The 57,671-nt window shown below is 32.7% G+C and carries 58 protein-coding genes and 1 pseudogene (2 of these 59 only partly in view); 36 read left to right on the forward strand and 23 right to left on the reverse strand.

Annotated elements, in window-relative coordinates:
- From ACJMLB_RS01315 to ACJMLB_RS01335, 5 genes and pseudogenes are all read right to left on the reverse strand, one after another.
- Positions 1-575: pseudogene (locus ACJMLB_RS01315) on the reverse strand (beta-CASP ribonuclease aCPSF1); the annotation flags it as partial.
- Positions 576-1,032: 457 nt separating this feature from the next.
- A complete protein-coding gene (gene psmB, locus ACJMLB_RS01320) occupies positions 1,033-1,656 on the reverse strand; it encodes an archaeal proteasome endopeptidase complex subunit beta (protein ID WP_292788011.1) in 624 nt (207 codons plus the stop codon).
- 553 nt (positions 1,657-2,209) lie between these two features.
- Positions 2,210-2,548 (reverse strand): hypothetical protein, encoded by a 339-nt coding sequence (locus tag ACJMLB_RS01325; protein ID WP_295605989.1) that lies wholly within the window; start codon positions 2,546-2,548, stop codon positions 2,210-2,212.
- Between the two features lie 23 nt (positions 2,549-2,571).
- Positions 2,572-3,369 (reverse strand): hypothetical protein, encoded by a 798-nt coding sequence (locus ACJMLB_RS01330; RefSeq protein ID WP_295605991.1) that lies wholly within the window; start codon positions 3,367-3,369, stop codon positions 2,572-2,574.
- Positions 3,370-3,397: 28 nt separating this feature from the next.
- Positions 3,398-6,622, reverse strand: coding sequence for a nitrous oxide reductase family maturation protein NosD (locus tag ACJMLB_RS01335; protein ID WP_405323035.1), 3,225 nt, complete (start codon positions 6,620-6,622; stop codon positions 3,398-3,400).
- A gap of 197 nt (positions 6,623-6,819) precedes the next feature.
- Between ACJMLB_RS01335 and ACJMLB_RS01340 the strand changes: the two genes are divergently transcribed.
- Both ACJMLB_RS01340 and ACJMLB_RS01345 read left to right on the forward strand, forming a co-directional pair.
- Positions 6,820-7,584, forward strand: a complete 765-nt coding sequence (locus tag ACJMLB_RS01340; protein ID WP_295605994.1) for a class I SAM-dependent methyltransferase family protein — start codon at positions 6,820-6,822, stop codon at positions 7,582-7,584.
- 54 nt (positions 7,585-7,638) lie between these two features.
- Complete coding sequence (locus ACJMLB_RS01345) at positions 7,639-8,826, forward strand: NAD(P)/FAD-dependent oxidoreductase (protein ID WP_295605996.1); 1,188 nt, start codon at positions 7,639-7,641, stop codon at positions 8,824-8,826.
- Positions 8,827-8,938: 112 nt separating this feature from the next.
- Here the strand turns inward: ACJMLB_RS01345 and cofG are convergent, their stop codons facing one another.
- Positions 8,939-10,066, reverse strand: a complete 1,128-nt coding sequence (gene cofG / locus ACJMLB_RS01350) for a 7,8-didemethyl-8-hydroxy-5-deazariboflavin synthase subunit CofG (protein ID WP_295605998.1) — start codon at positions 10,064-10,066, stop codon at positions 8,939-8,941.
- A gap of 50 nt (positions 10,067-10,116) precedes the next feature.
- The gene (locus tag ACJMLB_RS01355; RefSeq protein WP_295606000.1) at positions 10,117-10,569 is read right to left on the reverse strand and encodes a DUF2120 domain-containing protein; all 453 of its coding nucleotides are present in this window, start codon (positions 10,567-10,569) and stop codon (positions 10,117-10,119) included.
- Between the two features lie 207 nt (positions 10,570-10,776).
- Between ACJMLB_RS01355 and ACJMLB_RS01360 the strand changes: the two genes are divergently transcribed.
- The 3 genes from ACJMLB_RS01360 to ACJMLB_RS01370 all read left to right on the forward strand — a co-directional run bounded on the left by ACJMLB_RS01360 (position 10,777) and on the right by ACJMLB_RS01370 (position 12,865).
- Entirely contained in the window at positions 10,777-11,961 is a 1,185-nt protein-coding gene (locus tag ACJMLB_RS01360) for a glycosyltransferase (RefSeq protein WP_295606002.1), read from the forward strand.
- Positions 11,962-11,970: 9 nt separating this feature from the next.
- On the forward strand, positions 11,971-12,462 hold the full coding sequence (locus tag ACJMLB_RS01365; RefSeq protein ID WP_295606004.1) for a GNAT family N-acetyltransferase: 492 nt from the start codon (positions 11,971-11,973) through the stop codon (positions 12,460-12,462).
- 130 nt (positions 12,463-12,592) lie between these two features.
- Positions 12,593-12,865, forward strand: a complete 273-nt coding sequence (locus tag ACJMLB_RS01370; RefSeq protein WP_405323039.1) for a zinc ribbon domain-containing protein — start codon at positions 12,593-12,595, stop codon at positions 12,863-12,865.
- Positions 12,866-13,054: 189 nt separating this feature from the next.
- Here the strand turns inward: ACJMLB_RS01370 and ACJMLB_RS01375 are convergent, their stop codons facing one another.
- The 5 genes from ACJMLB_RS01375 to ACJMLB_RS01395 all read right to left on the reverse strand — a co-directional run bounded on the left by ACJMLB_RS01375 (position 13,055) and on the right by ACJMLB_RS01395 (position 18,971).
- Positions 13,055-13,519, reverse strand: coding sequence for a hypothetical protein (locus ACJMLB_RS01375; RefSeq protein ID WP_295606008.1), 465 nt, complete (start codon positions 13,517-13,519; stop codon positions 13,055-13,057).
- Between the two features lie 65 nt (positions 13,520-13,584).
- On the reverse strand, positions 13,585-15,171 hold the full coding sequence (locus ACJMLB_RS01380; protein ID WP_405323041.1) for an ABC1 kinase family protein: 1,587 nt from the start codon (positions 15,169-15,171) through the stop codon (positions 13,585-13,587).
- Between the two features lie 345 nt (positions 15,172-15,516).
- Positions 15,517-16,455 carry a GTP cyclohydrolase MptA gene (mptA, locus tag ACJMLB_RS01385; RefSeq protein ID WP_296869130.1) on the reverse strand — a complete coding sequence of 313 codons (939 nt, stop codon included), beginning with the start codon at positions 16,453-16,455 and terminating at the stop codon, positions 15,517-15,519.
- A gap of 437 nt (positions 16,456-16,892) precedes the next feature.
- Positions 16,893-17,372, reverse strand: a complete 480-nt coding sequence (locus tag ACJMLB_RS01390) for an Lrp/AsnC family transcriptional regulator (protein ID WP_292778063.1) — start codon at positions 17,370-17,372, stop codon at positions 16,893-16,895.
- A gap of 384 nt (positions 17,373-17,756) precedes the next feature.
- The gene (locus ACJMLB_RS01395; protein WP_295606025.1) at positions 17,757-18,971 is read right to left on the reverse strand and encodes a tRNA (guanine(10)-N(2))-dimethyltransferase; all 1,215 of its coding nucleotides are present in this window, start codon (positions 18,969-18,971) and stop codon (positions 17,757-17,759) included.
- A 260-nt stretch (positions 18,972-19,231) separates the two neighbouring features.
- Here ACJMLB_RS01395 and ACJMLB_RS01400 point away from each other — a divergent pair, with 260 nt between their 5' ends.
- Positions 19,232-20,329, forward strand: a complete 1,098-nt coding sequence (locus tag ACJMLB_RS01400) for a DegT/DnrJ/EryC1/StrS aminotransferase family protein (RefSeq protein ID WP_296869131.1) — start codon at positions 19,232-19,234, stop codon at positions 20,327-20,329.
- Between the two features lie 91 nt (positions 20,330-20,420).
- Here the strand turns inward: ACJMLB_RS01400 and ACJMLB_RS01405 are convergent, their stop codons facing one another.
- Entirely contained in the window at positions 20,421-20,723 is a 303-nt protein-coding gene (locus ACJMLB_RS01405) for an MTH1187 family thiamine-binding protein (protein WP_296869132.1), read from the reverse strand.
- A 95-nt stretch (positions 20,724-20,818) separates the two neighbouring features.
- Between ACJMLB_RS01405 and ACJMLB_RS01410 the strand changes: the two genes are divergently transcribed.
- The gene (locus ACJMLB_RS01410) at positions 20,819-21,673 is read left to right on the forward strand and encodes a TIGR00269 family protein (protein WP_394349897.1); all 855 of its coding nucleotides are present in this window, start codon (positions 20,819-20,821) and stop codon (positions 21,671-21,673) included.
- Between the two features lie 79 nt (positions 21,674-21,752).
- Here ACJMLB_RS01410 and ACJMLB_RS01415 read toward each other — a convergent pair whose 3' ends face one another.
- The 6 genes from ACJMLB_RS01415 to comB form a co-directional block, all read right to left on the reverse strand.
- Positions 21,753-22,805: a hypothetical protein gene (locus ACJMLB_RS01415; protein ID WP_405323045.1), complete on the reverse strand. Its 1,053-nt coding sequence runs from the start codon at positions 22,803-22,805 to the stop codon at positions 21,753-21,755.
- A 64-nt stretch (positions 22,806-22,869) separates the two neighbouring features.
- The gene (locus tag ACJMLB_RS01420; protein WP_405323047.1) at positions 22,870-23,811 is read right to left on the reverse strand and encodes a calcium/sodium antiporter; all 942 of its coding nucleotides are present in this window, start codon (positions 23,809-23,811) and stop codon (positions 22,870-22,872) included.
- Between the two features lie 10 nt (positions 23,812-23,821).
- Complete coding sequence (locus ACJMLB_RS01425) at positions 23,822-25,168, reverse strand: hemolysin family protein (RefSeq protein WP_295606033.1); 1,347 nt, start codon at positions 25,166-25,168, stop codon at positions 23,822-23,824.
- Between the two features lie 253 nt (positions 25,169-25,421).
- Positions 25,422-25,682: a DUF1922 domain-containing protein gene (locus ACJMLB_RS01430; RefSeq protein ID WP_295606035.1), complete on the reverse strand. Its 261-nt coding sequence runs from the start codon at positions 25,680-25,682 to the stop codon at positions 25,422-25,424.
- A 4-nt stretch (positions 25,683-25,686) separates the two neighbouring features.
- Complete coding sequence (locus tag ACJMLB_RS01435; protein ID WP_295606037.1) at positions 25,687-26,853, reverse strand: TraB/GumN family protein; 1,167 nt, start codon at positions 26,851-26,853, stop codon at positions 25,687-25,689.
- Between the two features lie 139 nt (positions 26,854-26,992).
- Positions 26,993-27,730, reverse strand: coding sequence for a 2-phosphosulfolactate phosphatase (gene comB, locus ACJMLB_RS01440; RefSeq protein ID WP_295606039.1), 738 nt, complete (start codon positions 27,728-27,730; stop codon positions 26,993-26,995).
- Positions 27,731-27,865: 135 nt separating this feature from the next.
- On the opposite strand from comB, the gene ACJMLB_RS01445 reads away from it, so the two are divergent.
- From ACJMLB_RS01445 to serS, 3 genes are all read left to right on the forward strand, one after another.
- The gene (locus tag ACJMLB_RS01445; protein ID WP_405323050.1) at positions 27,866-28,507 is read left to right on the forward strand and encodes a hypothetical protein; all 642 of its coding nucleotides are present in this window, start codon (positions 27,866-27,868) and stop codon (positions 28,505-28,507) included.
- Positions 28,508-28,529: 22 nt separating this feature from the next.
- Positions 28,530-29,408, forward strand: coding sequence for a radical SAM mobile pair protein B (locus ACJMLB_RS01450; protein ID WP_405323052.1), 879 nt, complete (start codon positions 28,530-28,532; stop codon positions 29,406-29,408).
- A 174-nt stretch (positions 29,409-29,582) separates the two neighbouring features.
- Positions 29,583-30,860: a serine--tRNA ligase gene (gene serS, locus ACJMLB_RS01455; RefSeq protein WP_295606045.1), complete on the forward strand. Its 1,278-nt coding sequence runs from the start codon at positions 29,583-29,585 to the stop codon at positions 30,858-30,860.
- 210 nt (positions 30,861-31,070) lie between these two features.
- On the opposite strand, the gene ACJMLB_RS01460 is transcribed toward serS, so the two are convergent.
- A complete protein-coding gene (locus tag ACJMLB_RS01460; protein ID WP_405323054.1) occupies positions 31,071-31,562 on the reverse strand; it encodes a DUF308 domain-containing protein in 492 nt (163 codons plus the stop codon).
- Positions 31,563-31,781: 219 nt separating this feature from the next.
- On the opposite strand from ACJMLB_RS01460, the gene ACJMLB_RS01465 reads away from it, so the two are divergent.
- Together ACJMLB_RS01465 and ACJMLB_RS01470 are read left to right on the forward strand one after the other, a co-directional pair.
- Positions 31,782-32,300, forward strand: coding sequence for a nitroreductase family protein (locus ACJMLB_RS01465; RefSeq protein WP_405323056.1), 519 nt, complete (start codon positions 31,782-31,784; stop codon positions 32,298-32,300).
- A 77-nt stretch (positions 32,301-32,377) separates the two neighbouring features.
- A complete protein-coding gene (locus ACJMLB_RS01470) occupies positions 32,378-33,583 on the forward strand; it encodes a MalY/PatB family protein (protein WP_405323058.1) in 1,206 nt (401 codons plus the stop codon).
- Between the two features lie 91 nt (positions 33,584-33,674).
- Here ACJMLB_RS01470 and ACJMLB_RS01475 read toward each other — a convergent pair whose 3' ends face one another.
- Entirely contained in the window at positions 33,675-34,025 is a 351-nt protein-coding gene (locus ACJMLB_RS01475) for an arsenate reductase family protein (RefSeq protein WP_295605523.1), read from the reverse strand.
- Positions 34,026-34,218: 193 nt separating this feature from the next.
- Here ACJMLB_RS01475 and ACJMLB_RS01480 point away from each other — a divergent pair, with 193 nt between their 5' ends.
- The 4 genes from ACJMLB_RS01480 to ACJMLB_RS01495 all read left to right on the forward strand — a co-directional run bounded on the left by ACJMLB_RS01480 (position 34,219) and on the right by ACJMLB_RS01495 (position 37,200).
- Entirely contained in the window at positions 34,219-34,677 is a 459-nt protein-coding gene (locus ACJMLB_RS01480) for a flavodoxin (protein ID WP_296855825.1), read from the forward strand.
- Positions 34,678-34,853: 176 nt separating this feature from the next.
- The gene (locus tag ACJMLB_RS01485; protein WP_295605519.1) at positions 34,854-35,393 is read left to right on the forward strand and encodes a glutathione peroxidase; all 540 of its coding nucleotides are present in this window, start codon (positions 34,854-34,856) and stop codon (positions 35,391-35,393) included.
- Positions 35,394-35,570: 177 nt separating this feature from the next.
- Positions 35,571-36,380 carry a hypothetical protein gene (locus ACJMLB_RS01490; protein WP_295605517.1) on the forward strand — a complete coding sequence of 270 codons (810 nt, stop codon included), beginning with the start codon at positions 35,571-35,573 and terminating at the stop codon, positions 36,378-36,380.
- Positions 36,381-36,402: 22 nt separating this feature from the next.
- On the forward strand, positions 36,403-37,200 hold the full coding sequence (locus ACJMLB_RS01495; RefSeq protein ID WP_295605515.1) for a nitroreductase family protein: 798 nt from the start codon (positions 36,403-36,405) through the stop codon (positions 37,198-37,200).
- Between the two features lie 64 nt (positions 37,201-37,264).
- On the opposite strand, the gene ACJMLB_RS01500 is transcribed toward ACJMLB_RS01495, so the two are convergent.
- Together ACJMLB_RS01500 and ACJMLB_RS01505 are read right to left on the reverse strand one after the other, a co-directional pair.
- Positions 37,265-37,633 carry a hypothetical protein gene (locus ACJMLB_RS01500; RefSeq protein WP_295605513.1) on the reverse strand — a complete coding sequence of 123 codons (369 nt, stop codon included), beginning with the start codon at positions 37,631-37,633 and terminating at the stop codon, positions 37,265-37,267.
- A gap of 168 nt (positions 37,634-37,801) precedes the next feature.
- Positions 37,802-39,493: a helicase HerA-like domain-containing protein gene (locus tag ACJMLB_RS01505; RefSeq protein ID WP_296855822.1), complete on the reverse strand. Its 1,692-nt coding sequence runs from the start codon at positions 39,491-39,493 to the stop codon at positions 37,802-37,804.
- A 279-nt stretch (positions 39,494-39,772) separates the two neighbouring features.
- Here ACJMLB_RS01505 and ACJMLB_RS01510 point away from each other — a divergent pair, with 279 nt between their 5' ends.
- Entirely contained in the window at positions 39,773-40,687 is a 915-nt protein-coding gene (locus tag ACJMLB_RS01510; protein ID WP_295605511.1) for a methanogenesis marker 7 protein, read from the forward strand.
- Between the two features lie 211 nt (positions 40,688-40,898).
- Positions 40,899-42,152 carry a methyl coenzyme M reductase-arginine methyltransferase Mmp10 gene (gene mmp10, locus ACJMLB_RS01515; protein ID WP_295605509.1) on the forward strand — a complete coding sequence of 418 codons (1,254 nt, stop codon included), beginning with the start codon at positions 40,899-40,901 and terminating at the stop codon, positions 42,150-42,152.
- A 629-nt stretch (positions 42,153-42,781) separates the two neighbouring features.
- Positions 42,782-44,113: a coenzyme-B sulfoethylthiotransferase subunit beta gene (mcrB, locus tag ACJMLB_RS01520; protein ID WP_295605507.1), complete on the forward strand. Its 1,332-nt coding sequence runs from the start codon at positions 42,782-42,784 to the stop codon at positions 44,111-44,113.
- Between the two features lie 89 nt (positions 44,114-44,202).
- Entirely contained in the window at positions 44,203-44,658 is a 456-nt protein-coding gene (gene mcrD / locus ACJMLB_RS01525) for a methyl-coenzyme M reductase operon protein D (protein ID WP_295605506.1), read from the forward strand.
- Positions 44,659-44,684: 26 nt separating this feature from the next.
- On the forward strand, positions 44,685-45,281 hold the full coding sequence (gene mcrC / locus ACJMLB_RS01530) for a methyl-coenzyme M reductase I operon protein C (protein WP_292777442.1): 597 nt from the start codon (positions 44,685-44,687) through the stop codon (positions 45,279-45,281).
- A gap of 2 nt (positions 45,282-45,283) precedes the next feature.
- A complete protein-coding gene (gene mcrG / locus ACJMLB_RS01535; protein ID WP_295605505.1) occupies positions 45,284-46,036 on the forward strand; it encodes a coenzyme-B sulfoethylthiotransferase subunit gamma in 753 nt (250 codons plus the stop codon).
- A 14-nt stretch (positions 46,037-46,050) separates the two neighbouring features.
- Positions 46,051-47,703: a coenzyme-B sulfoethylthiotransferase subunit alpha gene (gene mcrA, locus ACJMLB_RS01540; RefSeq protein ID WP_295605504.1), complete on the forward strand. Its 1,653-nt coding sequence runs from the start codon at positions 46,051-46,053 to the stop codon at positions 47,701-47,703.
- Positions 47,704-48,480: 777 nt separating this feature from the next.
- Positions 48,481-49,353 carry a tetrahydromethanopterin S-methyltransferase subunit E gene (gene mtrE / locus ACJMLB_RS01545; RefSeq protein WP_295605503.1) on the forward strand — a complete coding sequence of 291 codons (873 nt, stop codon included), beginning with the start codon at positions 48,481-48,483 and terminating at the stop codon, positions 49,351-49,353.
- A 12-nt stretch (positions 49,354-49,365) separates the two neighbouring features.
- A complete protein-coding gene (mtrD, locus tag ACJMLB_RS01550; RefSeq protein WP_295605500.1) occupies positions 49,366-50,067 on the forward strand; it encodes a tetrahydromethanopterin S-methyltransferase subunit D in 702 nt (233 codons plus the stop codon).
- A 1-nt stretch (position 50,068) separates the two neighbouring features.
- Positions 50,069-50,887: a tetrahydromethanopterin S-methyltransferase subunit MtrC gene (gene mtrC, locus ACJMLB_RS01555; protein WP_295605498.1), complete on the forward strand. Its 819-nt coding sequence runs from the start codon at positions 50,069-50,071 to the stop codon at positions 50,885-50,887.
- Between the two features lie 14 nt (positions 50,888-50,901).
- Positions 50,902-51,222, forward strand: a complete 321-nt coding sequence (locus ACJMLB_RS01560; protein WP_296855817.1) for a tetrahydromethanopterin S-methyltransferase subunit B — start codon at positions 50,902-50,904, stop codon at positions 51,220-51,222.
- The gene (gene mtrA / locus ACJMLB_RS01565) at positions 51,223-51,960 is read left to right on the forward strand and encodes a tetrahydromethanopterin S-methyltransferase subunit A (protein ID WP_295605495.1); all 738 of its coding nucleotides are present in this window, start codon (positions 51,223-51,225) and stop codon (positions 51,958-51,960) included. It begins immediately after the preceding gene.
- 16 nt (positions 51,961-51,976) lie between these two features.
- Positions 51,977-52,183, forward strand: a complete 207-nt coding sequence (locus ACJMLB_RS01570; protein WP_295605493.1) for a tetrahydromethanopterin S-methyltransferase subunit F — start codon at positions 51,977-51,979, stop codon at positions 52,181-52,183.
- A gap of 12 nt (positions 52,184-52,195) precedes the next feature.
- Positions 52,196-52,444, forward strand: a complete 249-nt coding sequence (mtrG, locus tag ACJMLB_RS01575; protein WP_295605491.1) for a tetrahydromethanopterin S-methyltransferase subunit MtrG — start codon at positions 52,196-52,198, stop codon at positions 52,442-52,444.
- A gap of 15 nt (positions 52,445-52,459) precedes the next feature.
- Positions 52,460-53,392 (forward strand): tetrahydromethanopterin S-methyltransferase subunit H, encoded by a 933-nt coding sequence (gene mtrH / locus ACJMLB_RS01580; RefSeq protein ID WP_295605489.1) that lies wholly within the window; start codon positions 52,460-52,462, stop codon positions 53,390-53,392.
- A 277-nt stretch (positions 53,393-53,669) separates the two neighbouring features.
- Positions 53,670-55,151: a methanogenesis marker 14 protein gene (locus ACJMLB_RS01585; protein ID WP_295605487.1), complete on the forward strand. Its 1,482-nt coding sequence runs from the start codon at positions 53,670-53,672 to the stop codon at positions 55,149-55,151.
- A 145-nt stretch (positions 55,152-55,296) separates the two neighbouring features.
- Complete coding sequence (locus tag ACJMLB_RS01590) at positions 55,297-55,929, forward strand: NTP transferase domain-containing protein (protein ID WP_295605485.1); 633 nt, start codon at positions 55,297-55,299, stop codon at positions 55,927-55,929.
- Positions 55,930-56,319: 390 nt separating this feature from the next.
- Positions 56,320-56,598 (forward strand): PRC-barrel domain-containing protein, encoded by a 279-nt coding sequence (locus ACJMLB_RS01595; RefSeq protein ID WP_292777407.1) that lies wholly within the window; start codon positions 56,320-56,322, stop codon positions 56,596-56,598.
- A 323-nt stretch (positions 56,599-56,921) separates the two neighbouring features.
- Positions 56,922-57,671, forward strand: partial view of a Fe-S cluster assembly ATPase SufC gene (sufC, locus tag ACJMLB_RS01600; protein ID WP_295605481.1) — the 5' portion only. 9 nt of this gene lie beyond the right edge of the window; 750 of the gene's 759 nt are visible here — the first part of the coding sequence; it begins with the start codon at positions 56,922-56,924; its stop codon lies beyond the right edge, outside the window.
- On the forward strand, positions 57,646-57,671 hold the 5' portion of the coding sequence (locus ACJMLB_RS01605) for a SufD family Fe-S cluster assembly protein (RefSeq protein ID WP_295605480.1). The gene runs 1,222 nt beyond the window's last position; the window shows 26 of its 1,248 coding nt (coding positions 1-26); its start codon is at positions 57,646-57,648; the stop codon falls past the right edge of the window. The genes sufC and ACJMLB_RS01605 overlap by 35 nt, the downstream gene beginning before the upstream one ends.

Genomic DNA, 57,671 nt, shown 5'->3' on the forward strand with positions numbered 1-57,671 from the left:
CCTACCTCTTTAAATCCTCCCATAGCGGTTAATCTGGTCCAATCATTATCATATTTTCCGCCTTGGTGGATTCTTGCACCTAAAGTCTGCAAGATTTTCTTTCTTTCCTTACTGTTGTGCATCAAGGTATTTCTGATTCTATCGATAATTTCAGATCGGATTGGAGGACTTCTTAAAATCTTTGGAGCCCATCCGGTTTTTCTAACGATTTCCCTTGAGGTCACTCCATATTTTCCAATTACAAGTCCAGGTTTGGTAGCTTCTATAACCACTTCGTTGGTAACTTCATCAAAGGTGATGTTACTGATTTCAGCATCTTCTGGAACGATCTCTTCGACTTTTTGAATAGTTTCTTCGTATGGTAATAAAACTGATTTGTCTGATCTGATTATGATTCTTTTTCTAAGTTCTTTTGCCAAGTTTCTGATTAAGTCCCCATTGTCTGCTACAATGTCTGGGTTTTTTGTATAAATAACAACCTCAGGACCTTCAAATTCAATATTAGCTAATTGAACTTCATCAGGTAGTTTTTTTGTAATTTTTTGTTTGATTTCTTCTAAAACGTTTGAAGCCATATTATCACTTCGAAAAATAGACGTATAAAATTAGCATATGGTATAAAATCAATATTTTTGTAATTTCCAATTCTTCTTTTATTTTCCTTTAATCAGTTATAGAAAATGTTTTTTAAAAATATTCGTTAAGTAAATTTTGGTTAATTTTTAAATAAGCCGTTTAATTGAATAATTATTCTATAATTAATTCTAAATAATTAAATTAATTAACTAATCAAAATCCTAATATTATCTAAAAATATAATTATATAAATTTCTAAATTCAGGATTTAAAATTAAATTAAAAGTTAAGAATATTGATTTTAATCTACGACATCAATATTCTTATGGATTAAATAAACAGCTTCTGTGTCATAAAAAAGATGTTTACTTAATTTATTGCATATACTATCTATACTGTAATATGTAAAATTAGTTGTAAAATAAAGTTAAAAAATAAATAATTCGTATATATTTTTTAGCTATTAATTTTTTCAATAATAGATTCAACTTCTTCTTTTTCTAACATCTTGTATCCGTCTTTAGTAACTTCAGCTACTAAGAAGCCATTTCCAGAGTAAGTGTCTCTTTCTGTAGCAGCTTTGATAGCTCTTAAAGCTAATTCCTTAGCTTCTTCTACAGTGATGTCTTCGTGGAATCTGTCTTCAAGAACACCATATGCAAATGTAGAACCGGAACCGGTAGAAATGAAAGTATCCTTAATCATACCTCCTGCTGCATCTAAAGAATATATTGATGCACCAGTGTCATCTACTCCTCCGATAAGAGTTTGTACATATGCTGGTGAGGAGTGTAATATGTTAGAACTTACAGCTGCAGCAGCTTCTAAGCTAATGTCTTTACCATTTCTTAATCTGTATAATGCAGTTTCAGCGCTAATGATTTTCATTAAGCTTTGTGCATCTGCAACAGATCCTGCAATTGTTGCTGCAATGTGATTGTCAATTTTGAATATTTTTTCAGCTACTTTGTGAGCAACAAGGTTTCCCATACTTGCTCTTCTTTCGCTTGCAAATACAACACCATCTTTACAGGTAATACCGACAGTAGTGGTACCTTCAAATGTGTTTTTATCAGCCATATTAATACACCTCGTATAATAATGTAAAATTAAATTTAAAGCATAAAATAATCTTAAATAATAAAATATAATCTTAATAATGATTGAAATTATTATTAATTAAAATTAGAAAAGTTAGGTTTTCAAAGTTATATAAAATTGATAAAATTAAGTTATACTTATACTAATATAACCGCTTTTCCTAACCTATTCTTATTATGTTATACATTATATATAATAGTTTCGTTATTTTCACAAATTCTAATGGATAATTTCTTTCATTTTCAAATAATTTTTGATTTTTTATAATTTTTTAATTACTCAATTTTCGATTATTTTGATATTAAAGATTAATTTAATTTTTATTTTTAATTTAATCTCTTAATTTTCATTTATTTTCAAAACTACCTAGTACTAATCAATATTTTTGTTTATAAATTAATATTGATTTTAATAACTTTAATTTATTTTAATGTATTTACTCTTATTATTGACTTTGTATTATTTAAATGTTTTTAAATTAGTTTAATATTTTTAGCATATAGTTTTTGATGATTTAAATAAAATAAGAAATTCAGATTATTCCATATGGCCTCAGGATAAGGAATAGGATAAATGCGATGAATATTCCCACTACGATTATTATTGGAATTAATCTTTTATATTCCATTTCTTCCTTGATTAGGAAATTTCCTTGGTCTTTGCCCTTTATTGTTTCTTCATCCTCTGATATGAATGAGTAGAAGATTGCAGTAACTAAAAGACAGAAGAACAGTCCTGCAAAACGGATCAGTGGATTTTGTGAGAATTGGAATCCTGGATTGATGATCATTGTTGCAATTGCAAAAAGGGATGCGAATTCAAGGAAGAACAGTACAGAAACGACTTTTGCAAAGCTTCGATTCACTATCATATAAACACTCCATTATTTTTTTATTATTTCCAGCTGCTTTCATCTTTCCATTTTTCTTCATCGTATAGTTCGTATACCAGTGGTCTGATGTCATTGAGGATGATTTTGAATCCAGTCAGGTATGCTATTACCACATCTTCGCAAGTAATGCTGTCTCTTCCTTCTTTTAGAGCATTGCATCCCATGAGATAAAACATTGCCATATGAAATCCGCGGCAATATAGAAAATCCAAATCGCAGCTGCCATAAATAGTGGATATTAATCTATGTATCAATGTATCTAATTTTTCTGCCTTTTTATTTTCCCAATATGTTCTATGAAGTTTTTTAAAAAATCTTTCATCATAATCCGGCAGGGGATTCTCCGTATCATCAAAATCTTCAACAAAGAAAGTGATATGGGCTCCAATATCAGAAAGTTTAATTGCTTTATCCTCTTCCCACTCAAGGTAATGACCAGAATAAGTGATGTATGAAATTTGAACCACAGCATAAATGGAAATAAGTGTATTTATATCAATCAAACGATGGGTTATTTCAGGAATATAAAGAGGTATTAAATGCTGATAACCTAAACCCTTTTTAGCACATTTAAAAATTTTAACCTTATTAATGTCAAAAAGGAATATGGTGTCATCTTCACCCATTTTATCCCAAGTTGCATAACGATGAAAGACATCACTAGTTTTTAAAGATTTAATTAACTCAATAAGTTCATTTAAACGTGTTATGTCTTCAAATTCGCTAATTTTTTTTAGGTAATACTCACATAAATCATCATAACTATAATTAAAAGATTTTATTGTTCCAATCAAATTCACTTTCATTCCTCCTAGAAATTTTAATAATTTAATTTATGAAGCTTTTTAATAATTTCTTTGTATTATTAACTACTTTATTCATTAATTGTTTTCCTTTACTTTTTATAATATTGCCTACTTTAGCAGTAAATTTTTTAGCAGTTTGAGTCACTTTATGCATTTTATTATTTTTACCTTTTTTATTATTTTTTGGGTATTTTGTTCTTTTCTTGTTTGTTTTGGTTTTAACTTTTGTACTAACTTTTTCGATGACTTTTTTTGCAGTTTTAATTATAATTTTTTGTTTTTTGCCATATTCTTTTTTGTTTTTATTTGAAATTCCTAATTGTTTAGCTAATTTTTTTATTCCTCTTTTTATTTTATTTTTTATTTGTTTGGGTGTTATTTTAGAAATTTTTTTAGAAATTTTTTTGATGAATTTAATTTGGCCTTCTTTATTTTTTTTGTAAATTGATGTATTACCTTTATATAATACTGTTTTTCTTTTATTAGATGCATTATATTTTGTGAGAGTTTTAGTTAAATTTTTAACTTTTGAAGAAAAAGTTAGAAAATCTGCAGTTAGTATATTTAATACTGGTTTGCTTAAATTATTTAGGTATCTATCGATTATTTGGGATGTTTTAATAATTGAAGTTATTATGCTGGATTCTGTACCTTTAGATGCCATATTAAACCCAAATTTCTCTGCAAGAAACTTGCCAATGTCATATGTTAAAGAAATTATTCCTGTATGGGGCTTATTAACCAACTGAATAGATATATCAACTAGATTTAACATAGTGTTTAGATTAGGAAGCCTATTAGGAATAAATATTGTTATCTTTGAACCTTTAAGGTACATATTGAGTTTATTTAATCTAGTTAATATTTTGGAACCTCCCTTTTCTAATAATCCAACACCTAATAAAGAAATAACATTTATTATAAATTGAGCTATTGACATATCTCCATTTGCATCTATGCCTATAGCAAAATCTAGAATGCCTTTTATCCATGGGGAATACTCGCCAAATGTTGCATCCATAAATTTGTTATATTGTGGGTCATGGAAGAAGGGATATTTTAAGAATCCACTGATGCTGCCATTGCATGCAACATATGCTTCAGCGAATGCGCCAACAACATACAGATCCAATCCTAAAGCAATAGGGTATATGGATAGGAAAGAGTTAGGATTAGTCAATAAATCATGAGAGAACTCTTTATAAAGATATGATATGAATAACATATTTGCATCTGTTCTATTTTTTGCATATGGGAACTTTTTATAAAAATCATCAGTATAATCCTTAAATAAACCAAAGAACATTTTATCAATATCATTTTTATTCTTTGAACTGGTGGATGTGTCTATTTTGATATAAGGGTTATCTGAATAGATAACAATATCCGATGTGTCTCCACTAGATAAAAGTTTAGAATGGACTTTTTTATGGTTATTTTCCATTTCAATAATATTGGTTGAATTTCTTGAAGTATCCTCATTATTTATGTTACTATTTTTATTGTTATTCTCATTATTGTTAGTTTCTTTATTGAATATCTCTAATATTCCAGTGATGTTTATGGGAGTGGATATGTTGCTTGTGGGGTGTGTTATTTGGAAAGAATAATTTCCGTTTTTAAGGTTTTTTGCTGGTATTTCAAATATGGCAAATCCTGAAGAATTGGTAATGCTTGTAAAGTTTTTGCCATTGAGAGTTAGAATTAACTCTTGATTTGGTGCACCTTTAGACAATGTGGGAGCAAGATCATCAACAATCAAATCTCCAAGGCTGTATACTCCAGGGTAATTGTCTCCATATTCTAGGAAGACAAGCAGATCAATTATATTTTCCTTGTTTTTTGTGCTGTAATTGATTACATTAAGTTTGTAGCTTTTGGCTTGGTTGTCCTGGAAAATATTAGTAGAGAGAATTGCTGTGTTGTTATTGTATATTGAGCTTCCGTTTAAAGCGGTATTAAATTTAAAGAGTGATTTGTTTAATTTTAAGATGGCGTTGTTGAATATTGCTCCACCTAAAATTGCATTGTTTAATGTGAAATTGGATCTTGAAATGTTTAGTGTATGGTTTGTAAATATTGCACCTCCAAGCTTAGCCAGATTATTTGAAAATGTGGAGGAAATTATTTGGGAATTTAGCCCATTCTTGTAATATATTCCTCCTCCATTTGATAATGCTATGTTATTTTCAAATTTGCAATTTATCATTTCATTTAATGAGTTGACAAATGCTCCTCCGCCGTAGGATAATGCCAGATTATCTAGGAACCTTGAATTTTTAATAGCTGTTTTGTTGTTTAGGTATAATGCTCCTCCGTTGTTTTCTGCTGTGTTGTTTGTGAAGTTGCAGTTTATTATATTTAGGTTTGTGTTGTCTTTTGCTTGGAGTATTGCTCCGCCGTTTTTTGCTGTGTTGTTTGTGAATGTGCAGTCTTTGATTGTGTTGTTTCCGTGGTGCAGCATGTATATTGCTCCACCGCCTAGGGCGTTGTTGCTTGTGAATGTGCAGTTGATTATTTTGGTGTTTAGTGCATGTGTGTCTATTGCTCCTCCATACCCTCCTGTTCCATTGTGTGTGAATATGGCTCCGTTTTCCTTGAATATGCAGTTTTTTATTGTTGCGTTGTGGGATTCGTTGTTCAGTACGATTGCACCTATTTGGGCATTGTTGTTAATGAATTCGCAGTTGGTGATTGTCAGGTGTTTTCCGTAGGAGCTTATTGTTCCGCCCCAGATGTCTGCATGGACATTCTGGAAGATTAGGTTTTCCAGATGAACATTGTCTCCGTTGATGCGTAGGATACGGGTTTCACTGTCGCTGCCATCTAGGATTGCTTTGGAATTGGGTGATTTGCCTTTTATGGTGATGTTGTCTGTGTTGATGGTGATTTGCTTTTTGTCGCTATGGTATGTGCCGTTTAGTGTTATTGTGTCTCCTGGTTTGGAGCTGTTGGCTGCTGAACGGATGTTGGAAAATGATGTTCCTGAAACATAGTGATTGGAACTTAGTGTGGATGAGCTAATGATGTCTGTTGTGTCTTTTTCATTTGAAATGTTCGGATATTTTTGTGTGACTTGGTTTTCATTGATGACATTGCCAGGATCTTCAATGGACTGTATATTGTCATCAATTGAAGTGATGGAATCATCTGAATAGGATGTGTTTTCACTAGCATTAACAGAGGCAAGTGAAATGATCAATATTAAAATTAGAAAACCAAACAATAAACATTTTTTCTTATTCATGCAATCCCCAAATATTAATCAAATTAATACTTAATTAAGTTATTATTTGAAGGTTTATTTAATATTTTTGAAAGATTCTTTATTTATCCTCTTTCCAAAGTATTAAGAAATAATTTTTTACAAAAATATTTTATTTAATTAAAATAAAGTATATTTATTGAATTTAGAATAGAGATTTTTATTCATCTGGTGATTCTTTGAAATGGAAGAAAATTGGAGATATTTTAATAGTTGACAATAAGTTCAATAATGATTCTCTATATAGTTTGGAATCCATTGCAGCTGAACATAAAGTCAAGTCAATTATTAAGATTGATAGGATTGAAGGACAAAAGAGAGAACCTACTGTAAGTCTTCTTTATGGAAGAGAAACAGAAACCATTCATAAGGAAAACGGTTGCTTATTCAATCTGGACCTGTCTAAAGTGATGTGGGCTAAAGGAAACAATAATGAAAGACTAAGGATAGCAAAGCTTGTTAAGGATGGTGAAACAGTTGTGGATATGTTTGCAGGTATAGGCTATTTTTCAATTCCAATTGGAGTTCACAGTAGGGCAAAGGAAATCATTTCAATAGAGATCAATCCAAATTCCTATCATTTCCTAAAAAAGAATATTGAATTGAATAAGATAAATGAGAAGGCAAAATATGAAAGAATGATTCCTGTTTTGGGAGACTGTGCCATAGAAGCTCCTAAATACAGTGCCGATAGGGTATTGATGGGATATGTCAAGACAACTCATCACTTCCTGAAGCCAGCAATGGAATGCGTTAAGGAGGGTGGAATAATCCATTATCATGAAACAGTTCCAGATAAGCTTATTGAAACCAGGCCATACGAGAGAGTAAAGGAGATGGCTTGGCATTGTGGTGAGCGAGAAGTGGAAGTCTTGAATATTCAAAAAATTAAAAGGTATGCTCCTGGTGTGGAGCATATAGTTTTGGATGTAAGGATTTTTTAAAAAATTATATTAATTTGGAAATATAAATGTCTTTTATATATAGGAAGAAGTATTATGATTGAAACTGATGTATTGGTAATTGGTGCAGGACCAGCAGGCTCTTCTGCTGCAAGATTTGCAGCTAAAGGAGGAGTTGATGTAATTCTAATGGATAAAAAGTCCGAAATAGGATTTCCTAAAAGATGTGCTGAAGGGGTTTCAAAAAAGATCTTTGAAAAGCTCGACCTTGAAATGGATCCTCATTGGGTTACCAATGAAATTAGCGGTGTAAGGTTCGTTGCTCCTGATGGAACAGACATTTGGCTTGATGAGACTCAAATAGATTTGCCTGATGCAGGTTATGTCCTTGAGCGTAAGGTCTTTGATAAGCATATGGCTGCGGTCGCTGCAAGGGAAGGTGCACAAATTAAAATCAAGACCCAAGCAAAAGGCCTTAAAAGACAGGAAGACGGAACATTCATTGTAAGTTGTGAATCCATGGGGGAAATCTTTGATATTCATGCTAAAATTATCATAGGCGCTGATGGTCCGGAAAGTCATGTAGCCAAATGGGCTGGATTGAATGCATATATAAAGCCTCAACATATGGTGGCTGGTGTCCAATTTGAGATGTGCAATGTCAATATGAAAAGAAATGATTATCTTGAGTTCTATTTTGGCAGTGTTGCTCCAGGAGGATATTTCTGGCTCTTCCCTAAAGGCGGGGATGTTGCAAATGTTGGTCTTGGAATCATTACAAATATGGCGGAAAAATCCGCTTACGAATACCTTGTTGATGCTGCAGACAGCTGTTATGCCACTCAGGATGCTCAGGCAGTTGAACTGAATTCCGGCGGAGACCCAGTTGGAGGTCTTGTCAAGGAAATGTATGGAGATAATATCATGCTTGTAGGGGATGCTGCAAGCCAAGTCAATCCTTTGACTGGTGGCGGAATCACCAATGGTATGTTAGGAGGCAGATTTGCCGGGGAGGTTGCTGCAGAAGCCATAAAATCAGGGGACTGTTCCAGCAATTTCCTTAAGAAGTATGAAAAATTATATTTGGATGAAATGGGCAGTGAAATGCAAAAATACACTAAAGTCACTGAGTACCTATGGACTTTAGATGATGATGACATCAATAGGATTGCTCATAAATTCAAGGAAATGAAATTTGATAAGCTTACTACAACTGATATTGTTAAGATAGTTATCAAAGCAGATCCGAAATCACTTTTAAAATTAGGCAGAATTTTTTTATAGATTTAAAATTATTTTAAGAGATTATTTATTTTTAATCTCTTTAAAAATTAGATAAGTTAAATGAAGAGATTATTTTTTATAATCTCTTTAAAGATTAAATAAATTAAAGAAATCAGTTATTGATTTCTTCTCGGGCTTTTTTTGTTTTTTCCAATAATATTGGATTTTCAATATATTTTTCATTAATGTATTTTTTATATATGGCTAACCTTTCTATTAATTCATATCCTGCATCATTAGTTAATTTTTCTAACTTTTCAAGTGTTGGCCATGGGGATGATGGGTTCACATAATCTTCACTAAGCGGTGAAACTCCTCCCCAATCGTCTGTACCGCAGAGTAGGAATATTTGGCTGGTTTCATAGTTTAGGTTAGGCGGAACTTGTACTGAAACCTCTTCATCAAAAAGGAGCTGTGCTGCTGCAACAGTTCTAACCATATCCAGTAGGCTTGGCTCTTCATAATCTTCCATTTCTATTCCAGGACTTACTGTAAAGTTTTGGATAATTACTTCTTGGATATGGCCATACTTATCGCAAAGCTCTTTTATTTTAAGCAATGAATCAGCTATTTCCTCTTTTGTTTCTCCGATTCCAATGAGTATTCCAGTGGTGTATGCAATATTAAGCTTTCCAGCATTTTCAATTGTTTCAAGACGTATTTTTGGATCTTTTCCAGGACTTTTCTCGTGAGCTATTGTGCTCATCAACCTTTCTGATGAGCTTTCAAGCATCATTCCCATTGAGATATTGTATTGTTTGAGCTTTTTCATATCTTCATATGAGAAGTTGCCGGCATTTGTATGGGGTAGAAGTGATGTTTCCTCTACAGTCATCTTGCAGATGTCATAAATGTAATCTATCATGTTTTCATAGCCTAATTTCTCTAACTTTAGTTTTACAGCTTCCTCATTGTCTGCATCTTCGCCCATTGTAAAGAGTGCTTCCTTGCAGCCATACTTTTCAGCTTCCTTTAAGGTAGCCAATATCTCTTCCTTTTCCATTAGCACTATTGCATCAGGGTCATCTGGGTTTTGCTTGAATGCACAGTATCCACAATCGTTTCTGCATATTTTTGTAACTGGAATGAAAACATTCTTGGAATATGTGACATAATTGCTTTCCCTTTTGGAATTAGCTAAAGTCATGATTTCTAGAATATCTTCTTTTTTGCATTCTAAAATGGATATTAGGTCTTCTCTTGTGAGATTTTCAAAGTCAATATTGGATAGATTAGACATTTTACACCAGTTTTAATTTAATTTAGAAAAATAGTTTAGGCAAATTTAATTTATTCAGCTATTTCATCCCTTTCAGTAGCAGTAACTTCAACATATAATGGGCCAAATCCAGATTTGTCTTTCCAGATAGCTACAAATGTTCCTACATTAGGCATCAAGAATAGCTTGTACTCTACTTTTAATCCCATAGCTTCCAATTGCTCTTTCATTTTGAGTAATCCTTCATTGTCTGGTGCTACACCACCATCTTCAGCATCCCTAATGTAAGAGTCCACTTTCTCAACAAATTCTTTACCCTCATCTGACAAGACATCAACTTCCTTAGCATTGAGAACTCCTTCAAGTTCCGCTAATTTAGATTCCAATTCATCAATTTCAATCTGGTCACGGCTGACACCTCTTACGATAACAACATGTTCTCCATGGAATGCAGGCCTGGAGCCTTTAAATGCATTGAAATGTCCAATAATTTTTCCTGTAGTTTTTAATAATACGTCTGACATAAAATCACTTTATCATTTAATTGTGTTTAAGTTATTTTTTAAAAAAATTATATAGTTATTTTTAATTTAGATAGTATATAAATTTTACAAAATAAATATAAAATAAAATTGATAAATACTTAATAGTTAAAAAGATTATAAAATAAAAAGATTATAAAAAAAGATTATAAAATAATTTAAGATTTTAACTAAATCTAGAGGCATATTATGAAAGTGTTAATTAGTTCAATGGCTGCAATGGCTGAAACAGCAGGGCCTTCTGGTAGGGCTAGATTGCTAGTTGAACATTTAAAAGATGCAGGTATTGAAGTTGCTACTTGCATTGCAGAGGATGTAAATTATAAGCCAATTGAAGGTGTTAAAAACTATTATCTTGAAGTTCCCATGCCTCTGGGGCTTCCTAAAGCTATTGCAAGCAAGACATTTCCTATTGCACAAAAATTGGGAATAATAGAAAAGAAAAATGTGGGCAGCTTTGAGGATGTCTTGCACTTTACAGGAAACATTGATTATAATTATTTGGCAAAAAGTGTTGAAGATATTAGAAAAGCCATTGATGATTTTAATCCGGACATAGTTTATAGTGAATTTAATATCTCTGCAATAATAGCTACGAAACTTGAGAATAGGCTATTATTTGCAAGCATTAGTTATCCCACACAAACAGAATACAGTTCTAGTCCAAAGCATGCTAAAGGACTTAAGAAGTTTTTAAAAGAGAACAGTCTTCCAGATGTTTATTCTGCATTGGATCTTTTCAAATGGGCAGACAAGTCATTTGTTCCAAGCATTTATGAACTGGAACCAATTGAAAATGATAATGTGACTTTCTGTGGAACTTGGAAAGATGTAAATTTAGAAAATAGCTCAAATGATGATAATTTAAATGATTCTAAGAATAGTAAGAATATCATTTTGGTTTATATGGGAAATGGTACTATTTCTCCTAAAAAGATGATGAATGAAATAAAAAATGCATTTGTTGGCACTGATTATGAAGTTTATATTGCATCATTGGGACTGGAAAAGCAAGAATATGAAAATATTCATGTAGATAAACGTTGGGACTTTTCTAAACTGCTTAATAGTGCTGTTCTATTCATAAATCATGGTGGTCAAAACAGCATGATTGATGGATTGATTTATGGAGTCCCCCAATTGATATGTCCTGGACGAGTGTTTGAAAGGATTTACAATGGGAAATCTGTTGAGAATCTCGGTGCAGCTAAAGTGTTGAATATTAATGAATTTAAAAGTGAAATCATAAGAGCTGAAAGTGAAAAACTCATAAATGATAATGGATTTAGAGAAAATTCCAAGTTCATTGGTGATAAGTTAAAATCATTTGGTGGAATCGAGTGCATTTTAGATGCTATAAATGAAAAGCATTGAGGTGGAAATATGCATATTAGGAAAGCGACAATTGATGATTTAAATCTAATTATGGACATTTATCGTGCTGCTCAAGACTTTATGATTGAATCTGGAAATCCCAATCAGTGGGGTCATTTCTATCCTAGTGAAGATTTGGTAAAAGAGGATATTGCCAATTCAATCTCTTATCTGATATGTGATGATGATAATGAGCCTCATGGTGTCTTTGTGCTTATTGGCGGATTGGAACCAACTTATCAATATATAGAAAATGGCAGTTGGCTAAATGATGATGATTACATCACTTTACATAGAATTGCAAGTGATGGGAAGGGTCATGGAATATTCCAATCTGCAATGGATTATTGCAAATCCATTTGCGATAACATTAGAATAGACACTCACAGCAACAATGTCATTATGCAAAAACAGATAGAAAAGAATGGATTTAAGAAGTGTGGAACCATTTATGTAAGAGATGGTTCTCCAAGAATTGCTTATCAATGGAGAAAAAAATAGTTTTTAAATGCTCTTTCGAAAATTATTTAATATTATAATTTAATAAATGTGTATATATTTTGTATAAAATATGCATATTATTGTGATATGAATCTTTATAATGTGCTTATAAATTAAGGAAAATGATATTATGGAAAACTTTGAAGATCAAAAATTTTGCCAATCCTGTGCAATGCCTATGACTGAAGAGCTTTTTGGAACCAATGCAGACGAATCCAAAAATGATGAATACTGTATTTACTGCTTTAAGGATGGTGAATTCACTTCAGATATGACTATGGAAGAGATGATGAATTTCTGCATTGAAAAGATGGTTGAAGTTCATCCAGAGATTGATGAGGAGGAAGCTTCCAAAATGATGAATGAAGTGTTCCCACAACTAAAAAGATGGGCAAAGGATTAAGTTTTAATAAATTTAATTCTTTTCATTTTTTTATATCAATTCTATTTAGTTGATTGGAATTGACTTTTTTTTTTAAAAATAGATTTTGAGTATTTTTTTAAAGACTTGCTTTTTTTAAAAATAGATATTAGAAAAAAATAAATAAAAAATTATCAATATTCTAAGGAATATTGATTTATTAACTATTTTTTATATTGCATTTGCTATTGGCTCTATGTTATTGTTTTCATTGAATATCATCAATTCATCATAACATGCTTCCCAATCATCAGGGGTTCCGCTTTCCATATAAGTCATGAAAATATACTTTTTGCCATCCACTTCAGCTATTTCCAAGACCCCATGGTCAATACCGATATTTGCTGAAGTCAGATAAGAAGTAATATGGCTTATTGTGGTGTCGGAATCATAACTGACATTATATGTGTTATTATCTCCTGAAACTATGCAGTAATCGCTGGAATTTTGCAAATAATATTCTTGAATATATTCATCGTCATAATCCCAAGTGTATAAGTCCATGCCGGTTTCTTCATTTTGGAAAACAACATCCGACCATTGTTCAAAACCATCATTAATCTTAAAATCTGCTGCACTTGCTGCACCTATAATTAAAAAAGTTAATAATAGGAATGCAAATATTTTTTTATACATTTTTTCACCTCATGATAATCTAGTTTTAACTTAATCCACTTTCCATTTATGGGTTTTGATTCAATTTATTTGCGTAAGAATTTATATATTATGTATATTCCAAGAATTGCGCTGATAATGAATCCGAAGAATCCAATAGCAGAAATATCCCATACTCTTGGTCCTTTATCTGCTAAAATTGCAATGGATGAACCAACAAGCAATGCAGAAACGATTAAGGAAATGGATAATTGATCTTTCAATTCATCCAAGCCAGTGTGGTTCATATTTAACTCTAATTGTCCTTTTTCAAGCTTGTCAAGAGTGCTGTTAAGTCTGTCCGGCAAGTCTTTTAACAAGTGTTCAATTTCTACAATGTAGTTGAATCCACCACCAACAAGATTTCCTGGTTCGAATTTTGATTTAATCATTTTTTTAGCGAATGTTTCAAGTTCTGCAGTAAGATTGAAGTGAGGATCCAATTTGTCTCCGGCATCTTCAATAAGGAGTATTCCTCTTCCAATCATTACGAATTCTCTTGGAAGAATGATATTGTGCTTGATCATGACATTCATTAAGTTGTCGAATATTCCATCCATTTGGTCTATGTCAACTCCAATGTAGGTGTTTAGCAAGTCATCAACATCTGCCTTAAATTCATCAGTGTTCTGTTCTGGAGTGATGATATTCATATAAAGCATTTGATTGATCAAATGGTGTGAATTTCCATCCAATAGGAGCAATATCATTTGAGCAAAGTTTGATCTGAAAGTATCATTTACGACTCCCATCATTCCCATGTCTATGTAGCAAAGCTTGTTGTCTTTAGTTACAAACAAGTTACCTGGATGTGGGTCCGCATGGAAAAATCCGTCAAGCAAAACTTGTTTCAAATAGGATTGGCATCCATACTGAGCGATTTCCTTATTGTTTATTCCTTCGATTTCATTGTCGAACAGTTCGGTCACTTCATATCCGTCAATAAGTTCCATGTTAATGACTTTGGAAGTACAGTATTCAGGATATACTTCTGGGAATTTGATGTAATCCACTTCTGAAAAGTTTTTGGTGATTTTGCCTATGTTTCTGACTTCTTCCATATAGTCGAGCTCTTTGAAGATGGACCTTTCGAATTCTTGAGCCATCGCAGGTAAGTTATATGTTCTTGTTCCTGAAACATGTTTATCCAAGGTTCCAGCTATTTTATTCAATATTTTTACATCAGGTTCAATCACATCAATGATGCCTGGCTTTTGAACCTTAACTGCAACTTCTTGGCCACTTTCCTTTAATGTTGCCTTATAAACTTGACCGATTGATGCAGAACCGAGAGGCTCTTCATTGAATTCGGAGTATACCTCTTCGAGAGGCTGTCCAAGTTCATCTTCGATAACTACTCTTATTTCCTCAAAAGGAGTTGCAGGTGTGTTGTCCCTAAGCAATTTCAAATCATCAGCTATTTCATTGCCCACTAAATCGGGTCTTGTAGCAAGTAATTGACCTAATTTGATGAATGCAGGACCGCACTCTTCCATTGCATATCTCAAGTCTGAAATTTCAAAATCTTCATCGTCTTCGTTGTCTTTCAACAATTTTGCTAAGTGGTGTTTTTTTGCAACACCCATAATTTCATCAAAACGTTTCCTTGATGCTTTCTTATCTTCTTTTGCCATAAAACCACTAACTTTTTTTGATTAAGTATAAATTGACTAAACAATTAACCTAGTAATATATATGTTCAGATTAAGTATAAATAGTTTTAATTTAACGCTGTTAATTAGGTATTTCACGAAAAATCAAGTTAATTAAGATTAAACTAGTAAAATTAAAGTCTAAATTGAAGTTGAAAAAAAGATATATTAATAAACCTAATATTGACTAGGTCTATAAATATTAAAAATAGTTATTATTTTTATTATTGTTTAAAGTTATATTAAGCAAATAAGCAATATTTGCGTATGTTTAAAAAGAAAAAATTAAAGTTAATATTAAGTTTAAAACTTAATATAAACTTCTTATTATAAATTAAGTTCTTCTTTAAGAGAACCTAAAGTAGAAACTTTTTCTGCATAAGCATTGTGTCTGTGAATACTTTCATGGTTTTCTTGTCTTGTAGTGATTAATGTGTCATCAGGCAAGTATGAAAATTCCTCAAGGATCTTTTCATTCATTGTTCTAACACAATCCTCTACAAATACAGGATTCTTATGAGCATTCATAACAACTGCATTTTCATCAGGACGTTTTAAAAGCTCTGAAATAGGGGAACTCATAGAGGATTCAATGATTTCAATCAATTTTTCACCATCGATGTATTCCTTTTCAGGAACTTCTATTAAGATGGTTCCCACTCCTCTTTGGTTGTGAGAAGCGAAAGTTACAGTGTCCAATACTTTTTCACATGTTTCTTCATCTAAGAATTTTAATAAGTTGCTTTTATCTACTTCTCTTACAGATTCTTGTGCACATGGACAGACAGTCATTCCAACAACTTCAGCACCAATAGCTTTTCTAATGGTGATGGTTCCATCATCTTCACGGATGCCAACAGCATTAGCTATTAATTTAGCCATTTCTTGGGATCTATTGTCAGTTACTGGGGACTCTTTCATAAACATGTAGTCACTAACCATGTTCACTTCAACACGTTTAGCGTATTCATGCTTTTCAAGCATCCTATTTACGATATCTGCACAGAGTGATTCAACACCATCGGATGCACCTTTAGCAACTTCATCAACAACTTCACTGATAGCTTCAGGAGTTCTAGACATATGTGTACCTTTTTGAGTGCTTGGCAAATCTACAAAAGCATCAAAAGTAGGTAATAATATGATTGGTCTTTTTTCTTTTCTTTTAAGAGTTAAAAGTTTTTTGACGCCAGTAACACCTACTCTACTTAAGTGAATAGGGATACGTGGTTCATCATCTTGTGTGTCTGGGAGACAAACTACCATTTTTGTTTACCTTCTTTAGTTTATTAAAAATAAATATTATTTTTTTATTACAACAATTTTTACAATTAATCATTGTTTTTTAATTTTTATAATAAAATAAATAGTTTTTATTTTCTATATTTAAAATAATATTATTGTATGTTTATATATTTTTTGTATAAATGTTTAATATAATTTTCTATATTAAATTATTTTTTAAGGGTATTTTATTGATTTGTTTATGAAATAGTGTAGGAATGGTGTAGGAATAATGTAAGAATAGCATATAAATAGAATAGAAATAGTATGAAAATTATAAAAAAAGATTAAAAATAGAAATTTTTAAAGGGGTTAAATAAAGGGGTAATAATAATTAAAATAATTTTATAATTATTGAAAGGGGTTTAATTATAAAAATTATTTAATTACTATTATCAATTTTAAAAATTAACTTAAAGCTAGAGGATATTAGCAGATCCAATATCTTCTTTTACTATGTTAAGCACAGTTTGTGTAATTGTTTTTTCAATACAGCCTGATTTAAGCAATTCTTTAAGGAATTTGTCTAATTCATCGGTATCTTTAAATTTAGCAATTACAATAGCGTCATATTGACCGGTAACGTCATAAAGTCCAACAACATTTTTGTTGTTTGAGATTTCAGCTTCCCAAGCTTCCAATTCTTGACCTTTAACATTAACGCCAATAATGCTTGTAAGCGCATAACCTAATTTTTTATGGTTTAATACAGGTGCGAATTTTTCAATTACACCAGATTTAAGCATTTTATCGATACGATTGTGTACAGTTCCTACAGAAATTCCTAAATCACGTGATATTTGTCTGTATGAAATTCTAACATCATCATTGATGATTTTTAGAATTTTAATATCAGTTTCGTCTAATTTGATTATTTCATCGTTCTTTTTTGCACACATGATTTTCACTTTTTTTATTTTTTCTTGCATTGCAATTTTTAAAGGGGGTTTTAAATCAATTGCAATTCAAGTTTCGTGTTAAATAGTTTATATTAAGTATAATAATATTAAGTTTGTTATAATTTATATATAAAACTTTTCTTATTTTTCTTATTTTTTTCTAATTTTTGATAAATTTAATTATTATTTGATTATTTTATTTGATATTAAATATTTTTAAATTAAATTTTATTTAAAATATTTAAAGTATATTTTACTAATTCTTTGTTCTTAATTTTTAATTTTAGAAGGTTTATTTTAATATAATCGCCTAATCTTCAATTAAATCAATTTTAAGCCACTATCCTTATCTAAAATACTTAATTAAGTATAGTTTGCATTTTTCTATTTTGCCAATTCCGTGATTATGTCCATCAATTCCTTATTGCTTGCATTGGTCTTTATACCGAGAGGACTGTAATGGGTTTTCACTGCAATGAACCCTTCTTCCTCAAGCTTATCGAATACCTTGTCAAACTTAGGGGCGCTGATCTTTAAGGCTCTGCATACTTTGTGGATATCGTAGAATGTGCTTGGTGCATTTGCCTCTATCTTACAGGAATTCAATAGCTTTAAGACATTATCCTTTTGGTTAAGATTCTTTTCCTCAGCTATTTCTATCATGGAATCAATGAATTCTTCATTTTGTATAGGTCCTAGCCACATTGGGCCTGCCACTATCAATTTTTCACCGCATTCAGGACAGAATTCTGGAATGCTTGATGCAAGACCTTTGTACTCGCTTCTATGAAGGCAATGTTTACAATGTGCAATATATCCAATGTTTTTTAATGATTCATCAGTAGCTTTGGAGCCTTTTCTTACTTTCAGGTATGTTCTCATGTAATGCTCACTGCTATGTGACATTTTAACTTCAATGTATTTCTGATACTTTGCAAGGGTGAGCGCAGCAAATCCAATGAGAATTCTAATACCATTTTCATGGCAATATTCGCTTTTGTATGGTTGCGCATTATATTTTCTAATGCAAGGCTCTTCATATGTTCCGCAAAGGCATGATGTGTCTGTTGCTGTTAAGCAAAGAAGGGAATCCCTTTTAAGGTTATATCCTGCAGAGTCCACAAATGGTGAAGGGGTTCCAAATGGGTCAATGTCAATGACATCAAATCTTCCCATATTGCTTCTCAATTCGTTGTTTGCTTCCTTTTGATCTATTTCAACTTCAACATCATTAAGTTCTGCATTGATTCTGGTAAATTCATTGGCAAGTGGGCTGATGTCATTTATTGAAACATCACCAACTCCATCAATTTCCTTTTTATAGCGTATTCCTCTTATTCCGCTTCCTCCAAAAAGGTCGCAAATGTTTATTTCCCTATCCACTTCCCTTTGGTATGCCTGGAGTGCAAGGATTGAATTGTCCCTATTGAATTCCATTCGAGGATTATAAAAAACAGGAGCATCAGATGAAACCTTATCAAAATCAGGGAATTTTATTTGAACTTTACCCTCTTCGATGATTTTTAATTCATCTTCACCATACTCCCTTATTTCGGTGTTGTAGTTATTTTGATAATTGTTATTTTGATTATTTTCCATAATTTTGCCTTTTTTGATTATAATTGGTTTAATAATTCTTTTATTTATTATTAGATTAATATTTTAATTAATATTTATTTTTCATTTTATTTAAATAAATTTAGAATTTTAAGTAAAACTAATATAAGATTAAGAATAAATAGATATTATAAACTATTTAACTAAACTATTGAAAAAAATATAATTTCAATTAGTTAATTTTTATTAGTTAATTTTTTAAATTTATTAAATAATTTATTTTATTCATTTTAGGTGAAAATATGGCAGACATTAAAGTTTCAATAGCTAGTCCTGTTATTGAAAAAGAGGAAATAAATGCAGTAATTGATGTAATGAAATCTGGTATGATTGCACAAGGACCAAAGGTAATTGAATTTGAAGAAGAATTTGCAAAATATGTAGGTGCAAAGTATGGAATTGCAACCAATTCCGGAACTTCTGCATTGCATGTAGCTCTTTTAGCCGCTGGAATTGGCGAAGGAGATGAAGTTATTACAACCCCATTCACATTTGCAGCTACTGGAAACTCCATCTTATACACTGGAGCTCGCCCGGTCTTTGTTGATATAGACCCTGAAACCTTTACCATTGACCCTGCAAAGATTGAAGAAGCAATCACTGACAAGACTAAAGCTATCATGCCTGTTCAATTGTATGGTCAAGCTGCAGATATGGAACCTATAATGAAAATCGCAAAAGAGCATGACTTGATTGTCATTGAAGATGCAGCACAAGCTCATGGTGCGGAATACAATGGTGAAAAGGTAGGTAACCTTGGAGATATGGCTTGCTTCAGTTTCTATCCTACCAAAAACATGACCACCAGTGAAGGTGGTATGATCACCACAAACAGTGAGGAATTTGCAGAAAATGCAAAAGTCTTCAGAGCTCATGGTTCAGCTACAAAATATCATCATGACGTTTTAGGATATAACTTCAGAATGACTGACATTGCTGCAGCTATTGGTTTAGAGCAACTTAAGAAAATAGATTCATTCAATGAAAAAAGAATTGCAAATGCCAAATGCCTTAATGAAGGTTTAAAGGACATTGAAGCAATTGAAACTCCAGTTTTAAAAGATGGTTGCAAGCATGTATACCACCAATACACAATTAAAATTAAAGATGGAAAAAGAGATGAATTGTCTGATTATTTAATTGAAAATGGTATTGGTAATGGAATTTACTATCCGATTCCTCTTTATGATCAAGTTCTTTATAAGGAATTAGGTTACGACCAAGCTCTTCCAGTAACTGATGAAATAGTTGAAGAAGTTTTATCTCTTCCTATTCATGCAAAGCTTACTCAAGAAGACTTAGATTACATAATTAAGACAATTAAAGAATTTTTTAAATAATTTTCTTTAATAAGTTTTTTCTTTTTTTAATTATTTATTTTATTTACTAATTTTATCCGTTTATTTTTTAATTACTAATCTTTTTCTATTTTCACATTCTATTTTTTACAGATTTCACTTTTTCATCTAAAGTCCTGTTTTCTATATCTCTTCTATCGTCTATTTTTAGAACTGTATAAACCCTTGGCACTCCCATTTCAAAAATAGATTCCTGAACTTCTCCACAAACTTCATATAATTTTTTCAAGTCTTCAGTTTCAATTTGAGTTCCCATAGCGGTTATTTGATAATTCAAGCCACTTTTTTCAATAATTTGAGCTGCTTTAGCAACATATTTGCCAACACTGGACTCTTCAATTCCCATAGGTATAATACATAAATCTGCTGTAATCATAGTTTACTTTTTATACTTTGTATGATATAAAATTTAATAGAAAAACTTTTTTTAAGAAAAATTTAAATTGTTTTGTTTTAATTTTAAGTGATATTATGAGTATAAAAAAAGAAGAGTTTAATGAAATGATTTTCACTAGAATCAATGATTTGATCAAAGAATATGAATTGATTAAAGAGGGTGAAAAAATAGTTATTGCATTGTCTGGAGGTAAAGACAGTGTCTTGACTCTTCATGCACTTAAAAATTACCATGACATTTGTGGCTTTGATTTTGAGCTTGTTGCCATTTCTGTTGATGAGGGAATAGAAGGCTATCGCCAACATGGAATTGATGCAGCAGTAAACAATGCAAAAATGTTGGATATTCCACTTATTCAAAAATCCTTTAAGGATGAGGAAGGATTTGCATTGGATGACATTTATTCTTATTTTAAAAGCGCTTGCATTCCATGTGGAGTCTTTAGAAGAAATATCTTAAATAAAACAGCTTATGAAATAGGTGCTGATAAGATAGCTACTGGACATAATCTTGATGATGAGATTCAATCATTTTTAATGAGCTTTTCAAGAGGGGATACCGTAAAATTCTCTAAATTTGGCCCAGAATTAGATCAAATTCATGAAAAGCTGATTCCAAGAATAAAGCCATTATGGAACACTCCAGAAAAAGAGGTAGGCATGTGGGCAATCCTAAATGGAATTGAAATTCATTTGGATGAATGTCCTTATTCTAATCTTTCATTAAGGGCTAAGATTAAGGAGTTTTTAAACAATACAGAATCCAAACATCCTGGAACAAAGGAAAATGTGTTGAATTCATTTATTAAAACACTTGATGTTGAGAATATTAGGACAGTGTTAAATGAATGTGAAAGGTGTGGTGAACCAACATCCGGTAAAATATGTAAGGCTTGTGAAATAAAAGAAACAATTTGGGAAAACATGTAGTCTGCTTTCCTTGCTTTTTTCTTTTTTTCAATGATTAGTATTTTTAATCTTTTTTAGATTATTAAGTTTTAATCTTTTTTTATCTATATCTTCTGTTTCTTTTTCTTCTTCTTTTTCTATAAATTCTATTTTTAACAAGTTTTATAATCTTAAGCATTATAAAGAATAAAATTGCTATGAGGATTATAATTCCGATGATTATTAAGCTTATTTCTAGATTGCTTAATTTGTTTTTATCATTTTCAAAGCTAATGGAACCTATTTTTTTATAATTTGGAGCTATTGGTATATCTTTGGCTTTTATAGTTTCATTATTAAGGATTATATTGTCAATACAGCCAGTATAATTTTTCCCAACAAAGGTTCCATCTTCATTGGCGACATAAATGTCAGTTGTATTGTTATCATTAGTTAAATGAACATCATATGCAATTATTTCACGCCTATCTAATCCATAACGATCAGTTTGGGATAAATTAACCATTTCTTTGATTCTATCTTTTATGTTTAATGAAATATTGCCTCTTCTGGATAATTCATAATCATTTGGAATGGATATGTATTCTCCAGGGATTAATTTTCCTGTTTTCAACTTGGTAGGTGTTGCAAATCCATAATTTCCATTAGGGGCTTTTATGACTACATGCCCTCTCCCATAATGTTTTTTAATCTCTTGAATTTCAGCCAAATACTTCTCTGAGATGCTGTAATCTTCTGTAATCATTTTTGCAGTGATGTTTTCACATCTTTCACTGTCGATTCCATCATCTATTCCTCCTAAACCAATTACCCAACCTGAATTAGTTATGATCACATGATTGAAATATTTATTTTTGGTTTTATACTGTTTTATGGCAGGAATTTCGTGCCAAGTAGTTTTTTCAACAAAAATATCCGCTTCATAATTGGAATCTCTTCTATAAGACATTAATGTATCATTGTCTTCCAATTGCATAACTATTGAACAGCATCCCAAATTATTTGTTTCATTGGATAAGATAGATGTTAAATCAGTATTTGATGGATTATACACCAAATCACTATTTTGATGATTCGGTGCGAGATTCACAGTAGCTATTGAAATAAAAATTGTAAAAATCGCTATTGCAAAAATTCTTTTATTCAATTTCATATAAATCCCATTTGTCTTTGACAAATTTTTATTTTTTAAAAAAAGAAAAGAAATTAATGAATAATTAATTTCTTATAATGACAAACGCCATATAGAGTATGAATAAGGCAACTAATATTGCACCTTCTTTTTTATCCACTTCATTTTGACTATAAGCGAATATTGCACCGATTATAGTAATCACTGTCATTAAAGCAATATCAGTTACCATTTCCGGTGCAATAGGTAATGGCATGATTGCACTGCTTACACCTAAAATGAATAAGATATTAAAGATGCTTGATCCAAGCACGTTACCGATTACAATACCATTGTCCCCTTTTTTAAGTGCAGTTACAGATGTAACAAGTTCAGGCAAGGAAGTTCCTATTGCAACAATGGTAAGACCAATAAGCGCATCACTTAATCCGAATGCACTAGCAATGAAACTTGCACCATCCACAACCAAATCAGAACCGATAATGATACCTGCAATACCTATGATAATGTAAATGAATGCTTTTGGCATTGAAAGTTTCACTTCTATCTCTTCTGACATAGCTTCCTTATCTTTTCTTGCTTCCTGTACAAGACGGTAAACATAAGCGATAATGATAATCAAGAAGATTATACCACAGAGTCTGCTTAGTTGTCCAAATAGGACAGCTATAACAAGTAATCCTATTGTGGAGATGACTAAAAATGGGAAATCTCTTTTAATTAGAATTTTATCTACAGTCAAGGTTCCAAGCAATGCAGAAATACCTACTACTGCTAAAATATTGAAGATATTACTACCTACAACGTTACCTAAGGATATTGCATTGGTTCCAGCAAATGCTGAAGTAATTGAAACTGCAGCTTCAGGTGCACTTGTACCAAATGCAACAATTGTCAAACCTACGATGATGGTAGGTATCTTTAAATTGTATGCAACATTACTTGCACCATCTACAAATACATCTGCACCTTTTATTAAAAGCACAAATCCTATTATAAGTAAAATAATTTGAATAATTAATTCCATTATTATTCTCCTAATCCTCTTTGCTTTCAAGATCCAATTTATTTGCATCCTCTTCGTTGACGGTTACCAAGATCTTATCAATATGGTTTGCATCCATATCCATAATCTCAAAGGTAAACTTGCCTTCATGGAATATTTCACCTGTATCTGGGATTTTGCCTGCATGTGAAAGGATGAATCCTGCAATGGTTGTGTATCCGTCTTCAACTTCATTTGGCATTTCCTTTTCAATTTCAAACAAGTCCTTAAAGTCTTCAATAGAGAATCTGCCGTCAATTAACCATGAATTGTCTTTTCTTTCAATTGCTTTAGGATCATCTTCCTCATCGATACCCGGAATGTCTCCTACGATTCCTTCAAGAAGGTCATTCAATGTAATCAATCCTGCAACACTTCCGAATTCATCTACAACAAGCACCATATGGACATATTCCCTATTTTCCTTGAACTCTTGAAGCAAGTCCATTGCAAGCATGTTTTCAGGAACAACCAATGGAGATTTGATGGTTTCTTTAATATTTATTTCTTTACCTGAGAAGATTTCACTTAATAGGTCTTTAGCTTGAACTACACCGATGAAATCATCCAACTCTCCTTCAGCTACAGGGAAGATGGATCTTTTACTGCTAATGATTCTTTCCTTGTTTTCTTCCATGTCATCTTCCAAATCTATCCAGATGATTTCACTTCTTGGAGTCATTATCATATCCACTTTTTGGTCATCTAAACGGAACACCCTTTTGATGATGTCTTCTTCCTCTTCAGCAATGGTTCCGTCTTCAATACCTTCTTCAATAAGTAATTTGACTTCCTCTTCGGTTACAACATCCTCTTTTGGCTTGGAGCCAACAATTCTAAGTGCAAGGTTGGTTGAACTGTCAAGCAATCTGACAACCGGCTTGCAGATCCATGAACTTACTTGCATGAATTTTGCAGTTTGCAATGAATATCCCTCAGGGTCATTTAATGCCATTCTTTTAGGTACAATTTCACCAATCAAGATTGTGAAGTATGTAGTTACAAGAATAACAAATATGAAGCTTAATTGGTAACTGTAAGGAATGTATGGGCTTAAAAAATTACCCATAGGTTCAGAAAAAGTAGTTCCACCAATTGCCCCTGTGATAATTGCAGTAAATGTTATACCAATTTGTACAGTGGATAAGAAGTCACTGACATTATCCATAAAGTCTAAAACAAGTAATGCTCTTTTATTCCCTTCATCTGCGATTTTTTGCATTCTAATCCTTCTGGTGGATACAACAGCAATTTCTGCAAGGGAGAAAAGTCCATTAAGCACAATTAAAATTATTATTACTAAAATTTCAATTCCTATAATTATCGAGTCCATTTCCATTAAGTCCTTAAACAATTTATAATTTAAAATTTTTAATTAAAAATAAATATTTCTTTATATTGTATTTTATCTATATTTATATAAAGTTTTTTTTATAAGCAATAATGATATTTATTAATTCTATTTATAAATTTAATGTTTTTTTAGCATTTGAATTGCATTATTTTTATAATTTTTTAATTATTTTGCTATATTTTACATAATTTTGGTAATATTTTAATGATTATTAAATTATTATGTGGAAAAAATTTGATTATAATTCTTTCATTTTTCTATCTATTTGATTGAGGAACTTATTCTGTTTAAATTCCTCTGCAGTGCTGAACATTGACCCTCCATAGATTTCCTCTTGCATCTTTTGAACGGCATATGTTGCATCTTCTGCAGTTTCCACCCTTTGAAGGATTCTGCGACTTTTCACCTTGATGGTTTTTCCACAAGTGCATTTTCTTGTAGCAACACCTTTTTTAGCATATAAAACCCTTCCACAGTCGCATCTGAATATCAAATACATATTTTTAACCTCCAAAAATCTTCATGAATAGTGGAATAAACACTTGTGAAGGCAAGATTACTAGAGTGGCAATGCTCACTCCAAGGTTTGTTCCAACAACCACAAGCAAGATTCTAATGATATTGTTATTCCATAAGTCTCTAAAGCTTTCTATTTTACCTAAATTGTTAATGTCCTGTTTTCTCACTCTTCTGAATTTAGCTTCTGCAAGTCCTGAGAACCATCCTGCAGCAAGCAATGGGTGAATGATGGTAAGGGGAGCAACTAATCCTCCAATGATTGCAGATTGGATTTTAGACCCAGAGACAATTGAACCTATAAAACCCATAATCATGCTGATTACAACAAATTGTACAATATCCCCTTCTATATGGATTCCATTCATCCAAGCAAGAAAAAATATCACGACAAATGAAATAGGGATTAAAGCCAAAATGATTTTTAGCCAAGGGATTCCACCTTTCTTATCCATATCATTTAGTTCTCTGTAGCTTGGGAGTGTTTCAGGATTGTCAAGATAATCGATTATTCCTTCCCTATGGCCTGCACCTACGACAGCTATTACCTTATCTTCTGGAATGCCTAATATTCCTTTTGCAAGGTATGCATCCCTTTCCTTAACAAGTGCAGTGTATGCTCCAGGTGAGATTTCCTTGAAGTATTCCATAGCTTGGTCTATGTTGGATTGCTCTTTAAGCTCTTCAATGTTCAATTCCTCTTCATCTGATGAGAACACTGAACCAACAATTCCATATATGAACTTAAGCTTTTCCCAAGTGGTCATACTGTTCAATACCCTTTGCAATGTGACATTAATGTCTCTGTCGATGAGTGCAATTCTACATCCAATTTCCTCGGAGGCTTCAACTGCAGCAATCATTTCAGATCCTGGCTTGATGTCTACATCTTCACCAATCTTGTTTTGCATATAGGAAAGGATTGTTGTAACTAGGAAAACACCTACCTTGTTTTCCTTAATGATTTTGGTAATATGAATTGAGTCATCTTCCACGATGCCGTTTCTCTCATTCATTAGTCTTTGGTATCGCCCTCTATCCAATTCAATAGCCACTACATCAGGTTGGTCTTCCAAAATAGCTGCCCTTACCTCATCAGCACTATTTTGAGACACATGTGCAGTTCCTATAATTTTTAAACATTCTCTTATCATCAGATATCCTTCTTAAAATGTTCTTTCTATTGTAAATTTTATTTAAAATATAATTAAAATTTTATTTAACTATTAATATTAATTCTTATATTAATTATATCAATTACATTTATAAACTTTTTGAAAGTCCGATTGAAATCTATTCATGGTATAATGTAATCTTTCCATCCCTATAGATTCCAACATTCTCGCTGATATTTTCTTTAACGCATAGTCTAACATCATCTTCATATCCAAGATATGCAAGACGACGTCCGGATTTTGATTTGATGGAAACTTTTTCAACTTTTTCCTTATCTCTGCTTGCCATAATTGCTGAAATAGCAAATTCTGTTATTCCGGTTTCCTCTTTGAAATAATCTATGTCATCGATATTTAGTTTATTCTGTTCATCCAATTCCTTTTGAATCCAGAATAATATTTCACCAGCTGCTAAAAAGTCCTCTATTGCAAAGGTTCTTTCGAATCCTCCCATAACGATTTCAATGTGTTCAGTTGCAAGCTTGCATGCTGCCTTTGCACAAGCTTTTGCATTGATGAATGATCCAATTAAAATGATTTCAGATTCCATATTGTCCAAAGCTCTTACACCATTGGTTGTTGTAAGTACTAAAGTGTCCTTTTCACCAGAGTATTCCTTCATTTCACCTGGGGAGTTTCCAAGTTCAAACCCTTCAATTGTTCTGCCGGTTCTCTCCCCTGCCAACACAGCATCCTTCCTTTCAGCTATTTTTATTGCTTCTTCTGGTGTATATACTGGATAAATTTCCTTGAATTTATCGAGAGCAACTGTAATTGTAGTGCTTGCCCTTAATGCATCAACCATTATGGAAAGGTCTTTTGAGGAACCTTTTTCAAAACTTAAACTTACTTTCACTTTTTAGCCTCTATTACTCTAAAATATAGCAAATATGATTTTCTTCTATGTATAACTTTTATATTTAGTAATATATAATACTTAATAAGTAATATTATTTTAAGAAAAATTTTGAATTATTTTTTGGGGAATATTATGATAGTTGTTACAACTCCCATGTGTAGGCAAATAGTGGAATGGGCAGGACTTAAGGAATTCAAAGTAAATAAATTTCCTGATGAAGAAGAAGGGGATTTTGCCATTTTGCTTTCTGAAAGCAAGGTGGAAATGGATTCATTGGCCATAAAGATAAATACATTTGGCCAGATTAAGGAAAGCATTAAAACAGTGTCTAAAGTTCTTTTTGAAAGAAATCTGATTGAAAAAGCTATTGGCGATGAAGGGATAGAATCAATTTTTAATGATTATAAAGATGATGTTGAATATGCCCTTTTGGATGAAAATGAGTTTAATGAAATAAGAAAATCCAACAATGATAAAAAAGTGAAAGTCTATTCAGAATTCCTAAAGGACATAATTTTAGACATTGGAGCAGATGTGATTGATTTCACATATGATAAAAATGGAAATGATGAGGATAAGGCAAATGACTTAGGAATGGATTTTGATTATTTGGTTTATCCGGATTATTTGGAGGAAGAAGTTCTAAAAAGAGAAAACCTAAAATCTAATGAGTTTAAAGTAATTAAGATATTAAGCCATAATAATATTTCAAAAGACCCGATATTGAAAGCGGAATCAAGATATGCGACATTAATTGAAGAAATGTCTAAATGATTTTTTTAATTATGGTGTAAAAATGATTGTTCAGGAAAAGGAAGTTAAATCAATATTATCCAAATCAAATCTTCCCATTGCAGGGTATACTGCAAATCCATATGTTGGCTGTCCACATGCCTGCAAGTATTGCTATGCTGATTTTATGAAAAGGTTCACTGGTCATAAAGAGGAATGGGGGACTTTCATTGATGTAAAGTATTGGAAACCTATAAAAAATCCTCAAAAGTATTCTGGAGAAACTGTTATTGTTGGTTCAGTAACTGATGGATACAATCAATGTGAGGAGGAATTCTGCAGAATTCGCCAATTGTTGGAGGAACTGAAAGGAACAGACATAAATCTTATCATAACTACAAAATCAGACTTGGTGTGCAGAGATTTGGATTTGATAAAAACATTCAATGATCCTTTGGTTTCCTGGTCCATCAATACCCTTGATGAAGATTTTAAAGAGGATATGGATGATGCACCATCAATTAAGGATAGGATTAAAGCAATGAAGAGGTTTCACAAAGAGGGCATAAGAACAACTTGTTTCATTTCTCCTATTTTTCCTGAAATAACAGACCCTATTGAAATTATTGAAGAAATCAGTGATTTTTGTGATTATATTTGGCTTGAAAATCTTAATTTAAGGGGAGGATATAAAAAGACTATTTTTGACTATATTGATTTAAAATATCCTGAATTGGTGCCTCTCTATAAAGAGATTTATACTTATAAGGACATGTCTTATTGGAAAGAATTGGATGATGAAATCAGTGCTTATGCAAGGGAAAATGATTTTATGTATATAATTGATGAAGAACCCTTTATAAAAAGCCCTAATGAAAATCCAATCATAATCAATTATTTCTATCATGAAAAGATAAGGCAATCTTCAAAAAAGAAAAGATAGTTGTTAGGAATCAGCCAATTATTTCTTGAATATTCTTAAAATGTACTTTTTTAATCCAAATAATTATTAAATAAGAAAAATATATTATTTAATAATCAAAATTTTATAGATTTTTTATAGATTGCTGAAATCATAATTACTTAATTCGTTATTCATTTTAAAGGAGAATAAAAATTGTTAGACATAAAATTATTCAGAGAAGATCCTGAATTGATATTTGACTCTGAAAAGAAAAGATTCAGAAGTACAGAAAATGCAGAGAAAGTTATTGAATATGACACCTTATGGAGAGAAGGTGAAAGAAGATTAAACTCTTTAAGAGCAGAGAAAAACAAGTTATCCAAATCATTTAAAAAAGCTAAACAGGAAGGCAATATTGAAGAAGTCATTGCAAAATCCAAGGAAGTGGCTAATGAAATTAAAGAGTTAAGCGCTAAAAATGCAGAATACCTTCAATTAAGAGATGATTATAGATATAAAGTAGGAAACATCATTGACGAAGATGTTCCAGTTTCCGATACTGAAGATGACAATGTAGTTGTAAGAACCTATGGTGAAATCCCAGAGCATGACTTTGAATTGTTGAATCATGTTGACTTGATCAATAAGATTGATGGAGCAGACCTTGAAACTGCAGCAAGCGTTTCAGGTGCAAGGTTCTACTACTTGAAAAGAGACATTTTACACTTGAACTTGGCATTGATTCAATTTGCACTTTCAGAACTTGAAGCTGAGGGTTACATTCCTATGCAAACTCCTTTCTTTGTAAAAGGTGAAGTTGCAGCTGAAACTTCTGAACTTGGCGAGTTTGAGGAAACATTATACAAGGTTGAAAATGAGGATATGTACTTGATTGCAACTGCTGAACAGACCTTGGCAGCTCTTCACAGAAATGAAATCATCAATCCTGAAGACTTGCCACTTAGATACTGTGCACTTTCAACCTGTTTTAGAAAAGAGGCAGGGTCTCATGGAAAAGACACTTTAGGAATCTTTAGAGTTCACCAATTCGAAAAGATTGAACAGTTCATTTACTCTACACCAGAAGATTCAAGAAAGCAGCATGATCATTTGATGGAAGTCACTGAAAGAATTTATCAGAAATTAGGTCTTCCATATCAAATCATAGCTATTGTGTCTTCAGCTTTAAATGACAATGCAGCAATCAAATACGACCTTGAAGCTTGGTTCCCGGGTTCCGGTGCATTCAGGGAATTGGTAAGCTGTACTAACTGTAAGGATTATCAAGCAAGAAAAACCAAAACAAGGTACGGTAGAGCAGGTTCCGGAGATGCACAAATATTGCATACCTTAAACAGTACAGCTATTGCAACTGAAAGAACCATTTGCTGTATTTTAGAAAACTACCAACAAGCTGATGGTAGCATTAAAGTCCCTGAGGTCTTGGTACCTTATATGGGCGGAAAAACAGTCATTGAAGCAAAAGAATAATTTTTATTCTTTTTTCTCTTTTTTTATTATTTTATCTATTTTTTTAATTTTTACAAATCTATTTTTACTTTAATTTTAGCCACTATTGTTTGCATACATTCAAACTATTATTTTTGTTATAACTTTTTTGCATAGAAAAAATTTAAAAAAAGAGTTAAGATAGCAAAAAGTCAAAATTTTAAAAAAAGAAAAAAAATGATGAATACATTATTAGTACTCATCTGCATGTAAATATCCAACGATTCCATGTGCTATTAATGCAATACCTAAGATGATGGTGATTAATATTGGATTGTTTGCTGCAAATACAGCAATGAACAAGATAACAATTCCTAATACTAAACCAACTAATGATCCGGTTTTATTGATTTCAGCCCCTCCAAGCAATCCGATTACGGAAGCTATGATAAGCATGAATCCAACAATATAGAACTGTAATCCAACTAAGAATGAAATTGCATTTGTTCCAAAGATGAATGCCAATCCTAAAATGATCATCACAATACCGAATATTGCTGAAACAGTTGAAACAGCTGGTGAAATATCTTTTGCAATGATTCCAGTGTAAGCTAATCCTAGACCAAATATCAATACAGCTGCACCAATAAGGATGGATATTAAATTAGCACTGAATATTGGGAATATGATAAATATTAAACCAATAATTATTGAAATAATAGCTAAAATCTTATTTGATTCCATTTTTTCACCTCATTTTACATTTAATTGTTTAATATTCTATTTATTAAGGTATATATAAATTATTCTTTCATTTTACATAATGCCTTCAATTTTTTATTTATAATTTTTTCATCAATTATTTCAATTAATTATTTCAATTAACTATCTCAATTAATTATTTAAATAATAATGAATTAATCTTAATTAATTAATACCTAAAAAACATTTTCATGTGATAAGATGGCTGATTTTGAAGAAATTATTAATACAAGACGCAGTATAAGGGAATATGATTCCAAAGAAGTTGAAGATGACAAGATAGAAAAGATTTTAAAAGCAGGTATGCAAGCTCCTGGAAGCAGGTTAGGTGCTGAACCTTGGGAATTCTTGATAATCAAAAACAAGGAAACACTTGCTAAAATAGGGGAAATCAAACCTCGTGTAACAAATGCTCCAGTAGCTATTCTTTTGATTGCAAACATTGAAAGGTCATTTTATAAATTGGTATGGCAACAGGATATGAGCGCAGCAGCAGAGAATATGCTTCTTGAAGCTGTCAATCTTGGCTTGGGGGGATTATGGAATGGTGTGGCACCTGAAGAGGAAAGAATGAACGCCATTGGTGAGATTGTAGGTTTGCCAAAAGATGACAACCTAAAGCCATTCTGCATAATAACTCTTGGTTATCCAGCTGAAGGTTGGGAAAACAAATTCATGGATAAATTCGATGAATCCAGAATTCACTATGAAACCTATTAATTAATCAAAAATTAATTGACATATTGATTGCAATTTAATATCAAATCTGATTTCAATTCTTAAACGGATGATGCATTATGAAATACAATTTTGATTCAATAATTGACAGAAAAAACACCAATTCACTTAAATGGGATCTATTTGATGATGATTACCCTATGTGGGTTGCAGATATGGATTTTTATGCTGCTCCACTCATTTATGAATCCGTGAATAGAAAAGCAAAGCATGGAGTTTATGCCTATTCATTTGTCAATGATGAAATTTTTGATTCCTATATCAATTGGTGGGAGAAATATGGCCTTGCTATGAAAAGGGATGAATTATTGTTTGCAAATGGGGTCATGCCTTCAATCACAAGCATCATTCGAGCATTCACTGATGTTGGAGATAATGTCTTGATCCAAACACCAGTTTACCATGTCTTCTTTTATGTGATTGAAGATAATGGCAGAAATGTTGTTGAAAATCCTCTGATTTATGATTCTAACTCCAATGATGTGGAAACTGCATACTCCATTGATTTTGATGATTTGGAAGAAAAATTCAAGGATCCAAAGACTAAATTGATGCTTTTATGCAATCCCCATAATCCGATTGGAAGAATATGGGATGAGAAAACCCTTGAAAAGATAGCTATTCTAGCTAAAAAATACGATGTCATTGTTGTGGCTGATGAAATTCATTGTGACTTAACTGACCCTAATCTGACTTATGTTCCTTTCGCATCTTTAGATAAGGACTTGTCAAACAATAGCATAACTTGCATTTCTCCAAGCAAGACATTTAATATTGCAGGTCTTCAAAGTTCTGCAGTCTTCACTCGTAACAAGGAACTTTATGAGGTTTTAGAAAAGCAATTGTCAGTGGATTGCTTCAATCATCCGAACATCTTTTCAATAGATGCCACTATTGCAGCATACAAAAGTGAAGATTGGTTAAATGAATTGAGAGAAGTCCTATTTGAAAATAAGATGATTGTTGATGAGTTCTTAAAAAGTGAAATTCCTGAAATCAAATTGGTTCCTGCAAATGCAACCTATCTTTTATGGTTGGATTGCATCCAACTAAAAAGAGAAGATTATGGGGATAGATTTTCAAATGACTTATCAGAATTCTTAAGAGAAAATGTAAGTTTATTCTTATCTCCAGGAATCCAATTTGGACAAAATGGAGATAATTTCTTGAGAATGAATATTGCATGTCCTCAAGAATTATTGCTTGAAGGATTGAATGCATTAAAAATAGGGGTTGAAGAATTTAAAAAAGAAAATAATTTATGAATTCTAAAAATAGTAATTAATTAATTTTTTTTGAAAGTATTAAAAATATTTTTTTGAAAGTATTAAAAATAAAAAAGTAGAGAAAATTAATTTATTTTAATTTCTCTTCCCACTCTTTTTGTCTAAAACCAGTAAGCACTATATCTTCAGTCTCAATTATTGGACGTTTTACAAGCATGCCTTCAGTAGATAAAATCTTCAATTGTTCTTCTTCACTCATTTCTGGTAACTTGTCTTTTAATTGCATCTCTCTGTAAATTTTACCACTTGTGTTGAAGAACCTCTTGAGAGGTAGTCCACTTTTCTCATATAATGCCTTCAATTGATCATAATCGGGATTTTCCTCAACAATATGCTGTTCATCATATTCGAATCCATTTTCGTCTAACCATTTCTTAGCCTTTTGGCATGTGCTGCATCTTGGGTAGTAAATAAATAACATTCTCCATTCTCCTAAAAATTTTATAAAATCAATTTTTTGTTCTTATTCTTATTCTTATTTCTATATTTGAAATTTATAAATTATTCTAATTATTGATTAACTTTGTAAACTAAAGACTTTTATCATATGATTTTTAAATTAATATTAGAAAAATAAATAATATGAAATTAATTAAAAACAATAAGGTGATATCGTGAGTATTTTAGTTGCTTATTATTCAAGAACAGAAGTTACAAAAAAATTAGCAGAAGCCATTGCTGCAGAAACTGGTGCAGATATTGAAGAAATTGTTTCTAAAGTGAAATATGATGGTAAAATAGGTTTTGCACGTGGTGGAAAGGATGCTCTTTCAGAAAAGATCATTGATTTAGGGCCATTAGAACATGATGTTTCAGATTATGACTTGGTTTATTTAGGAGTTCCTGTATGGGCTGGAAAAGCTGCAAACCCTATGATTTCATACATTAAGCAAAATGAAGGAAAGTTCAATGATGTAAAATTCTTTGTAACTGCAGGTGGAAGCGGTTTTGAAGGTGCCATTGAACAAATGGAAAAATATGTCGGCAAAGCTCCTTTGAAAACATTAACTCTTGTAACAAAACAAGTAAAACATGATGAATTTGATGAAGAGTTAGCTTCATTTATAGAATAAACTAAATTTTAGTTTTTTTAGATTTTTAACCGTATACTATTAACTGATTTAATTATTAACCTATTAAATTATTTATTTCGCGAAATAGAAAGATTTAAATCCTTTAAAAATAATTTATAATATTAACAGATTTTTATTCACTTAAAATGTTTAATAAATGTAAATTAGGTGATATAATGTCAATTTATGATTTTGAAGTAAAAGACACTCAAGGAAACATGGTTTCCTTAAGTGAATACAAAGGAAAAGTATTGTTAATTGTCAACTCTGCTACCAAATGTGGTTTCACTCCACAATACACTGAATTGAATGAAATCTTCAATGAATTCAAGGATGAAGGATTTGTCATTTTAGATTTCCCATGTAACCAATTTGGTAATCAAGCTCCTGGTACTGGAGAGGAAATTGCAGCTACCTGCCGCAGTGAGTATTTGGTTCCTTATCCAATCTTTGAAAAGATTGAAGTGAATGGTGAAAACGAAGAGCCATTATACGCTTACTTAAAGCAAGAGCAACCATTTAAAGACATCACTGGTGATGGGGCTAGAAAATTGAAAATGGTCCTTAAGGTAATGGATAGACATTATAAGGACAATGATGACATCAAATGGAACTTCACTAAATTTTTAGTTGATAGAGAAGGAAATGTAGTTCAACGTTTCGAGCCAACTGAAAGTTTAGATGATGTTAAGGCAAGAGTTAAAGAATTATTATAATTCTTTATTCTATTTTTTCTCCATTTTTTCTATTTTTTTCAGTTTTTCAAATTCTATTTTTATTCTATTTTTCTATTTTTTTTAATTTTTTCTTATTATAATAAGCAGCATCTTTTTTTCGTGTTGATTTATTAAATAGTTAAATAATTTAAGAATCAATATAACTTATGTGGGATTATGAAAAAGATTTTATACTTGACAGATTTATATTATCAGGCAAAAGGCAGAAACTACTATGAGGAGGACCTCTTTTTATCAGGGATACTTAAGGATTATTTTGATATAGTTTTGTGCAATCCAAAGAATTCTTCAAGTTTTGAAAATGATGTGGATTTAATCATTTTCAGAAACACTGGAAGTGTATTGAATTTTAAGGAAGGTTATGATTCCTTTAGAGAACGGGTGAAAAGCAACAATTTAAAAACTTTCAACGATTTCACTGGGAAGGCAGATATGTGCGGAAAGCAATATCTTGTTGACTTGACTTTAGAGGATTATCCTGTTATCCCTACAATTGATGATATAAAAAATATTGATTTATTGCCTAACTCCGATCTTTTTGTCATAAAACCAAAAGATGGCGCTGATTCAATAGGTCTTGAGTTTTTAACTAAGGAAGAATTAATCAAAAAGGATTTGAATAAGAATATTTTAATTCAGCCGGCAATTGATTTTGAATACGAACTGTCTTTTTATTTTATAAATGATAAGTTTGAATATGCATTATATGCTCCTAATAAAGAGGAAAGATGGAAACTTGAGAGATATGTTCCAAGCATTGAGGAGATAGGATTTGCAAAAAGATTTATTGAGTGGAACACTATTGAAAATGGTATTCAAAGAGTTGATGCATGCAAAACAAATGATGGTCAATTATTATTGGTGGAACTTGAAGATTTAAATCCATATTTGTCTCTTTTGGAGTTAAATGAAGAAACTGTTGAGATTTTTATCAATGATTTAGTGGATGCGATTAAAAATTTATGATTATTTTTTTGAAAGTGGTAAAATGAAATTGGAAATCAATACAGAAACCTGCACTGGATGTAAATTATGTGAAACCGTTTGCATTAGAGATAATATTGAAATTATTGATAAGAAAGCTGTTGAAGTTGATAATGGAGATTGCTTTGACTGTGGGCATTGTTTAGCTATTTGTCCAACAGGAAGCATATCCTTAAATACATATGAAGATCAAAAAGACCGTGTTGAAGATTATAATCCTCGTGAAATTCCAATCAATTCTGAAGATTTATTGCAATTCCTAAAACAGCGCAGAAGCATTCGTTGGTTCAAGAAGAAAAAAGTGGATAAGGAAACTTTTGATAAGCTATTTGAAGCTGCCTATTACAGTCCAAGTGCTCAAAATGCTCAAGATGTTGAATTTGTTGTTCTTGATGAGAAACTGGATGATTTCATGCATTTGGTTTATGATATAATCAAAGTGGAAGAAGATGAATTCTTCAGAATAAAACAGTTTGGTGAGTATCTTAGAGGTGAAGGAGATTATAAGAACCATCCACTTCTTTGGGAAGGAACACAGATGATTTTGTCCTTTTCCAAAAGTCAGGCAAATGCATTGATTGCAAATACAAGACTTGAGTTATTGGCTTATTCAATGGGTCTTGGAGGATTCTATTCATTATTCACTCTTAAGGCGGATGAATTGGATCATCAAAGATTAATGGAATTCTTCCCAGAAATAGACCGAGATAAGCACATGTATTCTGCATTCATAATAGGTTATCCTAGAGTAAAATACAGAAGAACAGTTCCTCATAAGAAAATAGATGTGTATTATAAATAGCTATTTAATTCTTTTTTTATTTTTTTATCTATTTTTTATTTTTTTATCTAAAAAACAAATCTAATTATAAAGTTAATTTAACGGAAAGGCAAGAAAATCCCTGTTCAATCTCAGATGAAACTGAAAGTTGATTGAATTTGGGGAATGATTTTCTAACATGTTCCAGGATTCTAAAGTCTATATAGATTTCTGTTACATAAAATTCAAATCCATCTGTAAAATAGTAAGTAGGCTTTCTGCATTTGAGCTTTGCACCATAGAAGAAATCTTCGAGCCTATTTTCCAAATCCCATTTTTCGTTTTCACTTAACTCTTTTCCATTGATGTAATCAATTATTTCATCTTCCAATCCCTCTTCAATAGGATAAAGCCTTAAGTCATTTTCCATTTCTTCTAATTCTTGATACAATTCTTCTCTGTTTAATTCAACCATAGTGTCACCATATTCAAATCTAAAAATAGAGTGATTTTTTAAAAATTTTCTTTAGAAAATTTTATAATTTAAATTTTAATAATTTGTAAAAAATAAAAATAAAAATAAAAAATAAAATGAAATTTTTATATGGAATTTTAATTAAAATTAAAGAGAAATAATTGAAAATTATTTCATATTTCCAAATAATCCTCTAATAATCCCTTTTGTAACTTCCCTTGCAGCAGTGTTTACAACAGTTGTAGTTGCCTTTTCAACAGTTGTCTTTCTTGTAGTCTTTCTCTTGGATTTAGTGGTTTGTTTTGTCATTTGATCCACTGCTGTTCCAACAGCTATGCCAATAACATCTTCAAGCAATCCTTTTTGTTTAGGTTGCTCTGGTGCTTGGGTTTGTGCTGGAGCTTGCTGTTCAGCAGGTGCCTGTTGGGTAGGTGTTTGTTGTGCTGGAGCTTGCTGTTCAGCAGGTGCCTGTTGGGTAGGGGCTTGTTGTGCTGGAGCCTGTTCTGCTTGATTAGGAATTTCCCTAATAGGTGCATCTTGAGGGATTTCAGATTGTACATTCGGATTGTTGTCAATCTTATTCAATAGCATCTCATATGCTGATTCCCTATCAACTGCATCTCTGTATTTTCCTCTAAGAGATGAAATGCTCATCAATTCTGCTCTGTAATTATCTTCAATAGCTCCAATATAACTTTGAGGAGGCAAAATGTCAACTTGTTGCACGATGCTTGGAGCTCCTTTTTCTTCAAGAACAGAGACCAATGCCTCTCCAGTTCCTAAAGTGGAAATGACTTCTGTTGTATCGAATTCAGGGTTTGGTCTGAAGGTTTCAGCAGCAGTCTTTACAGCCTTTTGCTCCTTTGGAGTGTATGCATGAAGTGCATGTTGCACTCTGTTACCAAGCTGTGAAAGGACAGTGTCCGGAATATCGGATGGACTTTGTGTAATGAAGTATACTCCGATTCCTTTTGAACGAATCAATCTTATAATCTGCTCTACCTTTTTCTGGAATGCAGGGGACATGTCATCAAACAATAGGTGAGCCTCATCGAAGAAGAAAACGAATTTAGGTTTGTCCAAGTCGCCTACTTCCGGCATTGTTTCGTAAAGTTCGGATATCATCCATAATAAGAATGTTGAGTATAATTCCGGTGCTGTAGACAGTTTTACAGAATCCAATACGTTGATCATACCTTTTCCTTCATCATTGCATTGCATGAAGTCACTGAGTTCCAATGCAGGCTCTCCGAAGAACAGGTCTCCTCCTTGGTCTTCAAGGGTAAGTATGGATCTGAGAAGTGTTGTTGCTGATTTCTTGGCAACTGCACCGTATTGGCTTTCATAAAGTTCAGCATTATCACTTACATGATTAATCATGGATTTCAAATCTTTCAAATCAATCAAAAGAAGGTTTTCATCATCTGCTACACGGAATACGATGTTCAATACCCCTTCTTGTGCTTCAGATAAGTTCAATATTTTTGAAAGCAATTGAGGGCCCATTTCAGAGATTGTGACTCTAATAGGCAATCCTTTCTCACCATATAAATCCCAGAATTCAACAGGATATGACTTGAATACAAATCCCTTATCAGCAAGTTTGTACTTTTCCATTCTTTCAGTTACTTTTGCGTTTGGTTCACCTACCTTTGCAAGACCTGAAACGTCCCCTTTCATATCTGCTAAAAATACAGGAACTCCCATATCACTGAAAGCTTCTGCAAGTGTTTTTAAAGTGACTGTTTTACCGGTACCAGTTGCACCAGCTATTAATCCATGACGATTGGCTAATTTGGATAACAAATAAACCTCTGTATTCTCATTAGCCCCAACTAAGATATTATTTTCTGCATACATGATAACACCTTTTTGATAAATCTGATAATGAAAAATTATTTAATTATTTCACATGTTCTTTAATTCTTATTATATTCCTAATAATATAAAAAATAATTTATTTTATTCTTTGTTTTTTCTTTTCGATTTTTCAATTCTTCATTAAAAATTATTTTCCATTTAATGCAAAGTAAAAATAATAAATTATATAATAGACTTAAAAAATATATTAAAATAAGATATTTTATTGAATAAAATTGATTTTATAATAATTTATGATTTTTATAAGGTGATGATTATATGTATGAAACCTTAACATTCACTGGTGGAATTCACAAAAGCGAAGAATTGAAAGAATTAATTGAGGATTTAGGAGGTTTTGTTCTTCAATCCAATATATTGCAAATGGAACTTGTATTGAATATGGCGGTTCCTATTGATGATGTGGATATTATTAAGGAAAAGGCTAAAGAGCTTTTAGGTGAACTCTCTGTTGCACCTATGGCAGGTTCTGAAATAGCTATTGTTTCCCCAACTCTTGCAAGACACCACCTTCCTCATGCTGCATGTGATATCTCCGAATACCTTAGACGTTATGGTGCTAAAGACAATATGGTCGGGTTGGCTCGTGGTCATGGTAAAGGAACTGCAGGAATCAGTGAAACTGAAAAGGCATTGATTGAAGAGCATGACATAGCCATTTTTGCATTAGGAAGCTTCAAGCAATGCATTATTGATAAGGCTTATCTTTACAATGACATTGATATTCCAGTGATTGTCACAGGTGCACCTGAAATTGATTTGGAAGAATTGCCTGGTGTAGACGCTTATGTTCCAGGATTAGGTAGAATTCCACGCAGATTAAAAAGAGGGGAAAACATAAGAGCTTTGAAAAAGTTAGTTGAAACTGTTGAAGACCTTTTGGAAAAACGTAAAAAAGAGCTTGCTCAAGACCCTCCAATTGCACCTTCAATTTTAGTCAAGAGCGAGATTGAAACTCAAGTTCCAGCTATTAAGGAAGTCATTTCCCCAACTCCTGTAACAAGTCAACTCTGTGGGCTTAGAGTAAAATTGGATTATGACAAGTATCATGAGGAAATTGAAAATGTAGTTATAGGGGACCAAAAATTAAAGGACATTGCAGAGATTAAAAAATCTCATTTCTATGATTACATACTCGTAGAGCTTTTAACTGAAAGTTCTTTAGTGGATTAAAGTTATTATATTAAAAAAATGATATTTTAAGGAAATATTTTTTAAAAAAAGTTATATTATAATAAATATAATTTTTTATATTTTTTATTATCTTATTTTTAAAAATCTCATGTCATCTTATTTTTAATGAATTATATAAATTATTTCTAATATTCAATCATCATAAATAATAATTAAATATTTATTTTATTATCAAATGTGAAGTGTAAAAATGCAAGTTATAGCGGATCTTGGTGGAACTCCTGGAAAAGATTGTAGAGGCTTTTGTAAGTTTTGCTACTTTAGAAAAGTGAAACCTTTAACAGAAGCTCTTGGATGCCAACATTGCCCACCTAATAAAGTGGGTTGTCCAAGATGTCTCGAAGGAGTTCAAGAGGCAGGGAAACCATTTCAACAGCCATTTTCAGTAATAAGTGAAGTTCAAATGGCTTTGATGATGAATCCTGTAAGAGATGCTAACTTGAAGGTCAACATCAGTGGTGGTGGAGATGTCAGCTGTTACCCTTATCTTGAAGAGCTTATATCTAACTTGTCTCAAATGCAATTGCCAATTCACTTAGGTTATACAAGTGGAAAGGGAATTGATGATGGCGATATAGCTACACAATTCTTGAATCAAGGAGTGGATGAGGTAACCTACACTATTTTTGCAGCAGACCCAAAACTCAGAAAGGAATGGATGTTGGATCCAAGTCCAGAGGAATCCCTTAAAGCTGCTCAACTTTTTGCAGAAGGTGCAGACTTGCATGCGGCAGCAGTTATCATTCCGGGGGTAAATGATGGTGCAGTGCTTCAAAACACTTGTGAAAAATTGGAAGCGTGGGGTGCAAAGGCATTGATGATGATGCGTTTTGCAAATAGTTATGACCAAGGGTTGATTTTAGGAAATGAACCTGTTGTTGAAGGAATAACTCCTCATGAACCTCTTGAATTCGAAGAGCTTGTAAAGGAAATCAACAGTGAATATAATCTTAGAGTCACTGGAACTCCATTATCCGATCCAACAATTGGAGCACCATTCATTTTAGCAAAAGATGAGTATGAGGAATTTTTAGGAATATTGCCTAAAGTTACTGGCGAAGCTACACTTCTAACATCTAAGATTGCAGCACCATTCTTGAAGAAAATATTTGATAAGATAGCTCCAGATAATGTGAATGTAGTGGCCACCAAGAAGGATATCGCATGCTTGATGACAAAACAGGACCTTGAAGTCTTGGATTTGGAAGACATTAAAGACACAGTCATTCTCCCTGGAAGAGCATTTATCCATCAATTGGATGCAGAAAGGATATTAAGTCAGGATGGCAAAAGCCGTCTTGTAGGATATGGTCCGGATACTTTAAGCGTTGATGGTGAGTTAAGCAGCGGCATGAGTGAAGAGGAAGTTATTGAGCATGAGCTCGGTTCTTTCATTGATCTTATTCAGGCAATCAATTTCTTTGGTATGAAAAGGGCTTTCTAATATTTTTTTAATTTTAAAAATTTTTAATAATACTTTTTCTATTTTTATAATTTTCAATTTTTTTATTTTAAAAAATTTTTAATATACTTTTTCTATTTTTATATTTTCAAAATTTTTTCAAATTAATTTATTCTCAAAATTTTTATTTTTTTTTAAATGCATATTTTCAATTATTTTTTTTAAAAAAATAGTTTGTTTTTAGTATTACTAATAGTATTACTTTAGCCGAATTTTAGTAATATTTGAATTTTTCATGATTTTTCATTTTTTTCTTTATTTTTATTTTTAAAATATCCTTTGTATTTATTTAGTATATTAAAACTTTGTCATACTTATTTTTTAATTATAGTTCAATATAGTATGTTTTTTAAATTTTAAGCTATTTTAATCGATTTAAAAAAGTATTACTTTTTGACTCAGATATAATAAAAAAATTAAAAAATATTATTACTTATAAAGTTTTCTATTTAATTCTTAAACGAATGTTTATATTATATTTTAAATAAACTAATATTTGTATACCAAATAGCTGGCTATTGCAAAAATTTTGCTGGATAGCTTACTCAACATAACTAAAAAATAGTTATTTTGGGTGGTATATTAACTCTATTTATTTAGGAGGGAAAAAATTGGCAAAGTTTGATGATAAAGTCGATTTATACGACGACAGAGGTTCATTAGTCGAAGCTGATGTACCAATCGAAGCTCTAAGTCCGTTACGTAACCCTGCTATTAAGAACATTATTAGCGGTGTTAAAAGAACTGTAGCTGTAAACTTAGAAGGAATCGAAAAATCTTTAAAAACTGCTTCCGTCGGTGGAGCAAAATCTAAAATCTTAGGTAGAGAAATGGATCTTGACATCGTAGCTCAAGCTGACTCCATTGCTGCTGCTGTAAAAGACATGCTTCAAGTAACTGAAGACGATGATACTAAATGTGAAGTACTCTCTGGTGGAAAAAGGATTTTAGTCCAAATTCCAACTATCAGATTAGACTCTTCCGCAGAATACTCCGTAGCAACCTTAGCTACCGCAACTGCATTAACTCAAGCTATTATCAAAGAGTTTGACGTAAACATGTACGACGCAAACATGGTAAAAGCTGCTATTTTAGGAAGATACCCACAATCTGTAGAATACATGGGTGCTAACTTAAAAACCATGTTAGACGTACCACAAAAATTAGAAGGTCCTGGTTACTCCTTAAGAAACATTAAAGCAAACGACTTCGTAGCTGCTACCTTAAAGAACACTTTACAAGCAACCGCTCTCGCAAGTATTTTCGAACAAACTGCTATGTTTGAAATGGGTGACGCAGTAGGTGCTTACGAAAGAATGCACTTATTAGGTTTAGCTTACCAAGGTTTAAACGCTGACAACATGGTATTAGGTCTCGTACAAGACAACGCAAAAGAAGGAACTGTAGGTTCTATCGTACAAGACACTATTGCTAAAGCTGAAGCAGATGGTGTAATCGCTGTAGAAAAAGAATTAACTGGATACAACATGTACGCAACTAGTGACGCAGCTAAATGGAACGCATATGCTGCTGCTGGATGTACTGCTGCTATTATGGTTAACGTCGGTGCAGCAAGAGCTGCTCAAGGTATTCCATCAACTATCTTATACTTCAACGACAACATCGAATTTGCTACCGGTTTACCTGGTATTGACTTCGGTAGAGCTGAAGGGGTAGCTGTAGGATTCTCTTTCTTCTCTCACTCTATCTATGGTGGAGGAGGTCCTGGTTTATTCAACGGTAACCACGTAGTAACCAGACACAGTAAAGGATTTACTATCCCTTGTGTAGCTGCAGGTATGGCATTAGATGCTGGTACCCAACTCTTCTCTCCAGAAGCAACTTCTGGATTAATTAAAGAAGTATACAGTGAGATTGACGAATTCAGAGAACCACTCAAATATGTTGCTTTAGCAGCTGCTGAGATTAAAGGTGACATCTAATTATCGAATTAATTTTTGTTAATTAAAATCTAATTTAAAATTCACGAAAAATTATTTAAATCGTCTGATTTAAATACTGAGGTTAAATAATGGATATTGAAATTTTTCCACACAGAATTTTAGGAACAGACACAACTGAAAAAGTATTGAATGATATCGAATCTTTAGACTCAGTTATAAGAACTGTTATTCAAGGACCAAGACTCCCACCTCAAGATGAGATTGACCGTATTTATGGTGATCGCAGAGTCATTGTGGTAAATGGTGAGGAAGTTGAATTGAAAGTTAAGACTGGTAGAATTTTTGTTGAACTATATGATGAATCTGGTATTGAAGAAATCAGATCCATATGTGATGAACATATTGATACTGGATATGATATCAACACTAGCAAATCCCAATACATCAGAAAACAAAGAACTGTTACTGATGGATTGAAATATGGTGAAAATACAGAGATTCCTGATGAATTGGTCGGTATCGCAGATACCCGTTCTAAATTTAAAGATCATGTCTCTATTCTAAAAAGGGATACATTGGAATAAAAAATATCTTTTAGGTTATTGATAATATGATTGGAAGATGCACACATCTTGTAGACTGTAGGGAAACAAGAGGTCTTGGTGAAGGAGGAGGAATTGCTCAAAGAGGAACTTTCGCAGAGTGTGGAAGTGATGTTTTGGCAGTTGCTATGTCTCCAGGTCGTAGACACATTACCAAACCTGTCTGTGAAATTACCTTTGGCTTACGTGAAGCAAACCTATTAACCAGTACCATGATATTGGATGCAGGTAGTGGTGTTCCACATGATGCTCCTGCAGGCGGTGCAGGTAATGCTTTTGGTTTAACTGATAAGGAAGTTGAACAAATGCAAAAGTTTAAGGTTATTGTGGTTCATTTAGGTGGAGTAAGAAATCATATTACATACAAGGCAAGATTAATCTTGCGTAACGTTAACAAACCTTGTGTTATTATTTGTGAATATCCTGTTGACTTTGAAGATTTTGCAAAAATCGGTGTCAAAACCGCAAAGGTCATGCCTGAAGAGGTAAAAACAGAAGGTAAAATCATGAACATAGTATCAGGGGTTATTAGGGGACAAACAGTGTCTCAAGAAAAATTAGATGAGATTATTAGAAAAGTTAGATTAACATTAGGAGATGCATAATTATGGCACAATATTATCCAGGAACTTCTCAGGTAGCTGAAAACAGAAGAAAATTCACTAACCCAGATGTTGAGTTAGAAGTTTTAAGAGAAATATCTGATGAAGATGTAGTAAAATTATTAGGTCACAGAGCTCCAGGTGAAGAATACAAATCCGTACACCCACCTCTCGACGAACTCGATGAACCTGATGACATTATTAGAGAAATTGTAGAACCTATTGACGGTGCAAAAGCAGGGGACAGAGTAAGATACATCCAATTTGTAGACTCCATGTACTTTGCTCCAGCTCAACCATTCTTAAGAGCAAGATCCTATGTATACAGATACAGAGGAATCGATACCGGTACTTTATCCGGTAGACAAATTATCGAAGCTCGTGAAAGAGACTTAGAAAGAATTTCCAAAGAAATCTTAGAAAACGAATACTTCGATACCGCAAGAACTGGAATCAGAGGTTCTGGTGTACACGGTCACTCTTTAAGACTCGATGAAAACGGTTTAATGTTCGACATGTTAAGAAGACAAGTACTCAACAAAGAAACCGGTAACGTAGAAATGGTAAAAGACCAAATTGGTCACGAATTAGATGAACCTGTAGTATTAGGTGAACCATTAGACGAAGAAACCTTAAGAGCTAAAACCACAATCTACAGATGTGATGGTGAAGCTTACAAAGACGATGAAGACGCTGTAACTGTCTTAAGACAAATACACGTCACCAGATCTCAATTTGGTTACAACCCAGAATATTAAGGAGGTTTATTAAAATGGCTGACAAAAAATTCTTAGATGCAATGACTAAAAAGTTCAAAGAAGCTCCAGAAGAAAAAACTACTACCTTCTATAATATGGGCGGTTGGACTCAATCTGAAAGAAAAACTGAATTTGTAAACGAAGGTAAAGCAATTGCTGAGAAAAGAGGAATCCCAATGTACAACCCTGACATTGGTAACCCACTCGGTCAAAGAGCTTTAATGTCCTACCAATTATCTGGTACTGACACTTTCGTAGAAGGAGACGACTTACACTTTATCAACAACGCAGCAATCCAACAAGCTTGGGACGATATCAGAAAAACTGTAATCGTAGGTTTAAACACTGCTCACAACGTACTCGAAAAGAGATTAGGTATGGAAGTAACTCCTGAAACCATTACCAACTATTTAGAAGTTGTAAACCACGCTATGCCTGGTGCAGCTGTAGTACAAGAACACATGGTAGAAACCAACCCATTATTAGTAGACGACTCCTACGTAAAAGTATTTACTGGAGACGACGACTTAGCAGCAGAAATCGACCCTGCATTTGTATTAGACATTAACAAAGAGTTCCCAGAAGAACAAGCTGAAGCTTTAAAAGCTGAAGTAGGTAATGCTATTTGGCAAATTGTAAGAGTTCCATCTGTTGTAGGTAGAGTTTGTGATGGTGGTACCACTTCCAGATGGTCTGCTATGCAAATTGGTATGTCCATGATTTCTGCATACGGTCAATGTGCAGGTGAAGGTGCTACTGGTGACTTCGCATACGCATCCAAACACGCAGAAGTAATTGGTATGGGTACTTACTTACCAATCAGAAGAGCAAGAGCAGGTAACGAACTCGGTGGTGTACCATTCGGATTTATGGCAGATATCTGTCAAGCAACCAGAGTAACCGACGACCCTGTAGAATCCGCATTAGAAGTAGTAGCTTTAGGTGCTGCTTTATACGACCAAATTTGGTTAGGATCTTACATGTCTGGTGGTGTAGGATTTACTCAATATGCTACCGCAGCATACACCGATAACGTATTAGACGACTTCTCTTACTTCGGTAAAGATTACGTAGAAGACAAATACGGAGAATTATGTTCCGCACCTAACAACATGGACACTGTTCTTGACGTAGGTTCTGAAGTAGCATTCTACTCCTTAGAACAATACGAAGAATACCCAGCTTTACTTGAAACCCACTTCGGTGGTTCTCAAAGAGCTGCTGTTGTATCTGCAGCTGCAGGTATTTCCACTGCATTCGCAACTGGAAACGCACAAACCGGTTTATCTGCATGGTACTTAGCACAATACTTACACAAAGAACAACATTCCAGATTAGGTTTCTACGGTTACGACTTACAAGATCAATGTGGTGCAGCTAACGTATTCGCTATCAGAAACGACGAAGGTTTACCACTTGAATTAAGAGGTCCTAACTACCCTAACTATGCAATGAACGTAGGTCACCAAGGTGAATATGCAGGTATCGCACAAGCACCTCACAGTGCTCGTGGAGACGCATTTGCAGTCAACCCTCTTATTAAGATTGCATTCGCTGACAAAAACTTGCCATTCGACTTCACTAAAGTCAGAGCAGAATTTGCTAAAGGTGCTTTAAGAGAATTCGAACCTGCAGGTGAAAGATCTATCATCATTCCAGCAAAATAAGTTTGGTGTAAACGGGAAATATGTAAATAAGGTTTTTAATCTATAGGATTCTTTATCCTAATAGATTTTACCTTATTTATTTTTTTCAATATGGTATTTGTTTGTATAAAGTAGAATGGATTTTTTTTCAATTGATTTTGAAAATAATAAAATGCATTTTATAAAGAAAATTTAAAAGAATTAGTGTCAATATAATAATTCAACTTAATTAAAATGGATTTAATTTCAATTGATTTTGATAAATCGCTTTAAAATTAAGGTAATGCTAAAAATAATTGATAAAATTTGAGATTTTTTAGTAAAGCTTATATATAGTGTTTTAAAAAAATTATAGAATATAGAGAGTTTAATGTCTCTAAATTAATTAATTTTAGGTTTATTTTAATTTAAGTAGACTTGAAAAAATTCTTGGTTTATCTTTTTAATTATTCAGGTTTAATTATTAAGATTTTTAGATTTATTCATCAAATATTTCATTCTTAACACTTTAAGGATTTAATCTAGCTAGATTAAAAGCTAAGTGGTTTGCCTTGGCTTATTTGATTTATAAAATCTTTGTTTAAGTTATGAGGTATAATCATAAAGTATAAAATCATTCAGATGTTCTAAAAATGGTCTAAATTTTGCTTTAGTCCATTATTTAGTCCATTTTTATTTTATGTCTTTATGGTTTTATATTTGAGCAGAATATGTCTAAATGTGGTTAATAGGAAAATTAATCACGTAATAGTTTATTAAATAATTAAATTTAATAAAATTTAAGGAGGAAAAGAAAATATGGACCCTATTACATTAGGTGTAGTCGCATTAATGGGTGCAGCAGCAACCATTGCTGGTGCTGCAGAGGACTTAGAGTCTGACATCGGTTCACAAAGTAACCCTAACTCACAAGTTCAACTTGCTCCACAAATGGGACATTTACACCGTATGATCAATAAGGCAGCTTCTGGTGAACCAGTAGCATATGGATGCTGGTGTGGTATCGCTGGTGGTATCGCAGCTCTTGCAATGGGTATGGGTATTATTCCTATAGTAGCAATTGCAATGGGTTCTACTGTTGCTGCATTTGTTCACGCAATTTATACAGTCACATCACACATGGGAAGGATTGTTGGTCAATCTCAATTTGAACAACCATTATTTATGGATGTATTAACCCAATCCTTAGGCCCTATCGCAGCTCATGGTTTTATAGCTAGTTTCGGTATTGTAGGAATCGCTTACTTAATGACCCTTCCATTAAGCGGTCTCGGACACCCATTCCCATTACCATTACTCGCTGTACTATGGGGAATTACTATTGGTGCAATCGGATCATCCACAGGGGATGTACACTACGGTGCAGAAAGCGAATACCAAAAATTCGATTACGGTGGAGGTACTCCTGTAGCTATTCAAGGGGATATCGTAACCAAAGCTCCTCTTGGTGCTAAGAACTCTATCGATGTAGGTAACTTCTGTGCTAAATATGGTGGACCTTTAACTGGATTCTGTTTCGGACTTATTGTTTTCGTAAGCTTCTGGATTACTGTTGTATTCGGAGCTATTGGAGGACAAGTTGTAGGACTTATCATCGTTATTTTATTAATCGCTGGTAACTACTTCCTTGAAAAGTCTGCAAGAGAAAAATTCGGACCATATGAGGAATAAGGAGGTTACATTATGGATCTTATTATGTTTATTATATGTGTTGTAATTGCAGGTATTATTATGGGAGGAGGTGTACACTTCATTCCTGTAGGTGGTGCTCCTGCAGCTATGGCTACCGCTACCGGTGTAGGAACTGGTACCGCAATGTTAGCAGCTGGTGCAGGATTAACTGGACTCATTACCGCAGCTTCTATGACAGGACAACCAGTATGGTTGATCATCTTAGCAGGTGCAGTTGGTTCCATGTTAATGATGGGTATCACCATGCTTATTGGTAACTTTATTTATATTTATGGTGTTGGTGTAGTACCAGCATCTGGTAAAGCTGCAGTTGACCCAATCACCAAATGGAACCAAGAAAAATATAAAACTCCTGGTACCGAAGGACACGGTATTCCTACCGTATGTTACATTAGTGGTATCATTGGTGGTTTACTTGGTGGTGCTGGTGGTGGATTAGTCTACTGGGCTATTAACGAATTCGCAACCGCTAACATGACTGGATTTGACGCTACTGTTATTGCAGGATTAGCTGCTATCTTATCTGTAGGTATGTTCTTCATCAACTCTGTAACTGCTTCCTATAACATTGGAGGTACTATTGAAGGATTTGTAGACCCTAAATTTAAAAGACTTCCTACTGGAATTTTAGCTTGTGCTATTGTATCTCTTGTAGCTGCAATCTTCATGGTATTAATGATTGGAGGTATTTAAGATGTCTGCTGGAGGAAGTGGAGCACCTGCAGAAGGTGCTGTAGATGCTAATGTAATGTTAGCTATTGGTATTATCGGTGGATTACTCGGTATATACTTATCTGGTATTAACCCTGTTATTGGACCTGTATTAAGCTGTCTTGGTGCAGTTTGTGCAATCCTTTGGGGTGTAATTGCAATCCGTAGTGTAGCAAGTTATGGTTTAGGTACTGGTGTACCTTCTATCGGTTACATGTCTTTAGGTATTGGTGTAATCGGTGCTTTAGCTGGTGTAGGTATTATCGCATCTTTAAAATTAACTGGATTAGAAATTGCTGGACCTATTCTTGCATTAATCTTTGCAATGATTATTGGATTATTAGTTGCTATTGTAGCTAAAAAAATTGTTGGTATGAAAATTCCTGTTATGGAAAGATGTACTGCAGAAATTGCAGGTGCTGCAGCATTATCTGTTTTAGGATTCTCTGCTGCTATTGCAGGTGGATATTCAATTGACTTACTCTTATCTGCTGTAATTGCTCCTGGATTTATTGCTATCTTTTACATATTATGTACTATGGCTATCCAACACCCATTCAACGCATGTTTAGGACCAAACGAAGACCAAGTAAGAACTCTTAAATGTGGTGCTTCTACTGCATTCTTAACTATGGTTATTACTGGTATTCTTGCTATTTCCGCTGGAGGATATGCATGGTTTGCAATTTTAATTGTCGGACTTATCGGTTGGTACATCTCATTTAAGATGTTTGTTAACGCTTCATGTGAAGCAGCAGCATCTGTTAAATGGGCTGGTTTATGGCCAAAAGTTGAGGAATAAGGAGGTTGTTATAGATGGTATTACCTTTAATACAATTTATTCCTGAATTAAACTTAAATCTTGACGCAGAATCCGGTATTCTCGGAGCTGGTGGTGGAGATTTAATTATTCTTTCAATGGATGAAATAAATGCAGAAATCGCAAAAGTCGAAGCAGCTGCTGACGAATTAATGAATTCCTTAGATCCTAACTCTGCTCCATTAGGTTCCTTCCCAGGAAGAGAAGGTAACTTTGTCATTGCAGGTAAATTAACCAACATGGTTTACGGATTTGTTTTAGGAATGTTCCTTATCATGGCAGCAATGCCTATATTAACAGCTATGGGGGTTTTATAGATGGCTGACAAAAAACCTGCTGCTGATAACTGGCCTGTAGTAAGTGGAGACTACATTGTAGGGGACCCAGAAAGTCCTGTTGCTGTAACTACTTTAGCTTCTCACAATGAAGATATCCCAGCTGCTGCTGGAGCAGCAATTGCTGGACCTTGTAAAACTGAAAACTTAGGTATTGAAAAAGTTGTAGCAAACATCATTTCAAACCCAAACATCAGATTCTTAATCTTATGTGGTGCAGAAGTACAAGGTCACATTACTGGTCAAAGTATCCAAGCATTACACGAAAATGGTTGCGACCCTGAAAAGAAAAAAATCACTGGTGCTACCGGTGCAATTCCTTTCGTAGAAAACATTCCTATGGAAGGTGTAGAAAGATTCCAACAACAAGTAGAACTTGTTGACTTAATCGATAACGAAGACGGTGGAGCAATCACAGCAAAAGTAAAAGAATGTATCGAAAAAGATCCTGGTGCTTTTGAAGAAGATGCTATGGTTATTGAAGTGAAAGAAGGAGATGACGACGACGATGATGGTGAAGAAATTCGTCCTATCTCTCCAGAAACTGCATTACTTGAAGCAAGAATCAGAAATATTGATACTCAAGTAAAATTAGTTGGTGCTGTACAAAGAAATATGGCAGGTAACTATTCAGGTAAAGTCCAAGGTATTATGATTGGATTAGTATTTACTTTAGTAATCGGTTTCTTATTATTAATGGCACCATTAGTAGGTGTATAAACTGGAGGTTTTATTTATGGTTAAATTTTCAAACAAACCAAATACTCGTGGTATTAAAAATGCTTCTAGTGATGTAGAATACCGTGCTAAGCTCTTAGGAAGAGAAGGAAGATTATTCGCTGGCGTAATCAGCACCAGATTTTCTGGTATAGCTATCGGTATTGGAATTGCTCTTTGTTTAGCTGTTGTTATTCCATACTTAGCTAAATTATGTGGATTATAGAGGTGTTAAAAAATGTCTGAAGAATCAGTACCTCAAATTATTGTATCTACCGACGATATGTCAGCTGCAGTCCAAAAATTAGATGAAGCTGAAGAAAAAGTAGAATTTGCTGTTGGGGAATACTTCCAACGTTTAGGTCAACAAAACGGTAGAGATATTGGTATTTTATATGGTATAATTTTAGGTCTTGTAATTTTAATAGTGTCCATTGAATTTGGTTTAGTAAGTGCAATGAGTACTATTATGGCAGGATTAATCTAAATTGGAGGATTATAAATGTTTAGATTTGATAAAGAACAACTCGTCGTAGATATTGCTGGAGTAAAAATGGGAGGACAACCTGGAGAATACCCTACCGTTTTAGCAGGAACTATCTTTTACGGCGGACACAAAATTATTAGTGATGAAAAAGCAGGAGACTTTGATAAAGACGCTGCTGAAGGATTAATTAAAACTATGGAAGAAATGTCTGATGTAACCGGAAACCCTTGTGTTGTACAAACTTTCGGTGCTACTGCAGAAGCTATGGTTAAATACTTAGAATTTGTAGGAGACGTCTGTGACAAACCTTTCCTTATCGACTCAACTGCTGCAGCTGCAAAAATTGCAGGTGTAGAATACGTACAAGAAGTAGGATTAGCTGAAAGAGCTGTATACAACTCCTTAAGTATGGCAGCTGAACCTGGTGAAATCGAAGCTGTAGCTAACTCCGACATCGACGCATCCATTCTCTTAGGTTTCAACCCAATGACCCCTGGTGTAGCAGGTAAACTCGAAATCTGGGAAACTGGTGGATCTGTAATCGATGAAGGTATTCTCGAAATGGCAGAAAGATGTGGAATTACCAAACCATGGATGGACGTAGCAGTAACTCCTTTAGGACAAGGTGCAGGTCCTGCAGTAAGAACTTCCTACGCTGTAAAAGCTAAATGGGGATACCCTGTAGGTTCCGGTATTCACAACGTACCTTCCGCATGGGATTGGTTAAGACAATACAAAAAAGAACACAAAGAAGCATGGCCTGTATGTGATATAGGTTCTAACATCGTACAACAAATGGCTGGTGGAGACTTCGTACTTTTCGGTCCTATCGAAAACGCAAGACTCGCATTCCCAGCTTGTGGTATGGCAGATATTATGATTGCTGAAGCAGCAAAAGATATCGGTACTGAACCTATTGAAGCACACCCATTGAACTTATTATTATAATTTGAAAGGGTCCGAGATTAGATGATTTATTCATCTAATCTTCTTCAAATTATAAAATTTTTCTATTTTTAACTTATTTTTACTTTACTTATTTTTACCTCAATTTTTTTTTAAATTCTCATTAACTACTTTTAATATTTTTTCTGGCTGATTTTTTTAATAATTTTAAAATTTATCTTTATTCTCAACATTTGAATATTTAACAAAATTATTTAACAAAATTTATATTATTTAATGAAAATAGTATATATTATATAGAATATTATGGGGATTTTATATGTCTTTTTTAGATAAATTTTTCAATAAGGGACCTAAGCCAATCATTGCTGAAAGTCAACCAAGGGATTTAAGTATTTTAAAAGCAGGTAATAGACCTCAAGGTCCAGGTGTTATGGCCGCACAACAGGATGAATACTATGTGACTGCTTCCGTAGAATTGGGAAACACCACTACCAAATGTGTTATTATGGCTACAAACTTAAATAACAGTCAATCTTATTTAATCAACAAAACTGTTAAAATGACAAGGGATGTTAGAAAACCTAAAGCAGGAGAAGAGGTATTCGGTAAAACTGTTTGGGGTGTAGAGCTTTCTAAAGAATCTGTTGCAGATATGATTAAGGATACAGTTTTGGAATCACTTAAAAAAGCCCATGTGGATATGGAAGATGACTTGGATTTTGTTGTGAGATCCACTGGGGTAACTGCAGGGTTTGCGACAACCAAGGAAGTGGGAGAATTGATTAAGGCTCTTGCTGATGGTTGTCTTGATGCAGGTATTTCCCACAAGAAAATGGCTCCCGCTATGTCTACTGCACACCTTCCAAAAAGACTTCAAAAATACACATTATTGGATAATGTAATGTTTGATGGTGCTGTAGTAAGTGTAGTCCCTCCAAAAGGAAAGGAAGTTGTAGCGAATGAAATGGAAGGGGAACTTGTAACTGCAGGTATTAAATTAGGTGCTAAATGGACTGAAGTGGACTATAGAAACCCTTGTGTATCCTTAGACTTTGGTTCTACCTTGGCAGGTAGGATTGTAAATAAGGATGAGCCTTATGCAAGTACCGTTGGTAACTTCTTAGGTTTAGCTGGGGTTATTTCAGACTCATTAGCTAAAGGTTCCAAGCAAATAGACCAAAATAATGGTGCTGCATTAGACATATTTGATCCTAAATTGCTTAAAAAGGCCGATGGCAAAAAGCATCAGGAAAAAGCTAAGCAATATGCTAAAGAGGCACATGAACTCATTAACATCTGTAAAGTTCCAGAAGGTATTGACAGATTTGGTACTGTTCCGTTAGATGCTGCAGGTGCTAAAGCAGCAGGTACTTGTTTGATTGGTTGTGATGTCGGTACCAATGCAGATGGTCTTGGTGGATTAGTGGAAATTGGTGCTAAGATCTATGAGGATGAAGGAATTCCTACATTGCTAGCTACAATGGACCATGTAAGTGCAAATATTGTATACAGAGTTTTAGATGTGGCATTTGAAGAAGACCTTATTCTTGACGGTTCAATTTTAGGAGTTACTGGTAGGGCAGGTATCACTGGTAAGAAACCTGAACTCATTTTAGAGTATGCTCAGGACAAATTCAAGGATGTCGTATTTGTAGAGGATGGACTTGCTCTTGGTTCTGCAATTATGGCTCGTTGTATGAATTCTATGGGAACTCAAAAGAACCCTCTTGGTGGAAACCAAGGAGAAAAATGTATTCTTAAGAAAAGAATGCAAGAACAAGGTACAATTCCAAAATAATTTACCTTATTTTTCTTTTTTTATTTTATTTTAATTATTTTAATTAAAAATTTAATTAATTTAATAATTTAATTTTTTAATATTTTTTCTTTTTAATTTTCAAAATAGTTTAAATCTTCTATAAAATTTCTTTAATGGTGTATTTATGATTATAGCTCTTGTTATGGCAGGTGGAAAAGGCTTAAGATTAAAATCAGATATTGAAAAGCCACTTTATCCTTTAAATGATAAACCATTGATGAGTTATGTCTTGGATAATATTAATCAATCTGAACTAATTGAAAAGACAGTTGTTGCAGTTAGTCCAAATGCTCCAAATACAAAGGAGTTTTTAATAAATGAATTGAGCTTTTCAAATTTTGATGACTCATTTTATGAAAGTGAAAAAAATAATTTTTATTTGGATACCTTAGGTAAAGGTTTTGTTGAAGACCTGTCCAATATCTTAGAAATTTTTGAGTCAAGGTCTAAGGAAGACATTTTGATTTTCATCAATGCAGACTTGCCACTGGTTGGTGCCGATATTCTTGATGAAATCTTAAACTATTATTTAAGTCAAGATAAACCTGCATTATCTGTCTCAGTTCCAGTTGAAATTTTTGATGAATATGGGATAAATTATTCCTATGAATTTAATGGAAATGTCCCTTCAGGAATCAACATACTTAGAAGCGAAAATGTTGTTCAGGATGAGCAACTTTTAATTATTTCAAGGCATGAGTTAATTTTTAATGTAAATACTATCGAGACAGCTATATTAACCAATAAATTTTTATAATTTTCATCAATTTTTAGATTTTTAAGCATATTTTTTAGCATATTTCTTAGCATATTTTTTACTATTTTCATTGATCCAATTTTTTATATTTTTTTAGTTTTTTTCAGTTTTATCCATTGTTATATTATTTGAAAATAAGAAATTTTTAAAATTTTTTATTCTTTTTCATTTATTCCCATTATATTTTACTCTTTTTTAGATTTTTATACTATTTTTCTTTATTTTTACTAAAAATATCAATAACTTTATATATTTCTTTAAATATAAACAGTATTAAGGTAAACTAATCTATATTTTATTAAAATTAGTTATTTAAATTGAGTGTTTTTATAAAAAACTAAAACACGAATCATACCTTCAATCATTTTTATAAAATTTATCGGTGAAAATATGGAAAATGCTGTTGCTAAACCTAATACTCATAGAAGAGAAGAAAAATTATGGAGTGAAATTAAAAGCTATCAAGTAGCTACTAATAATGCTCGTATTTTAGGAGTGCTTGATGAGTTAATTATTAATGAAAAAACTGGTAAAATCGTGGATATTGCAGTAAAAGTAGAAGCTGGACGTAATATTCATGTAAAAGGTGCAAAACGTAGAGGAGATTTATTATTAATCCCATTCACCAAAATAGAAAAAGTTGGAGAATTTATTATTGTAACTGAATAATTTTTCTAATTTTCACTTTTTTTATTTTTTATTTTTTCATTACACTTAATTTAAATTAACACTTAGTTTAACTGTTTTTCATTGATTTAGTCTATTTTTTCTAATTTTTATCATCTAACTATTTTTAAAGATCACTTTTTTTCATAAGATTTATCATAGATTTAAACTTAAAAATGTAATGTTTTTATATGATAAAATAAATATAATATTGTTATATAAGGTTGTTATATAATGCCGTTATAACTATTGTTATAGCAGCGTAATAATGCTTTTATTTAATTGATATTAATCTTAGTAATTTAAATCAATAAGGATTTGATATAATGTTACTTGAAGTAAAGAATTTAGTTGTTGAAGTAGAGGGTAAACGTGTTTTAAATGGCGTAAACCTTGCTATTAGAGAAGGGGAGACCCATGTGCTTTTAGGTCCGAATGGTGCGGGAAAAAGTACATTATTCTTAACTATCTTGGGATTCCCAAAATATAAGGTTGTAGAAGGATCTATCATATTCAATGGAGAGGACATCACTGATTTAACCACTACTGAAAGAGTTCAAAAAGGTCTTGGAGTAAGTTTCCAAAACCCTCCAGCTATTCGTGGAGTTAGTGTAAGGGACTTATTGAAACTTGAATCCAAGCAAGACCCTGATGAAGAGTTAAATCCAAGAATGAAAGAGCTTGCAGAAAAACTCAAATTCAGTGATGAATTCTTGGATAGAGATGTAAATAGAGGATTTTCAGGTGGGGAAGTAAAAAGATCTGAAATTCTCCAATTGCTTGCACAGGAACCGCTTTTCACCATGTTTGACGAACCGGATTCTGGTGTAGACATTGAAAATGTGGAATTGCTTGCAGGACAGTTAAACGTTTTGCTTGACAAAGATAAAAAACCAGGCCAAAGAAAAAGGGCTGGCTTGCTTATCACTCACTTAGGTTATATCTTAAACTTTGTTAAAGCGGATAAGGCACATGTATTGATGCATGGTATGATTGCCTGTTCTGGAGACCCTGATGAAATTTTAGAAGACATTAGAAAAGAAGGATTTAATGGATGTGTTGGTTGTGCGGAATGT

This window comes from Methanobrevibacter sp., from assembly GCF_045114555.1.
In the GTDB taxonomy this organism is placed as follows: domain Archaea; phylum Methanobacteriota; class Methanobacteria; order Methanobacteriales; family Methanobacteriaceae; genus Methanobrevibacter.

What these genes read in the sequence shown, in the direction of transcription:
- psmB (WP_292788011.1), bottom strand. Translation starts at nt 1,656, where the DNA reads ATGGCTGATAAAAACACATTTGAAGGTACCACTACTGTCGGTATTACC.
- ACJMLB_RS01325 (WP_295605989.1), bottom strand. Translation starts at nt 2,548, where the DNA reads ATGATAGTGAATCGAAGCTTTGCAAAAGTCGTTTCTGTACTGTTCTTC.
- ACJMLB_RS01335 (WP_405323035.1), bottom strand. Translation starts at nt 6,622, where the DNA reads ATGAATAAGAAAAAATGTTTATTGTTTGGTTTTCTAATTTTAATATTG.
- ACJMLB_RS01345 (WP_295605996.1), top strand. Translation starts at nt 7,639, where the DNA reads ATGATTGAAACTGATGTATTGGTAATTGGTGCAGGACCAGCAGGCTCT.
- cofG (WP_295605998.1), bottom strand. Translation starts at nt 10,066, where the DNA reads ATGTCTAATCTATCCAATATTGACTTTGAAAATCTCACAAGAGAAGAC.
- ACJMLB_RS01355 (WP_295606000.1), bottom strand. Translation starts at nt 10,569, where the DNA reads ATGTCAGACGTATTATTAAAAACTACAGGAAAAATTATTGGACATTTC.
- ACJMLB_RS01360 (WP_295606002.1), top strand. Translation starts at nt 10,777, where the DNA reads ATGAAAGTGTTAATTAGTTCAATGGCTGCAATGGCTGAAACAGCAGGG.
- ACJMLB_RS01365 (WP_295606004.1), top strand. Translation starts at nt 11,971, where the DNA reads ATGCATATTAGGAAAGCGACAATTGATGATTTAAATCTAATTATGGAC.
- ACJMLB_RS01370 (WP_405323039.1), top strand. Translation starts at nt 12,593, where the DNA reads ATGGAAAACTTTGAAGATCAAAAATTTTGCCAATCCTGTGCAATGCCT.
- ACJMLB_RS01375 (WP_295606008.1), bottom strand. Translation starts at nt 13,519, where the DNA reads ATGTATAAAAAAATATTTGCATTCCTATTATTAACTTTTTTAATTATA.
- ACJMLB_RS01380 (WP_405323041.1), bottom strand. Translation starts at nt 15,171, where the DNA reads ATGGCAAAAGAAGATAAGAAAGCATCAAGGAAACGTTTTGATGAAATT.
- mptA (WP_296869130.1), bottom strand. Translation starts at nt 16,455, where the DNA reads ATGGTAGTTTGTCTCCCAGACACACAAGATGATGAACCACGTATCCCT.
- ACJMLB_RS01390 (WP_292778063.1), bottom strand. Translation starts at nt 17,372, where the DNA reads ATGTGTGCAAAAAAGAACGATGAAATAATCAAATTAGACGAAACTGAT.
- ACJMLB_RS01395 (WP_295606025.1), bottom strand. Translation starts at nt 18,971, where the DNA reads ATGGAAAATAATCAAAATAACAATTATCAAAATAACTACAACACCGAA.
- ACJMLB_RS01400 (WP_296869131.1), top strand. Translation starts at nt 19,232, where the DNA reads ATGGCAGACATTAAAGTTTCAATAGCTAGTCCTGTTATTGAAAAAGAG.
- ACJMLB_RS01405 (WP_296869132.1), bottom strand. Translation starts at nt 20,723, where the DNA reads ATGATTACAGCAGATTTATGTATTATACCTATGGGAATTGAAGAGTCC.
- ACJMLB_RS01410 (WP_394349897.1), top strand. Translation starts at nt 20,819, where the DNA reads ATGAGTATAAAAAAAGAAGAGTTTAATGAAATGATTTTCACTAGAATC.
- ACJMLB_RS01415 (WP_405323045.1), bottom strand. Translation starts at nt 22,805, where the DNA reads ATGAAATTGAATAAAAGAATTTTTGCAATAGCGATTTTTACAATTTTT.
- ACJMLB_RS01420 (WP_405323047.1), bottom strand. Translation starts at nt 23,811, where the DNA reads ATGGAATTAATTATTCAAATTATTTTACTTATAATAGGATTTGTGCTT.
- ACJMLB_RS01425 (WP_295606033.1), bottom strand. Translation starts at nt 25,168, where the DNA reads ATGGAAATGGACTCGATAATTATAGGAATTGAAATTTTAGTAATAATA.
- ACJMLB_RS01430 (WP_295606035.1), bottom strand. Translation starts at nt 25,682, where the DNA reads ATGTATTTGATATTCAGATGCGACTGTGGAAGGGTTTTATATGCTAAA.
- ACJMLB_RS01435 (WP_295606037.1), bottom strand. Translation starts at nt 26,853, where the DNA reads ATGATAAGAGAATGTTTAAAAATTATAGGAACTGCACATGTGTCTCAA.
- ACJMLB_RS01445 (WP_405323050.1), top strand. Translation starts at nt 27,866, where the DNA reads ATGATAGTTGTTACAACTCCCATGTGTAGGCAAATAGTGGAATGGGCA.
- ACJMLB_RS01450 (WP_405323052.1), top strand. Translation starts at nt 28,530, where the DNA reads ATGATTGTTCAGGAAAAGGAAGTTAAATCAATATTATCCAAATCAAAT.
- ACJMLB_RS01460 (WP_405323054.1), bottom strand. Translation starts at nt 31,562, where the DNA reads ATGGAATCAAATAAGATTTTAGCTATTATTTCAATAATTATTGGTTTA.
- ACJMLB_RS01465 (WP_405323056.1), top strand. Translation starts at nt 31,782, where the DNA reads ATGGCTGATTTTGAAGAAATTATTAATACAAGACGCAGTATAAGGGAA.
- ACJMLB_RS01470 (WP_405323058.1), top strand. Translation starts at nt 32,378, where the DNA reads ATGAAATACAATTTTGATTCAATAATTGACAGAAAAAACACCAATTCA.
- ACJMLB_RS01475 (WP_295605523.1), bottom strand. Translation starts at nt 34,025, where the DNA reads ATGTTATTTATTTACTACCCAAGATGCAGCACATGCCAAAAGGCTAAG.
- ACJMLB_RS01485 (WP_295605519.1), top strand. Translation starts at nt 34,854, where the DNA reads ATGTCAATTTATGATTTTGAAGTAAAAGACACTCAAGGAAACATGGTT.
- ACJMLB_RS01490 (WP_295605517.1), top strand. Translation starts at nt 35,571, where the DNA reads ATGAAAAAGATTTTATACTTGACAGATTTATATTATCAGGCAAAAGGC.
- ACJMLB_RS01495 (WP_295605515.1), top strand. Translation starts at nt 36,403, where the DNA reads ATGAAATTGGAAATCAATACAGAAACCTGCACTGGATGTAAATTATGT.
- ACJMLB_RS01500 (WP_295605513.1), bottom strand. Translation starts at nt 37,633, where the DNA reads ATGGTTGAATTAAACAGAGAAGAATTGTATCAAGAATTAGAAGAAATG.
- ACJMLB_RS01505 (WP_296855822.1), bottom strand. Translation starts at nt 39,493, where the DNA reads ATGTATGCAGAAAATAATATCTTAGTTGGGGCTAATGAGAATACAGAG.
- ACJMLB_RS01510 (WP_295605511.1), top strand. Translation starts at nt 39,773, where the DNA reads ATGTATGAAACCTTAACATTCACTGGTGGAATTCACAAAAGCGAAGAA.
- mmp10 (WP_295605509.1), top strand. Translation starts at nt 40,899, where the DNA reads ATGCAAGTTATAGCGGATCTTGGTGGAACTCCTGGAAAAGATTGTAGA.
- mcrD (WP_295605506.1), top strand. Translation starts at nt 44,203, where the DNA reads ATGGATATTGAAATTTTTCCACACAGAATTTTAGGAACAGACACAACT.
- mcrC (WP_292777442.1), top strand. Translation starts at nt 44,685, where the DNA reads ATGATTGGAAGATGCACACATCTTGTAGACTGTAGGGAAACAAGAGGT.
- mcrG (WP_295605505.1), top strand. Translation starts at nt 45,284, where the DNA reads ATGGCACAATATTATCCAGGAACTTCTCAGGTAGCTGAAAACAGAAGA.
- mcrA (WP_295605504.1), top strand. Translation starts at nt 46,051, where the DNA reads ATGGCTGACAAAAAATTCTTAGATGCAATGACTAAAAAGTTCAAAGAA.
- mtrE (WP_295605503.1), top strand. Translation starts at nt 48,481, where the DNA reads ATGGACCCTATTACATTAGGTGTAGTCGCATTAATGGGTGCAGCAGCA.
- mtrD (WP_295605500.1), top strand. Translation starts at nt 49,366, where the DNA reads ATGGATCTTATTATGTTTATTATATGTGTTGTAATTGCAGGTATTATT.
- mtrC (WP_295605498.1), top strand. Translation starts at nt 50,069, where the DNA reads ATGTCTGCTGGAGGAAGTGGAGCACCTGCAGAAGGTGCTGTAGATGCT.
- ACJMLB_RS01560 (WP_296855817.1), top strand. Translation starts at nt 50,902, where the DNA reads ATGGTATTACCTTTAATACAATTTATTCCTGAATTAAACTTAAATCTT.
- mtrA (WP_295605495.1), top strand. Translation starts at nt 51,223, where the DNA reads ATGGCTGACAAAAAACCTGCTGCTGATAACTGGCCTGTAGTAAGTGGA.
- ACJMLB_RS01570 (WP_295605493.1), top strand. Translation starts at nt 51,977, where the DNA reads ATGGTTAAATTTTCAAACAAACCAAATACTCGTGGTATTAAAAATGCT.
- mtrG (WP_295605491.1), top strand. Translation starts at nt 52,196, where the DNA reads ATGTCTGAAGAATCAGTACCTCAAATTATTGTATCTACCGACGATATG.
- mtrH (WP_295605489.1), top strand. Translation starts at nt 52,460, where the DNA reads ATGTTTAGATTTGATAAAGAACAACTCGTCGTAGATATTGCTGGAGTA.
- ACJMLB_RS01585 (WP_295605487.1), top strand. Translation starts at nt 53,670, where the DNA reads ATGTCTTTTTTAGATAAATTTTTCAATAAGGGACCTAAGCCAATCATT.
- ACJMLB_RS01590 (WP_295605485.1), top strand. Translation starts at nt 55,297, where the DNA reads ATGATTATAGCTCTTGTTATGGCAGGTGGAAAAGGCTTAAGATTAAAA.
- ACJMLB_RS01595 (WP_292777407.1), top strand. Translation starts at nt 56,320, where the DNA reads ATGGAAAATGCTGTTGCTAAACCTAATACTCATAGAAGAGAAGAAAAA.